General features: G+C 64.7%; 44 protein-coding genes, 4 other RNA genes and 1 pseudogene (1 of these 49 cut by a window edge). 29 read left to right on the top strand and 20 right to left on the bottom strand.

Features of this window, described 5'->3' with window-relative positions:
• Positions 1 to 242: 242 nt before the first annotated feature.
• The 6 genes from rpmH (at position 243) to mnmE (ending at position 7,041) form a co-directional block, all read left to right on the top strand.
• Positions 243 to 383 carry a 50S ribosomal protein L34 gene (gene rpmH / locus ACCQ06_RS23150; RefSeq protein WP_002805908.1) on the top strand — a complete coding sequence of 47 codons (141 nt, stop codon included), beginning with the start codon at positions 243 to 245 and terminating at the stop codon, positions 381 to 383.
• Positions 384 to 421: 38 nt separating this feature from the next.
• Entirely contained in the window at positions 422 to 859 is a 438-nt protein-coding gene (gene rnpA / locus ACCQ06_RS23145; protein ID WP_104615547.1) for a ribonuclease P protein component, read from the top strand.
• A gap of 25 nt (positions 860 to 884) precedes the next feature.
• Entirely contained in the window at positions 885 to 2,609 is a 1,725-nt protein-coding gene (yidC, locus tag ACCQ06_RS23140; RefSeq protein ID WP_316689657.1) for a membrane protein insertase YidC, read from the top strand.
• Positions 2,610 to 2,699: 90 nt separating this feature from the next.
• Positions 2,700 to 5,405, top strand: coding sequence for a polysaccharide deacetylase family protein (locus ACCQ06_RS23135; RefSeq protein WP_316689656.1), 2,706 nt, complete (start codon positions 2,700 to 2,702; stop codon positions 5,403 to 5,405).
• A 120-nt stretch (positions 5,406 to 5,525) separates the two neighbouring features.
• A non-coding RNA gene (locus ACCQ06_RS23130) (sX9 sRNA) lies at positions 5,526 to 5,602 on the top strand.
• A gap of 95 nt (positions 5,603 to 5,697) precedes the next feature.
• Positions 5,698 to 7,041 (top strand): tRNA uridine-5-carboxymethylaminomethyl(34) synthesis GTPase MnmE, encoded by a 1,344-nt coding sequence (gene mnmE, locus ACCQ06_RS23125; RefSeq protein WP_316689655.1) that lies wholly within the window; start codon positions 5,698 to 5,700, stop codon positions 7,039 to 7,041.
• Positions 7,042 to 7,143: 102 nt separating this feature from the next.
• Here mnmE and ACCQ06_RS23120 read toward each other — a convergent pair whose 3' ends face one another.
• Both ACCQ06_RS23120 and ACCQ06_RS23115 read right to left on the bottom strand, forming a co-directional pair.
• Positions 7,144 to 10,188 (bottom strand): TonB-dependent receptor, encoded by a 3,045-nt coding sequence (locus ACCQ06_RS23120; protein WP_316689654.1) that lies wholly within the window; start codon positions 10,186 to 10,188, stop codon positions 7,144 to 7,146.
• Between the two features lie 780 nt (positions 10,189 to 10,968).
• Positions 10,969 to 11,811: an acid phosphatase gene (locus tag ACCQ06_RS23115; RefSeq protein ID WP_316689653.1), complete on the bottom strand. Its 843-nt coding sequence runs from the start codon at positions 11,809 to 11,811 to the stop codon at positions 10,969 to 10,971.
• Positions 11,812 to 12,009: 198 nt separating this feature from the next.
• Here ACCQ06_RS23115 and ACCQ06_RS23110 point away from each other — a divergent pair, with 198 nt between their 5' ends.
• Positions 12,010 to 14,316 carry a TonB-dependent receptor gene (locus ACCQ06_RS23110; RefSeq protein WP_316689652.1) on the top strand — a complete coding sequence of 769 codons (2,307 nt, stop codon included), beginning with the start codon at positions 12,010 to 12,012 and terminating at the stop codon, positions 14,314 to 14,316.
• Between the two features lie 97 nt (positions 14,317 to 14,413).
• Here the strand turns inward: ACCQ06_RS23110 and ACCQ06_RS23105 are convergent.
• Positions 14,414 to 14,488: non-coding RNA, sX9 sRNA (locus ACCQ06_RS23105), on the bottom strand.
• Between the two features lie 77 nt (positions 14,489 to 14,565).
• Here ACCQ06_RS23105 and ACCQ06_RS23100 point away from each other — a divergent pair.
• Complete coding sequence (locus ACCQ06_RS23100) at positions 14,566 to 15,666, top strand: glycerophosphodiester phosphodiesterase (RefSeq protein WP_316689651.1); 1,101 nt, start codon at positions 14,566 to 14,568, stop codon at positions 15,664 to 15,666.
• Between the two features lie 489 nt (positions 15,667 to 16,155).
• Here ACCQ06_RS23100 and ACCQ06_RS23095 read toward each other — a convergent pair whose 3' ends face one another.
• A complete protein-coding gene (locus tag ACCQ06_RS23095; RefSeq protein WP_228325346.1) occupies positions 16,156 to 16,941 on the bottom strand; it encodes a rhomboid family intramembrane serine protease in 786 nt (261 codons plus the stop codon).
• Between the two features lie 358 nt (positions 16,942 to 17,299).
• On the bottom strand, positions 17,300 to 18,256 hold the full coding sequence (locus ACCQ06_RS23090) for a TerC family protein (RefSeq protein ID WP_104615539.1): 957 nt from the start codon (positions 18,254 to 18,256) through the stop codon (positions 17,300 to 17,302).
• 264 nt (positions 18,257 to 18,520) lie between these two features.
• Here ACCQ06_RS23090 and ACCQ06_RS23085 point away from each other — a divergent pair, with 264 nt between their 5' ends.
• Positions 18,521 to 19,687, top strand: a complete 1,167-nt coding sequence (locus ACCQ06_RS23085; RefSeq protein WP_316689650.1) for a class I SAM-dependent rRNA methyltransferase — start codon at positions 18,521 to 18,523, stop codon at positions 19,685 to 19,687.
• A gap of 321 nt (positions 19,688 to 20,008) precedes the next feature.
• On the top strand, positions 20,009 to 20,329 hold the full coding sequence (locus ACCQ06_RS23080; protein ID WP_104615537.1) for a hypothetical protein: 321 nt from the start codon (positions 20,009 to 20,011) through the stop codon (positions 20,327 to 20,329).
• Between the two features lie 336 nt (positions 20,330 to 20,665).
• Here ACCQ06_RS23080 and ACCQ06_RS23075 read toward each other — a convergent pair whose 3' ends face one another.
• A complete protein-coding gene (locus tag ACCQ06_RS23075) occupies positions 20,666 to 22,516 on the bottom strand; it encodes an Svx/AvrXca family virulence/avirulence protein (RefSeq protein ID WP_316689647.1) in 1,851 nt (616 codons plus the stop codon).
• A 309-nt stretch (positions 22,517 to 22,825) separates the two neighbouring features.
• On the opposite strand from ACCQ06_RS23075, the gene ACCQ06_RS23070 reads away from it, so the two are divergent.
• The 5 genes from ACCQ06_RS23070 (at position 22,826) to ACCQ06_RS23050 (ending at position 28,829) form a co-directional block, all read left to right on the top strand.
• Positions 22,826 to 24,073: a dipeptidase gene (locus ACCQ06_RS23070; protein WP_228325343.1), complete on the top strand. Its 1,248-nt coding sequence runs from the start codon at positions 22,826 to 22,828 to the stop codon at positions 24,071 to 24,073.
• 96 nt (positions 24,074 to 24,169) lie between these two features.
• On the top strand, positions 24,170 to 25,339 hold the full coding sequence (locus ACCQ06_RS23065) for a glycerate kinase (protein ID WP_316692738.1): 1,170 nt from the start codon (positions 24,170 to 24,172) through the stop codon (positions 25,337 to 25,339).
• Positions 25,340 to 25,487: 148 nt separating this feature from the next.
• A complete protein-coding gene (locus ACCQ06_RS23060; RefSeq protein ID WP_228325349.1) occupies positions 25,488 to 27,236 on the top strand; it encodes a sensor domain-containing diguanylate cyclase in 1,749 nt (582 codons plus the stop codon).
• 146 nt (positions 27,237 to 27,382) lie between these two features.
• The gene (locus ACCQ06_RS23055) at positions 27,383 to 27,775 is read left to right on the top strand and encodes a DUF2628 domain-containing protein (protein WP_228325342.1); all 393 of its coding nucleotides are present in this window, start codon (positions 27,383 to 27,385) and stop codon (positions 27,773 to 27,775) included.
• Between the two features lie 409 nt (positions 27,776 to 28,184).
• Positions 28,185 to 28,829, top strand: a complete 645-nt coding sequence (locus ACCQ06_RS23050) for a hypothetical protein (protein WP_316689644.1) — start codon at positions 28,185 to 28,187, stop codon at positions 28,827 to 28,829.
• 13 nt (positions 28,830 to 28,842) lie between these two features.
• On the opposite strand, the pseudogene ACCQ06_RS23045 reads toward ACCQ06_RS23050, so the two are convergent.
• Positions 28,843 to 29,945 (bottom strand): annotated as a pseudogene (locus tag ACCQ06_RS23045) (IS3 family transposase).
• 54 nt (positions 29,946 to 29,999) lie between these two features.
• Here ACCQ06_RS23045 and ACCQ06_RS23040 point away from each other — a divergent pair.
• Positions 30,000 to 30,203: a hypothetical protein gene (locus ACCQ06_RS23040; protein ID WP_316689643.1), complete on the top strand. Its 204-nt coding sequence runs from the start codon at positions 30,000 to 30,002 to the stop codon at positions 30,201 to 30,203.
• A 54-nt stretch (positions 30,204 to 30,257) separates the two neighbouring features.
• Here the strand turns inward: ACCQ06_RS23040 and ACCQ06_RS23035 are convergent.
• Positions 30,258 to 30,328: non-coding RNA, sX9 sRNA (locus tag ACCQ06_RS23035), on the bottom strand.
• A gap of 583 nt (positions 30,329 to 30,911) precedes the next feature.
• On the opposite strand from ACCQ06_RS23035, the gene ACCQ06_RS23030 reads away from it, so the two are divergent.
• The 5 genes from ACCQ06_RS23030 (at position 30,912) to ACCQ06_RS23010 (ending at position 36,616) form a co-directional block, all read left to right on the top strand.
• Complete coding sequence (locus ACCQ06_RS23030) at positions 30,912 to 31,409, top strand: hypothetical protein (protein WP_316689642.1); 498 nt, start codon at positions 30,912 to 30,914, stop codon at positions 31,407 to 31,409.
• Positions 31,410 to 31,467: 58 nt separating this feature from the next.
• Positions 31,468 to 32,576 (top strand): IS3 family transposase gene (locus ACCQ06_RS23025; protein WP_316686063.1). Its coding sequence is split into 2 segments (ribosomal slippage): positions 31,468 to 31,729 and positions 31,729 to 32,576, totalling 1,110 coding nucleotides; the frame shifts between segments, so codons are not numbered across the junction.
• Positions 32,533 to 33,624 carry a XopAH/AvrB family type III secretion system effector gene (xopAH, locus tag ACCQ06_RS23020; protein ID WP_316689641.1) on the top strand — a complete coding sequence of 364 codons (1,092 nt, stop codon included), beginning with the start codon at positions 32,533 to 32,535 and terminating at the stop codon, positions 33,622 to 33,624. The genes ACCQ06_RS23025 and xopAH overlap by 44 nt, the downstream gene beginning before the upstream one ends.
• Before the next feature lie 172 nt (positions 33,625 to 33,796).
• Positions 33,797 to 33,873, top strand: a non-coding RNA gene (locus ACCQ06_RS23015) — sX9 sRNA.
• Positions 33,874 to 34,141: 268 nt separating this feature from the next.
• The gene (locus tag ACCQ06_RS23010) at positions 34,142 to 36,616 is read left to right on the top strand and encodes a GH92 family glycosyl hydrolase (protein ID WP_316689639.1); all 2,475 of its coding nucleotides are present in this window, start codon (positions 34,142 to 34,144) and stop codon (positions 36,614 to 36,616) included.
• A gap of 255 nt (positions 36,617 to 36,871) precedes the next feature.
• On the opposite strand, the gene ACCQ06_RS23005 is transcribed toward ACCQ06_RS23010, so the two are convergent.
• Complete coding sequence (locus ACCQ06_RS23005) at positions 36,872 to 38,287, bottom strand: amino acid permease (protein ID WP_316689637.1); 1,416 nt, start codon at positions 38,285 to 38,287, stop codon at positions 36,872 to 36,874.
• A 385-nt stretch (positions 38,288 to 38,672) separates the two neighbouring features.
• Positions 38,673 to 39,584 (bottom strand): LysR family transcriptional regulator, encoded by a 912-nt coding sequence (locus tag ACCQ06_RS23000; protein ID WP_316689636.1) that lies wholly within the window; start codon positions 39,582 to 39,584, stop codon positions 38,673 to 38,675.
• A gap of 96 nt (positions 39,585 to 39,680) precedes the next feature.
• On the opposite strand from ACCQ06_RS23000, the gene ACCQ06_RS22995 reads away from it, so the two are divergent.
• From ACCQ06_RS22995 to ACCQ06_RS22970, 6 genes are all read left to right on the top strand, one after another.
• Positions 39,681 to 40,688, top strand: coding sequence for a zinc-binding alcohol dehydrogenase family protein (locus ACCQ06_RS22995; RefSeq protein ID WP_316689634.1), 1,008 nt, complete (start codon positions 39,681 to 39,683; stop codon positions 40,686 to 40,688).
• A gap of 231 nt (positions 40,689 to 40,919) precedes the next feature.
• Entirely contained in the window at positions 40,920 to 42,440 is a 1,521-nt protein-coding gene (locus ACCQ06_RS22990) for a DNA recombination protein RmuC (RefSeq protein WP_228325348.1), read from the top strand.
• A gap of 210 nt (positions 42,441 to 42,650) precedes the next feature.
• Positions 42,651 to 43,031 carry a hypothetical protein gene (locus ACCQ06_RS22985; RefSeq protein WP_228325347.1) on the top strand — a complete coding sequence of 127 codons (381 nt, stop codon included), beginning with the start codon at positions 42,651 to 42,653 and terminating at the stop codon, positions 43,029 to 43,031.
• Positions 43,032 to 43,115: 84 nt separating this feature from the next.
• Positions 43,116 to 43,667, top strand: a complete 552-nt coding sequence (locus ACCQ06_RS22980) for a glutathione peroxidase (protein WP_316689632.1) — start codon at positions 43,116 to 43,118, stop codon at positions 43,665 to 43,667.
• A gap of 55 nt (positions 43,668 to 43,722) precedes the next feature.
• Positions 43,723 to 43,965 carry a hypothetical protein gene (locus ACCQ06_RS22975; protein ID WP_316689630.1) on the top strand — a complete coding sequence of 81 codons (243 nt, stop codon included), beginning with the start codon at positions 43,723 to 43,725 and terminating at the stop codon, positions 43,963 to 43,965.
• Between the two features lie 264 nt (positions 43,966 to 44,229).
• Positions 44,230 to 44,799 carry a hypothetical protein gene (locus ACCQ06_RS22970; RefSeq protein ID WP_316689629.1) on the top strand — a complete coding sequence of 190 codons (570 nt, stop codon included), beginning with the start codon at positions 44,230 to 44,232 and terminating at the stop codon, positions 44,797 to 44,799.
• 316 nt (positions 44,800 to 45,115) lie between these two features.
• Here ACCQ06_RS22970 and ACCQ06_RS22965 read toward each other — a convergent pair whose 3' ends face one another.
• From ACCQ06_RS22965 to ACCQ06_RS22940, 6 genes are read right to left on the bottom strand one after another with little or no spacing between them, the layout of a single operon-like run.
• On the bottom strand, positions 45,116 to 46,177 hold the full coding sequence (locus tag ACCQ06_RS22965; RefSeq protein WP_316689628.1) for an MlaA family lipoprotein: 1,062 nt from the start codon (positions 46,175 to 46,177) through the stop codon (positions 45,116 to 45,118).
• 10 nt (positions 46,178 to 46,187) lie between these two features.
• Complete coding sequence (locus ACCQ06_RS22960; protein WP_058563564.1) at positions 46,188 to 46,481, bottom strand: STAS domain-containing protein; 294 nt, start codon at positions 46,479 to 46,481, stop codon at positions 46,188 to 46,190.
• Positions 46,471 to 47,133 (bottom strand): MlaC/ttg2D family ABC transporter substrate-binding protein, encoded by a 663-nt coding sequence (locus ACCQ06_RS22955; RefSeq protein WP_104617322.1) that lies wholly within the window; start codon positions 47,131 to 47,133, stop codon positions 46,471 to 46,473. Before ACCQ06_RS22955 ends, ACCQ06_RS22960 begins: the two co-directional genes overlap by 11 nt.
• The gene (gene mlaD / locus ACCQ06_RS22950) at positions 47,130 to 47,681 is read right to left on the bottom strand and encodes an outer membrane lipid asymmetry maintenance protein MlaD (RefSeq protein ID WP_104617323.1); all 552 of its coding nucleotides are present in this window, start codon (positions 47,679 to 47,681) and stop codon (positions 47,130 to 47,132) included. The genes ACCQ06_RS22955 and mlaD overlap by 4 nt, the downstream gene beginning before the upstream one ends.
• Before the next feature lie 8 nt (positions 47,682 to 47,689).
• Positions 47,690 to 48,439, bottom strand: a complete 750-nt coding sequence (locus ACCQ06_RS22945; protein WP_104617324.1) for an MlaE family lipid ABC transporter permease subunit — start codon at positions 48,437 to 48,439, stop codon at positions 47,690 to 47,692.
• Entirely contained in the window at positions 48,439 to 49,233 is a 795-nt protein-coding gene (locus ACCQ06_RS22940; RefSeq protein WP_104617325.1) for an ABC transporter ATP-binding protein, read from the bottom strand. The genes ACCQ06_RS22945 and ACCQ06_RS22940 overlap by 1 nt, the downstream gene beginning before the upstream one ends.
• Before the next feature lie 409 nt (positions 49,234 to 49,642).
• Between ACCQ06_RS22940 and ACCQ06_RS22935 the strand changes: the two genes are divergently transcribed.
• Positions 49,643 to 49,930 carry a DUF6916 family protein gene (locus ACCQ06_RS22935; protein WP_228325329.1) on the top strand — a complete coding sequence of 96 codons (288 nt, stop codon included), beginning with the start codon at positions 49,643 to 49,645 and terminating at the stop codon, positions 49,928 to 49,930.
• Positions 49,931 to 49,950: 20 nt separating this feature from the next.
• Here ACCQ06_RS22935 and ACCQ06_RS22930 read toward each other — a convergent pair whose 3' ends face one another.
• The 4 genes from ACCQ06_RS22930 to ACCQ06_RS22915 form a co-directional block, all read right to left on the bottom strand.
• Positions 49,951 to 50,508 carry a GNAT family N-acetyltransferase gene (locus ACCQ06_RS22930; protein WP_316689625.1) on the bottom strand — a complete coding sequence of 186 codons (558 nt, stop codon included), beginning with the start codon at positions 50,506 to 50,508 and terminating at the stop codon, positions 49,951 to 49,953.
• A 4-nt stretch (positions 50,509 to 50,512) separates the two neighbouring features.
• Positions 50,513 to 51,049 (bottom strand): phage tail protein, encoded by a 537-nt coding sequence (locus ACCQ06_RS22925; RefSeq protein WP_104617328.1) that lies wholly within the window; start codon positions 51,047 to 51,049, stop codon positions 50,513 to 50,515.
• Between the two features lie 62 nt (positions 51,050 to 51,111).
• Positions 51,112 to 51,639, bottom strand: a complete 528-nt coding sequence (locus ACCQ06_RS22920) for a phage tail protein (RefSeq protein WP_228325327.1) — start codon at positions 51,637 to 51,639, stop codon at positions 51,112 to 51,114.
• A 67-nt stretch (positions 51,640 to 51,706) separates the two neighbouring features.
• Complete coding sequence (locus ACCQ06_RS22915) at positions 51,707 to 52,252, bottom strand: phage tail protein (RefSeq protein WP_104617330.1); 546 nt, start codon at positions 52,250 to 52,252, stop codon at positions 51,707 to 51,709.
• Between the two features lie 298 nt (positions 52,253 to 52,550).
• On the opposite strand from ACCQ06_RS22915, the gene ACCQ06_RS22910 reads away from it, so the two are divergent.
• On the top strand, positions 52,551 to 55,385 hold the 5' portion of the coding sequence (locus tag ACCQ06_RS22910; RefSeq protein ID WP_372365905.1) for a putative Ig domain-containing protein. 1,929 nt of this gene lie beyond the right edge of the window; 2,835 of the gene's 4,764 nt are visible here — the first part of the coding sequence; it begins with the start codon at positions 52,551 to 52,553; its stop codon lies off the right edge, out of view.

Below are 55,385 nucleotides of genomic sequence, written 5' to 3'. Positions count from 1 at the left end.
CAAAGTGTGATCATCTGTTGCTGGCTGCGGCGCGCAGCAAGGCGCCGTGCACGCAGCCCGGAAGTGAAAAGAGGATGGGCCAGACTAGCACCGCGCGCAGGCTTTTCCCAGAGTTATTCACAGGTCCATCCACAGGGCGTGCGCAGGCTCACGGTTGGTAAAGCAACAGGGGAGTTGACCCGGCCCGGGGCGGTCCTATAGAATTTCCGGTTCTATTCGTCTCCATCCATGCAGAGGGCCCCATGGCCACCAAGCGTACTTTCCAACCCAGCAACCTCAAGCGAGCACGCGACCATGGCTTCCGCGCACGTATGGCAACCGCCGACGGCCGCAAGATCCTGGCTCGCCGCCGCGCCAAGGGCCGCAAGCGCCTGAGCGCTTGATTGCCGCGCCGCTCTCCGCGGCCGAGGCAAGTCCTACCGTGAACGCATCGAACCCGTGCAGGCGATTTCCTCGCTCTGCGCGGGTTCGTACGCGTGCGCAATATACGGTTGTCTTCGATACCGCGCGTCGCACCTCGGACCCGCTGCTCAGCCTGCATTGGCGCACCGGCGACACGCCGCCGCGTCTGGGCATGGCGGTGTCGCGCAAGGTGGACACGCGCGCTGTCGGACGCAATCGCATCAAGCGCGTCCTGCGCGATGCCATGCGGCATCTATTGCCCGATCTGGCCGGTGGCGATTACGTCATTGTGGCCCGCTCCGCAGCTGCAAAAGCGACCAATCCACAGATTCGTGACGCCTTTGTGCGTCTGCTGCGCCGTGCCGGCGCATTGCCCCTGCCTGCTGCGCCCGGCACAATGCCGCCCGCCAGGACGATGCACCCATCCTCCCTTTCCCCGACAGAGCCGGAACTGTAGTTCCGACTGAGCGAGTTGCTGCCCGATGAACCAGACCCGTGTTTTCCTGATCTTTGCCTGGCTGATGGTCGCGGCGCTACTGTGGATGGAGTGGGGCAAGGACAAGGCGGCCGCCAACGCACCTGCCGCAGTCGCCACGCAATCGGTACCGGCTGCGCGCGACCTGGATGCCAGTGCGCCGGCGGCCAATGTGCCTGCCGCCCAGGCCATCCCGCAGGCGGGCGTGCCGGGTGCCGCACCGGCGGCCACCAGCACGACCACAGCAACGCCGGCAGCGGCTGGCGCTGCGCCGGTGATCACCCTCACCTCGGACGTGCTGCGCCTGAAACTCGACGGCCGCAGCGTGCTGGATGCCGAACTGCTGCAGTTTCCGCAGACCAAGGACGGCACCGCGCCGGTCGATCTGCTGACCGAAGATGCTGTGCACCCTTATAACGCCACCAGCGGCTGGGCCAGCGAGCACTCGCCGGTGCCGGGCGTGGGCGGCTTCCGCGCCGAACAGCCGGGCACCGCGTTCGAGCTTGCCAAGGGCCAGAACACCCTGATGGTGCCGTTCGTGTGGAATGGCCCCAACGGCGTGTCGATCCGCCGCACCTTCACCCTGGAGCGCGGTCGTTATGCGATTTCGATCAAGGATGAGGTGATCAACAAGAGCGGCGCGCCGTGGAACGGGTATGTGTTCCGCAAGTTGAGCCGGGTGCCGACCATCCTCAGCCGCGGCATGACCAATCCGGATTCCTTCAGCTTCAACGGGGCGACCTGGTACAGCCCGCAGGAAGGCTATGAGCGTCGCGCGTTCAAGGACTACATGGACGATGGCGGTTTGAATCGCCAGATCACCGGCGGCTGGGTCGCGCTGCTGCAGCACCACTTCTTCACCGCATGGATCCCGCAGAAGGATCAGGCTTCGCTGTATGTGCTGGCCCAGGATGGCCCGCGCGACGTGGCCGAACTGCGTGGCCCGGCCTTCACCGTGGCGCCCGGCCAGACTGCCAGCACCGAGGCGCGCCTGTGGGTGGGCCCGAAGCTGGTCAGCCTGATCGCCAAGGAAGACGTGAAGGGTCTGGACCGCGTAGTCGATTACAGCCGCTTCTCGATCATGGCCATCATCGGCCAGGGCCTGTTCTGGGTGCTGAGCCACCTGCACAGCTTCCTGCACAACTGGGGCTGGGCCATCATCGGTCTGGTGGTGCTGCTGCGTCTGGCGCTGTATCCGCTGTCGGCCGCGCAGTACAAGTCCGGTGCCAAGATGCGCCGCTTCCAGCCGCGCCTGGCGCAGTTGAAGGAGCGCTATGGCGACGATCGCGCCAAGTACCAGCAGGCGACGATGGAGTTGTTCAAGAAGGAAAAGATCAATCCGATGGGCGGCTGCCTGCCGCTGCTGATCCAGATGCCGATCTTCTTCGCGCTGTACTGGGTATTGGTGGAATCGGTGGAGCTGCGTCAGGCACCGTGGCTGGGCTGGATCCAGGACCTGACCGCGCGCGATCCGTACTTCATCCTGCCGGTGCTCAACATTTCCATCATGTGGGCCACGCAGAAGCTGACTCCGACCCCGGGCATGGACCCGATGCAGGCCAAGATGATGCAGTTCATGCCGCTGGTGTTCGGCGTCATGATGGCCTTCATGCCGGCCGGCCTGGTGTTGTACTGGGTGGTCAACGGCGGGCTGGGGTTGCTGATCCAGTGGTGGATGATCCGCCAGCACGGCGAGAAGCCGAGCAAGATCATCCAGGCCAACGCCAAGTAAGTCTCAGAAAGGTTCAAGAAGGCCCGCCGCAAGGCGGGCTTTCTGCATGCCAAGCCCTCTCCGTTTGTCGCCATTGCCAAGGACGTCGTCGTGAAGCCATCGCCGTTGCATCGCCTGTTGCTGTGCGCAAGTTGCGCGGGACTGCTGGTGCTGGCCGGCTGCGGCAAGCGCGATGCCGGTACCCAGGCATCTGCTTCGGCGCCGCCGGCCAGCGGCACTGCCACTGCCGCCGTACAAACGGGCGCCGCTGCCAAGGCCCGTGCGCTGATTGCACAGCTGCGCGAACAGCTGGATCGGCACCGCCGCATCATCGTGTTGCTGGCCGATGAGGACAAACAAAGCCCGCGCGATCGCGCTACCTCCAGCAGCGTGGGGCAGCAGCTGTTCCATGAAAATCTGGAACAACGCGAAAGCATTGCCGCCGCGTTTGAAACCGTGCTGAGCTCGCGCGACTCAAGCCGCTTCGCTGCGATCGCCACGGTACTGGACGAAGTGGAGTCGGCGCCGGATCTATTCGATGCCGACCGCCTGGCATTTGCCGAGGTGCTGCGCGAGCTGCATGCGCGTATCGGCAAGGATTCGGCGCTGCCGGCAGTCAAACTGCATCAACGCATCGGCGAGGATCTGGAAGCGCTGGACGAGATCGAGCGCAGTTACAACACCGAACTGACGCAGATTTTCAGTCGCTTCGATCGCACCCGGGCCATCGTGCCCAAGCGCGAAAAGTGGGACGACTACGTGGCGCATTTGCGCACCTTGTACACGCGCGAAAAGATCCTGCGCGACCATGGCGTGGTGGAGCCGTATCCGTTCTCCGCGCGCGATAGCGACAGCGAAGTGTTCGGCCGCGATCTGCCGCCCAAGACGGTGGTGCTGACCTTCGACGACGGCCCGCACAAGGCCTACACCGAAGAGATCGTGGCGATCCTCAAACGCTACGACGTGCCAGGCGTGTTCTTCGAAGTGGGGCGAAACCTCGGCAGCCTGGATGCCGATGGCAAGCCCAAGCTGGCGCCACTGTCCAAGATCAGCCATACGCTGATGGAGGAAGGCTATGCGGTGGGCAATCACAGCCTGACCCATGCGCAGTTGTCCAAGACCACCGGCGATGCATTGCGCAGCCAGGTGCTGGATACCGACACGCTGCTGCGTGCGGTGGACGACAAGCGTGCGCCGCTGTTTCGGTTTCCGTATGGCGCGCGCAATGCCGAAGGGCTGCAGTTGCTGGGCGAAGCCGGCTTGAAGTCGATCATGTGGAACATCGATTCGCTGGACTGGGCCGACCCGGTACCCGAGTCGATCGTGCAACGCGTGCTCGACCAGGTGAACAAGGAGCAGCGCGGCATCGTGCTGTTCCATGACATCCACGACCGCGCGGTGAAAGCCTTGCCGCAGATTCTGGATCGCTTGATCGCCGATGGCTACCAGTTCGCCGGCTGGAACGGCCGCGAGTTTTCGGTGGCGCGTGCACCCAGCGCCGTGGCCGATGCAACGGTGACCACCGGCTATGCCAAGTCGTGGGCGATCGTGATCGGCATCGACGACTACGCACACTGGCCCAAGCTCGAATATGCGGCCAACGATGCGCAGGCGATTGCCAGCACCTTGACCGGCCCGTTGGGATTTCCGTCGTCGCAAGTGATCGTGCTGAAAAACAGCGAAGCCACACGCAACAATATCCTGGCCGCCTTCCATGACCGGCTTGGGGAAGGGCGCGCGCAGACCAACGACCGCGTGTTCGTGTTTTTCGCCGGCCACGGCGCCACCCGCCGGCTCGCCTCCGGGCGCGACCTGGGCTACATCATTCCGGTCGACTCGGACCCGGAGCATCTGGCCAGCGATGCGATTGCAATGAGCGACCTGCAGAACATCGCAGAAAGCCTGCAGGCCAAGCACGTGTTGTTCGTGATGGACGCATGCTACAGCGGGTTGGGTCTGACGCGCGGCGGGCCGAGCTCCAGTGCGTACCTGCGCGAGAACGCACGCCGCATCGCACGTCAGATGCTCACCGCCGGCGGTGCCGATCAACAAGTGGCCGATAGCGGTCCGAACGGGCATTCGGTGTTTACCTGGGTGCTGCTGCAGGCGCTGGCCGGCAAGGGCGATCTCAATGGCGATGGCTTGATCACCGGGACGGAATTGGCTGCGTATGTCGCACCGGCGGTGTCGGCGGTATCGGCGCAGACGCCGGCATTCGGCAGCCTGCCGGGATCGCAAGGCGGCGAGTTCGTGTTTCAGGTGCCCAGCGGCGAAGAATTCCTGACCGCCGATACCGCGCAGTTGTCGGCCGATGCGATCGCACTCAACGGACGCGTGGACGCCGCGCGTCCTGCTGCTGCGACTACCGGCGCTGCGGTCGCGGCTGCGCCGGTCACGGTCAAGACCTTACAAGGCGGTGAAGCCAAGCTGGTCTTGCCGACCGCAGTGAAGAGCAGCGATCGCCAACGCGCGCAGTTGGCCAACGAGCGCGGTTTGCAGTTGTACAAGGAAAAACGTTACGCCGAAGCTGCCGAACAATTTGCCGAAGCCTTGAAGCTGCGCCCGGATTTTGCGCTGGCTGCGAACAATCTTGGGTTTGTGTATTACCGCCAGGAGCGCTTTGCCGAATCGGCACGCTGGCTGGAAAACACGCTCAAGATCGATCCATCGCGCGCGGTGGCGTATCTCAATCTTGGCGATGCCTACGCCAAGGCCGGCGATCGCGACAAAGCGCGCAAGGCGTATTCCACCTACCTGGAACTGCAGCCACAAGGCAGCGGTGCGGCGCAGGCGCGCGCGCAGTTGCAGACGCTTTAATGCACAGTGGTGAGCAACGTGTGCATATGCACTTTCTGAAAAGACGGATGCCAACCAAGAGCAGCGAACAAGAAAAAGGGTGCTCACTGCCAGGCGGGAGTGGCCGGTGTTCGGCGCAGCATGGACCTCTCGTACACTCCGGTTCCGAGAGCGCCGTCCACACCCACCAGCGCACTGCTTGCTACGTTGTGTGAGCGGCTCTTAAAGCCCGGCTATTCGACATGCGCCTGAAGGCTGTGCAGGTGTTTTGATCGTCACCCATTCGGTTCCAATCCACGCAAGAGCAGTCCCCATGTCCTCTTCCACGTCCACCATCGTTGCCATCGCCAGTGCTGCCGGAACCGGCGGCGTGGGTATCGTGCGGCTGTCCGGGCCGCAAGCGGTGCAGATCGCAACGCAGCTGGGCATTGCGGGGTTGCGACCACGGCATGCGCACTACGCGCGCTTTCGCGATACGCAGGGCGAGGTGATCGATGACGGCATCGCGCTGTGGTTCAACGCGCCACGCAGCTTTACCGGCGAAGACGTGGTGGAGCTGCAGGGGCACGGCAGCCCGGTGGTGTTGCGCCAACTGGTTGCACGTTGCGTTGCACTGGGCGCACGCCAGGCACGCGCCGGCGAGTTCAGCGAACGCGCGTTTCTCAACGGCAAACTCGATCTGACCCAGGCCGAAGCGATTGCCGATTTGATCACTGCCGGTGATGTGCGTGCGGCCCGTGCGGCGCGGCGTTCGCTGGACGGTGTGTTCTCGCGCCGCATCGATGCGGTGAGCGACAGCCTGACGCGCTTGCGCGTGCATGTGGAAGCGGCGATCGATTTTGCCGACGAACCGCTCGATACATTGGGGGGCACGCAAGTGCGCGAAGGATTGCAGCAGGCGCGCACATTGCTGGCGCAACTGCTGCGCGATGCAGAACGCGGGCGCAAGCTACGCGATGGCCTGCATGCGGTGTTGATCGGCCCACCCAACGCCGGCAAGAGTTCGTTGCTCAATGCGCTGGCCGGCAGCGATCGTGCCATCGTCACCGATGTGGCCGGCACCACGCGCGACACCTTGCATGAAGCGATCCTGCTCGATGGCTTCGAATTGACCCTGGTCGATACCGCCGGCCTGCGCGATGGCGGCGATGCGATCGAACGCGAAGGCATGCGCCGCGCGCGCGCCGAATTGCAGCGCGCCGATCTGGCGCTGGTGGTGCTCGACGCACGCGACCCGCAAGCCGCACGCGAGGCGATTGGCGATGCCATCGACGCCGTCCCGCGCCAGCTGTGGATTCACAACAAATGCGATCTGCTGGACAACAGCGCACCGCTGCTCGATACCTATGCAGTGGCGGTTTCGGCGACCACCGGACAGGGATTGCAACAGCTGCACACCCGCCTGCGGGAGCTCGCGTTAGGCGATGGCGTTGAAAGTGTGGACGGCGGGTTCTCCGCACGCACCCGGCACGTGGATGCATTACGACGTGCCGAGCGACATGCGGATGCGGCCGATCTGGAACTGGGATTCGAACAACTCGAACTGGCCGCCGAAGAGTTGCGCCTGGCACACGCAGCGCTGGGCGAGATCACCGGCAAGCTGAGCGCCGATGAGTTGCTGGGCAAGATCTTCTCGAGTTTTTGTATCGGTAAGTGAGCCAGCGCTGCGCGATGCGGTCGCCAAAAAACCTCATGAGTCGATAAATAAAAATCCGGCCTTTTCAGGCCGGATTCGTAACGCACACCGTGATGCGACACTTTAAAAGTCGTAGCGGGCAGTCAACCGGAACGAGCGCGGCGTCTGATAGTTCTGATCGTTCAGATAGTTCGGGCTGATCACGTCACGCGAGGCTTCACTGAACTCGTTGTACTCGGTGACCCGGTCGTTGTTGAACAGGTTGAATACGTCGAGCTTGATGCGCAGCTTGTTATCGGCCCAGTTGGGCACATAAGCGGCGGCCAGATCAAAGGTCCAGGTCCACGGCGTGCGGCCTTCGTCGCCACGTTGGCGTAGCACGCGGGTGCCGTCTGCGTTCAAGCAATAGAAGCTCGAGCCGCTGTAGCCGCTCAGGGTGCCCTGGTCAGGCTGCGGGATGTCGTCCAGCGGGATATAGCCCTGGCAATTGATCGGGCGCCCTGACTGAAGCACCAGATTTCCGCCAAGTTGCCATTCCGGCGTGATCGTATAAGCACCGAACAGCTTGAGCGTGTGCTGACGATCGTTCGGGGTTGGCCCATAGGTGCCATCGGTGAACAGGCGGTGGTCGAAGTCCTGGGTGAGGCCGGCGTCCTCCTGTTCCAGCGTTGAATTGACGTAGCCTTCCACGTTGCCACGTGTCCTGGCGAACGTATACGAGCCCTGGAAGTTGAACTTCTCGCCAGTGCGCTCCCAGAAGAACTCAAGAGCGGTATGCAGGCGGCGATATTCCGGCAGGCCAAGATACGAGGCCGGCAAGGTCGCCAGTTCCAGTTCGCCATCGCCATTGAGATCGACGTTGATGGTCACATCGCTGCCCGGATTCAAGAAGTAGCAGCTGGGCACCGAGCCAGGATCGAAATCGGGGTAGCCGTTATCCGCGGCCCAATCGATCCACGGATTGGTGGTGCAGGTGTCGTCCATCCCGGACTTCACTTCGCGGCGGATCATGCGCACACCGGCCATCCAGTTTTCCGTCAACTGCAGTTGGCCACCGAGGATGATCTCGTCCTGGTACATCGGCGACAGGTTGGTGGACGCGACAGAGGCCGGATTGGGCGCGGTGAGCGAGCCATTGGTCTGGGTCTGGCCGATCTGCGCGCCTTGGCCCACCGGCGTGCCATCAGCTTCGCTCCAGCCATTGACGAAATACCAGTTGGACACCGTCGATTCGGCGCCGGTGGCGCGGATACTGGAGTTGGTCGCCACCGGGATGTAATAGCGGCCTGCGGTACCGAACAGCTTCAAGCTGGAATCGCCCAGCACATCCCAGGAGAAGCCCAGGCGCGGAGCCATTTTGTAATCGGATTCGATCCAGGCAATGCCATCGCCGTTCTTGTTTTCGAACTTCTCACCGCGCAAGCCGAGCACGGCGAGGAAGTTTTCGGTGACCTGCCAGTTGTCTTCCAGATAAAACGCGCTGTTGGTGTTTTCGTAGGTGGAGCTGCTGCTCTGGAACACGCGCGAACGTGCATACAGCGCGCCGCGCGGCACCAGCTGGCCGTTGACCGTGCGGCCGGGCCGGCCTGCAAACGCGCCGGTGGCCACCGAAGTGCCGGGCACCGTGTAATACGCCCAGTTGATGCCACCGGCGTAGGTCTGGCCACGGTGGCTGGATTCGTACTTTTCCTGATCCACGCCGAAGCGCAACCGATGATCGCCCAGCACCCATTCGCCATCGACACGGAACGCTTTGCGGATGTCTTCGTCCGGCTCGGCGTTGCGGTCGGCGATGGTGCTGATCGTGCCCGGGTTGCAGCCGATATAACGGTCGACCACGCTGGTGGTCAGGCCGAAGCTGTAGGCCCATGGGCACTCGCCGCCCGCAGGATTGGCTGGCAGGCGGGAGTCGATCAGATTGCTCAGGTAGCCGTATTGCGCCGACAGCGTGAAGTTGTCGGTGAAGTAGCCGGTGTACTTGAGGATGCCGATCTTGCCGCCGTTTTCCATCTCGTACTGTTCGATCGGCACCTCGTGTCGTCCAACGTTGTAGCGGTTATCGCCGTTGGCGTCGGTGGCGTATTCGTACGTGCGGTATTTGGTCTTGGCCTGGTTGTAGATGCCGGTGAATTCGACCAGGTTGCTGTCGTTGATATACCAATCGAGTTTGACCAAGCCCTGCGGGGTGGTGTCACTGACGCGCCGGCTGGTCAGCGCGTAGAAGTTGTCTTCAGTCTCCTGGCGGCCTTCCACCATTGCAAAGAAGAACAAGCGGTCCTTGATGATCGGGCCGCTGGCATACGCAGAGTAGATGGTGCTGTCGAACTGATCGTCGCTGCGGTATTGGTACAGCGGGTCTGCCGCGTCGGGGTCGCGCTCGCGGACGTTTTTACCTGCCGCAGCGCCCCAGTCCGGCGCCCATTCCACGCTGCCGCCGTAGTGCCATTCGTTGGAGCCGGCCTTGGTGACGATGCTGACGATGCCGCCCAGCGAGCGGCCGTATTCGGCGCCGTACCCGCCGGTTTTGACCTGCAGCTGGCCGATACTCTGAAACGGAAGATTGGCGAACGACAGGAACGTGCGCATGTTGGTGACGTCGAAGCCATTGATGTAGTAGCCGTTTTCGGCCACCGACGATCCGCCGAACGATGCAAGGTTGCCCGCACCCAGCCCGCTATCGCCGCGGACCGCGCCAGGCGCGAGCAGCGCGACCGAAGAGACGTCGCTGGCCACCGGCAGCGAGACCATTTGGTCGGCGGTGAACACCGTGGTCGATTCCACCGAAGAGACGTCGATGGGGTTGAACGCCTGCGCGCCCACCACTTCGATCCGGTCAAGCGTTTTGGCCTGACTGCCCAGCATGACCTGCGAGCCGCTGCCAACCTTGACCTCGACCTCGCGGGTCACTCCATCGGAGGTGATGATGTACTTGCCCGGAGGCAGCTGGCTGAAGGTGAATCTGCCATCTGCGGCGGCGGTGGCCGAGCGGCTCACGCCCGTTTGCGGGCTCTGGATGGCGATGGTGCTGCCGGGCTGCCCACTACCGAAAATGGAGCCTACCGCGCTCTGCGCCTGCACCCCACCGATCACACACATGCCTAGTGCCAGGCTCAATGCGCTGCGCTTGATGTTCCTGGACAACGAACTACGGACCCCTGGACGCGTCATTCCTCTCTCTCCTGATGAATTCGGTCGCGGATACTGCAGACGTGGGACTCGACTGCGAGCGCAGTCGAGGGGGATTGGGCTTCAGGGCGTCATGCCGACAACCTGAACGGTTGTCACATTCCTGAAGCCTGTCTGAAGATTAATCGAAGATGTACGGAAATGTCATCATCCGGCAACGATTGCCAAATTCAGTGCTTTTGGGCCGAGATTCGGACGCGCGGATGCTGTACGCGAATGAAGGACCCGGCCATCGCGTAGCGGCGTTGGATCGGCGTCGATAAGGCGGCTGCAGGGCCGTCGAAACGGTGCGAGGCCAAGCTGCGGCAAGAAGGGTCGGATGTCGCAAGACAGGCATCGCGCTCGCCTGGCGGTCGATGGGTGTCTGACCTAACCAGCCAGCGCGGATCCACCGACCAGGGAGGCAGCGCTGCTTCAGGACCCTAGTGAGAGCGCGGTCTTGAAGCCGCGTCCAGCTTGCTTGGAGTATCAGCAGCAGAGTCCACGCCACTGCCCGGTCTGATGCCGGTCCTGCGTGGTTGCGTGGCTTGGCTGCTCCGATCCGCGCATCAAGCGGCGCATCGATCATCGCCGGATCGCTAGCGCGCCGCTGCCAGCGTTGCTGGTGCGCGAAGAGGCTCCCGCGTCCTCGTCATACGTGCATCGGGCCGCACAGCGCCCGACGGTCGCTGACCGATCATCTCAACAAGAGCACGGTGCCCAGACGCGTACGCTCAGGTCGGGGTGGCAGTTCCTCGCAGGCAGGGCAAGCGTCGCCGCTACCTACATCACTCCTGGCAACACGAGCTGCAAGGCTGCTGTTTCTGATGCGCATGCATCCGGTGCAGCAGGCTTGGCTTTTGCGATTTCGCGGCGTGCAGCAACCAGATCCTTCTGAAACCCCGGGTTGTCGTGCAATGCGGCGACGGTGGCCGCGCCCATCATTCGGCCTTGCTGGACATCGCTTTGCCAGTGCACGTTGCAAACCAGGCGGCTGTCGCCGAAGGCGCGGCCGCGTGCCAGGAGCGCGTTGCGTCGGGGGGGAGCGATCTCGGACAGGATCAGGCCCCAGGTCCAGCCGATGGCGGTGTGGCCGGACGGGTAGGAGCCGTTCTTGCGCAGTGCCGCATCGTCAGCCGGAGTGCACATCGGCTGCGCGTTGCGCATGAACGGGCGCGGGCGCTGATAGCGTGTCTTGGCGGCGCTGGTACTGCTGCTGGCGTCGCGCATGCTGCGCTCGAGCAGGCGCAGCAGATGCGGTGTGCTGGCTTGATCGATCTGCACGCCGAGCGCGCAGCTGAAATGGCTGGCGGCGTCGGGAAAGCTCAGCACCGCGTCGCGCGCGGCCAGATCCCAGCGCGGTGTACCGCGCAGCGCGAGCATGGACTTGGCGATGGCCTCGTCGTTGGCGAGTGCGGCGCTGCCGTCCTGCGGCGGGGGTGGCACCAACTGCAGGCTGTCGGGCAGCTGCTGTTTTTCCAGGTATCCACGCGCGTCGGTGGCGAGCACCGAATCCGCCGGCGTTGCCGGTTGCCGGGCACTGACCACGCCGCTGCCGATCACCAAGGCAGCAATGGCGACGCGTGCCAGCGTGCGTTGCGAGTGGCGGGCGATGCGGTGGGCCATGGACGATTCCTCGAAAGCAGTACGACGGGAAGAGTCGCGCAGATTACGACGTACAGATGACACGTGCATGCCAGCACAACGCAGCGACAGCGCGGCATGCGCAGCAGCTGTCTCGGCACTGTCATCTGAGCGTCGCATCGACGCAAGACAGCTGTCGCACGCTTGCCGTCATCTTTTGACTCGTCCCCCACGCCACTCATGCCCAAGACCCATCTCTTAAGTGCTGCCGTTCTCACCGCGCTTGTGTTGTCGCCGGCCGCACATGCCGCCGATACACCGGCCGACGTGTCTGCCGCCACCGGCTCCACCGTGCAGCAACTCGATGCGGTGTCGGTGATTGGCCAGGGCGAAACGCGTCAGGTGCAGCGCATCACCCAGCAGGACATTCCGGTGCTGCCGCCGGGTACCAGCATCCAGAAGCTGCTCAACCGCATGCCGGGCGTCAACGTGCAATCCAACGATGCCTTCGGTGCCAATGAAGAATCGCAGACGATCAGCCTGCGCGGCTTCAACGGCACGCGTCTGGGCTATACGCTCGACGGTCTGCCGCTGGGCGATAACGCCTATGGCAACTACAACGGCCTCAACATCAGCCGCGCGTTGATCGCGGAAAACTTCGGTGGTGTGGAGCTGGCCTCGGGCATCGGTGCGTTGGGTACCGCCTCCACCAGCAACCTCGGCGGCACCATCCAGTACTACTCGGCCGACCCGTCCAGCGTATTCGGCGGGCAGGTCTCGCAGACGCTGGGGTCCGATGCCAACCGTCGCACCTTCCTGCGCGTGGATACCGGCGATTACAACGGGTTTTCTGCGTATCTGTCGGGCATCGAAGCCACCGCGGACATGTGGGCGCGTCCGGAATCGCCGACCACCACGCGGCAGTTCAACGCCAAGGGCGTGTACCAGTTCGACGGCGGCAAGCTGACTGCGTTCGCCGATACCTCGCGCACCTCGCAGGCCGATTATTCCTATCTGTCCAAGAGCGGCATGGCACGTGGACTGGGCTGGGACTGGAATCTGTACGCGCCGGATTGGAACCGTGCACTGGCCGCGGCGTACTGCGCGCCAGCCACGCGCAATGCCGCACGCTGCGGCTTCAGCGGTGGCGTGGATAACGTCGACGATGCGTACTACCAGAGCCGCGCATTGCGCGACGACGATCTGTTCTACGTGGCCGGCGACTTCCAGCCCGACGATGCGATCAGCCTGCACACGCAGGTCTATCACCATGAAAACAAGGGGCAGGGCCATTGGTGGTCGCCGGGCCAGGCTTCCAATCCGGGCACACCGCAGGCACTGCCGATCTCGATCCGCAGCACCAACTACTGGATCAACCGTACCGGCGGCATCGCCTCGCTGGGTTGGGACCTGGGCCCGCATCATCTGGAAGCCGGGCTGTGGTACGAGCGCAACCACCACGATGTGGAACGCAATTTCTACTGGATCACCGGGCCGGTGGACGACGACAAGTTTCTGCAAAATCCCAATCGTCGGCTGTTCTCGCAGAACTACGTGATCACCACCCGGCAGTTCTACGTGCAGGGCAACTTCAAGTTTCTCGACGAGCGCCTGAGCCTGGACCTGGGCATCAAGAGCCCGAGCACCGAAATGACCGCACGCGAGACGCCGGGTATCGCGGTGGAAGCGCCGGTGGCGACCGGGTCGATCAAGGCCAGCGAGTCGGTGCTGCCGCAGATCGGGCTGGGCTATCGCCTTGCCGAAGGCCAGGAAGTGTTTGCCTCCTACGCAGAAAATATCGCTGCGTTTCAGGGCGGCGGCGCCGGTGGTCCGTTGCTGGTGACCCAAGCGTCGTTCGATGCCAGCGTCGGTGCGCTGGAGCCGGAAAAGTCGCGCACCGTGGAAGCCGGTTACCGCTTCGTGCGCGATCGCTTCGAGGCCTCGCTGGTGGGCTACGACGTCACCTTCGACAACCGCCTGCTCTCGCTCAATCCCTGCGCCAGCATCCAGCAGGGCACCACGCCGGCCTGCACCACGCGCTTCTTCAACGTAGGCTCGGTGAGCAGCCGCGGTGGCGAACTGACGGTGATCTGGAAGCCCACCAGCTACCTGCAGTGGTACAACTCGGCCTCGATCAACCGCTCCACCTACGACGACAACTACGTGCAGAACGGGGTGACCATTGCCACCGCCGGCAAGACCACGGTGGATACGCCCAAGCGCATGTTCGCGAGCGAAATCGCCTTCAATTACGCCGGTTGGAACGTCAACCTGCGCGGCAAGTACACCGGTGAGCGCTTCTATACCTACACCAACGATCAGGGCTTTGGCGGTTACACGTCATTCGATGCCGGTGCCGGCTATGAGTTCGGCCAGGTCAGCGTGCTGCAGTCGCTCAAGCTCTCGCTCAACGTCACCAACCTCACCGACAAGCGCTACGCCTCCAACCTCACCGCGTTCGCCAGCAGCGATCCGAACGGGCGGCAGTTGGCGTTTCACGCCAGTGCGCCGCGGCAGGTGTTCCTGACGCTGGATGCCAAGTTCTGAGGACGGGATTTGGGAATCGGGAATCGGGAATCGTAACAGCGGATCTGGTTGCTGCTGATTGATTTCCGATGTTGATCGACGTGGATAGTCTTAGAGTGGCTGGCACCACCTCGCGAGCGATTGTCGGGCGGGCGCGGACGATGCGGAGGAAGCGGGATGCACGGGCGTGCATCTCTGCTTGATCGTCGGCCAAGCTGGCCTGGCGATGACGCGCTGGTGTTGATGGCTGCTTTTTCGTTGGAGACAGGCATGATGCAGTTTCACCGTGCGTTGGTGTTGGGAGCGATGATGGTCGGCATGAGCGGGCCCGTTTTGGCCGAGGCACCGCTGGCCAAGACGGTGCAGATCTTTGCGCACCGTGGCGCCAGTGCGTTGCGTCCGGAACACACCTTGGCCTCCTACGCCAAGGCGATCGTCGATGGCGCGGATTTTGTCGAACCGGATCTGGTATCGACCAAAGATGGTGTGCTGGTGGCGCGCCACGAAAACGAGATCGGTGGCACCACCGATGTGGCCAGCCACCCGGAGTTTGCAGCGCGCAAGACCCGCAAGACCATCGATGGGCAATCGATGGAAGGCTGGTTCACCGAAGACTTCACCCTGAACGAGTTGAAGACGCTGCGCGCGCGCGAGCGGTTGCCGCAACTACGTGGCACGCGCTGGGACGGACAGTTTCAGATCGTGACCTTCGATGAGATCATCGATTTCGTCGCGGCCGAATCTGCTGCAACCGGGCGCACGATCGGGCTGATTCCGGAGATCAAGCATCCGAGCTATTTCAGTGCGCTGGGTTTGCCGATGGAAGACAAGGTGCTGGCCACCTTGCACGCGCATGCGTATACGCGCACGGCGCCGGTGGTGATCCAGTCGTTCGAGACCGGCAATCTGCGCTACCTGCGCGGCAAGATCGGGCGGCAAAGCAACATCCGCCTGCTGCAGTTGCTGGGTGGCGCGCAGATGCCGTTGCCCGATGCGGGCAAGGGCGACGCGCCAGGCACCTATGCGCAATTGATGACCCCGGCCGGGCTCAAGCAGGTGGCCGGCTACGCCGATGCGATCGGGCCGGATATCCGCGCCATCATTCCGCTGGATGCGCAGCAGCGGCTGGGTACGCCGACCAGCCTGGTGCGCGATGCACATGCGGCCGGATTGCAGGTACAGCCGTATACGTTCCGTCCGGAAAATTACTTTCTGGCCGCCGATAACCGCAGCAGCGGCGCGGTGACCGAGCGTAACGACGCAGGTGCCTTGGCCGAGCTCAAGACCTATCTGGATACGGGCATCGATGCGTTCTTTGCCGATGATCCGGGTCTGGCACGGCGTGCGTTGCACGGGCAAGCACCGCGATAATTCATGCTGCCGTAGGAGCGCGCCTGCGCGCGACGGGCATCATCGGGATAGCTGCATCGCGCGCGCCCACTCGCGCGCGATGCGATGACGACGCACTTCGCGTTGCAGCACCGCTCACGTTGCGTGATCCTCGGGTACCCATCGTGCCGGCATCGTCGGTAACGCCCAGTCGCGCGCAGGCACGCTCCTACGTAACGCGGTGTAGCGGCCCGATTGGTTGGATGTTGACCTTACGAGAGGCGCTACGTGCCTTCGCGAGACGTGCAGCACCACGTTCGTAGGAGCGTGCCTGCGCGCGACGCGCATGACCGGGAAAGCATCAGCGCACTACAACCCGTTTGTACGCGATGCGATGACGATGCATTTGGCGATACAACACCGCTCTTATGTTGCAAGGCCCTCGGGTAACTATCATCGGTAATGCCCTCGCGCGCAGACACGCTCCTACGGGAGGTCACTGACTGTTTCGATCATCGCTCCGCGCCGGCACTAATTGCCCGGAGGGCGCTCGCGCGGCGGGAAATGCAGCACCACGTTTTCCGAGCCGTCGTCCTGGCGTTGCCACAGCACCGGTACCTGACGCGGCGGCGGGGGTTCCAGCATCGCGTGCTCGGCGTTGCGCACTTCCCAGGCGGCGTCTTCGTCCTCGTCTTCCCAGCTGTAGCGCGGCTTGGCCTGCTGCGGGTCGCGCAGGCGGAGCAGCAGCGCGGCGATCAAGCCGGCCACCGCGCCGCCCAGATGCGATTGCCAGGACACCCCGGCTTCGTGCGGCAGGATGGTCACCAACATGCCGCCGTAGAACAGGAAGGCGATCATGCTGGTGGCGATCGCCGGGCGGTCGCGCCGTAGCAGGCCCAGCACAAACACCAGAAACATCAGGCCGTGGGTGACGCCGCTGGCACCCAGATGGCGGCTGCCAGGCTCGCCCAACAGCCACGCGCCCAGCCCCGAGCCCAGCCACAGCAGCGGCAGTGCCATGGCCGTGGCGCGCGGATACACGCTGCCGGCCAACGTGCCCAGGATCAGCAGCGCCGCCGCATTGGCGCCCAGATGCGCGAGCGAGCCGTGCAACAGCGGCGCAGTGAGGATGCCGATCAGCCCGTCGGCCTGCAGTGGCGCGACCGCCCAGGCGCGCCAGTCGAACATGCCTTGCGCGGTGAACACCGCCACCAGCAGCAACACGGCGGCCAGGCTGATGTTGAAGGCGCGCAGGACCCGTGACCGATCCAGGCGGCTCTGGGTGGTGATATCGGAGGCAACAGAATGCGGTGTCATACATTCACGGATGGCGGCGTGGTTTTGCCTTTGCAAGCCCCGTTAGCACGGGATAACCGGATCCGGCGACGGGACAATCCCGCCGCCTGCCGGGCTGATGCAACGCCCGGCAGGCAGGCCGCGGCGGCAAACAATTCAACGCAGATGATCGGGTGGCAACCAGGGCGCGGCGCCGATGTTCCGGTATCGCCTGTGGTGCGCTGCTGCCCAGCCGAGCAGTGTGCGGCGTAGCCACCGATCAAGGCCGAAGACCACGACCGGGCTCAGTGGCAAGAGACGAAGCGAAACCGCGGCGTCCCTTGCACCACCATCTGCAGCAAAGCACACCTCCGATTCCCGATTCCCGATTCCCGGCCGGTCAGTGCCCGGCCGGCTTGGCTGGGCGCAACAGGCTCAGCACGATGGTGGCCACCAGGATCGTGACCACGACCGCCAGCGAGACCAGCACCGGGATCTTGTACAGATCGATGATCATCATCTTGGTGCCGATGAACACCAGGATCACCGCCAGGCCGTAGGGCAACAGGTGGAAGCGGTCGGCCATGCCGGCCAGCAGGAAGAACATCGCGCGCAGGCCCAGCACCGCGAATACGTTGGAGGTCAGCACGATGAACGGGTCGGTGGTGATCGCAAAGATCGCCGGGATGCTGTCCACCGCAAAGATCACGTCGATCACCGCGATCAGGATCAACACCACAAATAGCGGGGTGAACCAGCGCTTGCCATCCTTGATCACGCTGAGCAGGTTGCCGTGGTACTGCGGGCTCAGGCGCAGATGGCTGCGCATCCAGCGCAACACCGGGTTGGTTTCCAGATCCGGCTCCTTGCCGGCGGAGAACCACATCTTGATGCCGGTCAGCAGCAGGAACGCACCGAACACGTACAGCAGCCAATGGAACTTGGCCAGCAGCATCGAGCCGGCGAAGATCATGATCGCGCGCAGCACGATGGCGCCCAGCACACCGATGATCAGCACGCGCTGGCGCTGTTCTTCGGGCACGCCGAAGTAGGTCATGACCATCAGAAACACGAAGATGTTGTCGACCGCCAGCGATTTTTCGACCAGGTAGCCGGTCAGAAACTGCAGCCCGATCTGGTCGGCCTGCGCATCGCCCAGCGTGCCCTGCAGGTACCACCACAGCCCGGCATTGAAGGCCAGCGCCAGCAGCACCCAACCGATGCTCCACCAGGTGGCTTCCTTGAAGGTGACCTTGTGGGCGCCGCCGTGGCGCATCAGCACCAGATCGATCAGCAGCGCGGCGATCACCACGACCCCGAAACCGCCCCATAACCAGACATTGCCAATGGTTTGCATAAAGAATCCCGAAAAGTGAAACGACCTGGCCAGCCGGTTGGGCTGAGGCCTTGTGACACGGAAATCGTGGATTCCGGGTGACGGACCTTCGCCTGCGCGGCGAAGGTCTCGCTCGCAACCGGCCAGACCGGTTGCCGTTGCACCGGAGCGTCTGCCGGAGCAGGACTCGTAATGACGGCGACAACGTTGGGAGCTACTCCCCTTCTGTGGCCGATTCTGCGTGCCGGGGACGGGCACGTCAATCCAGCCGGATACAATAGGTGAATGAATACTCCTGTCCCCGTCGTCCGACTCAAGAATGCGTGGCGTTCCAGCCACCCGTGGATCTTCCAGAAGCTGGTGGAAAAGCCTATCGCCAAGCCCAAACCCGGCACCATCGTCGATGTGGTCGGCGTGGATGGGGAATGGATCGGCCGCGGTTTCTATAACGGCCACTCGCGCATCGCCGTGCGCATCCTGGAAATCGACCAGTCGGTGCCGGTGGATGCGGGCTGGTTTTCGCGCAAGATCGCCGCGGCGGTGAGCCTGCGCCGCGACTGGCTCAAGCTCGACGGCGTGTCCGATGCCTGGCGCGTGGTGCATAGCGAAGGCGACGGCCTGTCCGGCCTGGTGGTGGACCGCTATAGCGACCTGGTGGTGGTGGAGTTCTTCGCCGCCGGCATGTTCCGCCACCGCGAATGGATCTACGAGGCGCTGCGCGAGCAGTTCCCGGGCTGCCGCTTCCACAGCTTTGCCGACGAACACGTGCAAAAGCAGGAAAGCTTCGACTTCCACAGCAACACCACCACCGAAGCGTCCGTGATCACCGAGCACGGCATCAAGTTCCGGGCCGACCCGGCCGGCGCGCACAAGACCGGGTTCTTTGCCGATCAGCGCGACAACCGCCAGTGGCTGAGCGAGCAGGTGGACGGCAAGACCGTGCTGGACCTGTGCTGCAACACCGGTGGCTTTGCGGTGTATGCGGCCGCACGCGGTGCGGCCGAGGTGCTGGGCGTGGATATCGACGAAGACGTCATCGCCATTGCCAAGGGCAACGCCAAGCTCAACAACGTGCGTCCGAAATTCGTGCAGGCCGATATCTTTCCGTGGCTGCGCGATGCGGCCAATCGCGGCGATCAGTTCGATGTGGTGATCCTGGACCCGGCCAAGATGACCCGCGACCGCGAGCAGGTGATCCCGGCGCTGAAGAAGTACCTGGACATGAATAAATTGGCGCTGGGCGTGGTCAAGCCCGGTGGCCTGTTCGCCACCTTCTCGTGCACCGGCCTGGTGGCCGAGCAGGAGTTTCTGGACATGCTGCGTCGCGCCTCGTATTTCTCCGGCCGCACCATCCAGATCCTGAAAGTGGCCGGCGCCGGCCCGGACCATCCGTTCATGGCGCACGTGCAGGAATCGCGCTATCTCAAGGCGGTGTTCTGTCGCGTGATGTGACAGACGGCGGATCCGAGGCAGCGGGCGATGTTTGATGCCTGCTGCGTGCTCGTGCAGCTGCAGGTTGGTGGCATTGCAGTCGTGGCCGCCCGATGACGGCGCCGTTGTGCGGCTGCGTTGCACTGCAGGTAAGCGGTGCAAGGCGGGCGTTCTCGTCTGCCGCCGCAGCGCGTGGCGTGCGCTGTTCCATATGGTGCAGGTGAGGCGGTGCGGTCATCGTCATCGCGCAGCGGATGCAGGTCTGTGCGCCATGGCAATGGGTGATCGCAGCGCGCTGCAGTCAGGACTTCAACGCAGACATTCACTAGGGAGCACCAGCCGATGACGTCCAGCGACGAAGACGAACGCAAGGCCTTGCGCCGGTTGCTGCGCGAGATCGAGCGGCCCAATGCCAGCCTGCTGGCCAGCAACTGGCCGGTGTTCGGCGTGTGGCTGCTGTTTTCCGGGGCGTTCATGTATCTGTTTCAGACCGGCACCGGCTCGCCGCTGCACCCGTTGCTGTTGGCGCTGGGCTCGACCTGTCTGGGTGTGTTCGGCGCGTGGATCGTGTTCCGCTCGGTGTGGGCGCGGCAGTGGCCGCATGTGCGCGAGCACATCGATGTGGAAAGCGTGCGCGCACGGCTGGCCGAACTCGACGATTGAGCCTGCGTTAGGCGTGCAGCGTGCACGGCAACGTCGATGTGCAGTGCTGGTGTGCCTGCGGCCAGAACGCTGCGAGTAGACGCAGGCCTGCATGCGATCGCCGCCACACCCGTCACGCAGGACCACCAGCGGTTTTCAGAACCGGGTAGCGGTCGTTCGGTAACGTGGTCAAAACAGCCAAATCAAACGCGACGTGCACAGGCCGAACAAACCACACTTGCCAATGCCGCGCGCATGCGGCGTGTGCGTTGTGCGCGCGCATCGATGGCCGTCCCTGGCCCTGTGTGTGGAGTCTTCTTGCGCTGATGCGCAGCTACTTGCTGCAGCTGCGCAAGATCACCAACCAGCGGGTCGCGCAGTGATTTCCGGCACCGCCTGGCGCAGGTCTGCACCGAACTCCGGGTTGGTCATCGTGGCCGAATCGACGAATCCGTAAAACACGCCCTGCGTGGGCGAGGCGCCTTGTTCTTCGACATCGCCACGTAGCTGTGCGGTGCCGCCGACGTTGATGGCACCGAACGCCCCCGGGCCCATGAACACGGTATGCGCCTGCGCAGTGGCACCGATGGTGGCGCCCGGATGCCACACGGTGAGCCCGCCGAGCACCGCATTGCCCTGCACCGTGCCGCCCATCACCGTGGCATGGCCGTCGATGCGCGCATTGCCCAGCACAGTGCCGGCCAGCACGCGTGCGCGTGGCCCCACGTAGACGGTGGAGGCGACATTGGCGGTATTGGCGACCCAGCCGCCGCCGTTGGCGTGACGACGTCCCACCGGGGTGGGCGTGGGCGCATTGGGCTGGCTGCCGGCTGGCGCGGCATTGGTCAGCGTCACGCTCCACGGGTAGCGGTAGATCGCGTAGTACGACTGGTCCCACTTGATCTGCTGCATGGTGCTGGGCGCGCCCAGCACCATCAGATACACCGCGCGGTCGCCGCTCTTCAGCGGCATGCCGACGCTGGCCTGAGCGCCGCGCTGCAGCGTGCTGTAACGGGCCTTGCCGGCACTGTCGATGGCCACCACGCCCCAGCGCCAGTCCGAGTCCGGTGTGGGAATACTGGTCGGGTCGTTGAGCAGGCCGGGCAGGCTGGTGACGGCTGCTGCGCTCTGCACCTGGCCCTCGAAGGCGACCTGGATCGTGGTGGCGCCGCTGGCGGGGATCAGCTGCACCAGGTTGTAGCCCCAGCGCTGCGGTGCCCATTCGAACGGCACGCGATAGCGGTTGGCCTGGCCGGCCACCGGGTCGAGCACGGTCATGCGCAACGCGCGGTCGCGGTTGTCCCAATCCTGGGTGCGCTGCGGGTCGAACGACAGATTGCTGCCATAGCGCGCGCGATACAGCACGCCCTGGTCGCTGCCGTCGGGATTGGTGTAATCCCAGTTGACGTTGCGCATCGCCCAGTCGCCGAACACATCGTTCAGTTGCGACTGCGTCCAACCCATGTTGGTCTTGATCACCGAAAACGGATCGGCGCTGCGCCGCGCCGGGTTATCGATGCGCGGCGCCTTGCTCCACATGTCGTTGATGATGGCGTAGCCGTAGCGGTTCTTCAGATACTCCATGAACTGCCAGTTGCAATAACGGTCGCGCGTGGAACCCAGATACACGTGCGGGTAGTTCACCAGCATGCTGGAGCAATGCACGTCGCTGCCGTGGAATTCCGGCAGCTGGTGAGTCATCCAGTTGGCGTGCGATTCCCAGATCCAGCCGGTGTATTCGGACTCCTGCAAACCGCCGGCCTGGTACTGCAGCGCATGCGTGAGTTCGTGCGCCAGGCCCCAGTGGTCGCGCAGGCCGCCCGGCGCCATCCACATGCCCATGCCGCCGCTGCCGGTTGCACCGCCGCTCAGGCCGAAGCTCGGATCCAGGTGCAGGTTGGCCTTGTACTTGGTGGCGACATTGCAGAACGGCTCGGGAAACTGCAGGCGATTGATGAAGGTATCCCAGACCATTTCCAGATGCTCGCCGGCGGCGCGGACATCCGCATCGGAGACGCCGTCGCCATTCCAGCGCAAAGCGAAATGCGCCGTTTCGTAGCGCACCGGCGGCATGCCGATTTCGTTGACGCGCGCCGTCCAGGTCCCGGCGGTGCAGGCCGCACTCGCGGCAGAGGCCGCGCCCAGGCCGGTGGCGATCAAACCAAGGGTGAGCAAGCGCCTGGGCAGCGCACGCGATGCGATGGACATAGAGGGGTCTCGCCAAAGAGGGAAGGTGTTGCGCACACCCGCACGTCGCGCGCTCAAAGCACGGCGGTCTGCGGTATCGGGAGTGGGCGACTGCCGCCAGCGACGGCCGCGCAAGTGTGCGTAGCGGCGGCCGCCGCGCAATTGCTTTGACTATGTATTTTTTATAACTGCAACGTGTTCGGCGCTCGTGGTGTGGCGCTGGTTGAACTTGTGCGGGCCATGACGGGGCCATTTGCGTGCACGATGCGCGGCCAGCGCGCGGCCGCGCTGCGGCTATGATCGGAGGACCCCACCTGTCTGCGAGCGCGCATGAACCTGCAACTGTTATGTGTGGCCGTGTTGCTGAGCCTGGCTGGCTCGGCGCACGCGCTGGAGTTTTCCAAGGCCGAACTGGCGCGCGCCACCGCGCTGCAAAAGCGCCTGGTGACGCTGGATTCGCATCTGGACACGCCGGCCAATCTGGAGCGGCCCGACTTCGACGTATTGCAGGCGCATGCTGGCAACCGGCTATCGCAGGTGGATTACCCGCGCATGGTCGAAGGCGCGCTCGATGGCGGCTTCTGGGCGGTCTACACCGCCCAGGGCGATCGCAGTGCGACCGCGCACCTGGACGACCGCGATGCCGGGCTGCAGCGGCTGATGAAGATCCATAATCTGCTGGCCGCACAACCGCAGCGCTTCGCTGCCGCTACCACGCCTGCCGATGCCGCACGTATCAAGGCCGACGGCAAGCGCGTGGTGTACATCAGCATGGAAAACGCCAGCCCGCTGGCGGCCGACCCCACGCTGCTGCGCTTCTATTACGCTCAAGGGCTGCGCCTGATGAGCACGGTGCACTTTCTCAACAACGAGTTCGCCGACTCGGCCACCGACCCCAAGGGGCCGGAGTGGAAGGGCTTGAGTCCTGCCGGCAGGCAACTGGTGCAACAGGCGCAGGCGCTGGGCATCGTGATCGATCAATCGCACGCTTCCGATGCGGTGTTCGATCAGTTGATTGCGCTATCGCCGGTGCCGATCGTGCTCTCGCACAGCGGCGCCCGTGCGGTCTTCAATCATCCGCGCAACATCGACGACGCACGGCTGAAGGTGCTGGCCGAGCACGGCGGCGTGATCCAGGTGAATTCCTACGGCGGCTATCTGGTCGACAGTGGCGCCAGCCCCGAGCGCAAGGCCGCCGAAAAGGCGCTGACCGACCAGTACGGCGGCTGGGAACACGTCAAGATCGCCGACGGCACCGCCCTGAGCGCCGCACTCAAGGACCTGGATGCGCGCTACCCGATCAAGCGCGCCACCGAAGAGGACTTCTTCGCGCATCTGGAGCACGTGCTTTCCGTGGTCGGGCCCGACCATGTGGGCATCGGCATGGATTGGGACGGCGGCGGGGGCGTGGTCGGGCTGGACGATGTTTCCAAGCTCCCGCGCATCACCGCCTGGCTGCTGCGCAAGGGCTATACCGAAGCGCAGATCGCCGGCATCTGGGGCGGCAACCTGCTGCGGGTGATGCGACAGGCGCAGGACTACGCGGCCAGGCAGGCCAAGCAGGCTAAGGCGACGTAGGGCGATGTACCGCACCTTGCAGGTGGCATCGCCGCAGCGCATCGGCGCAGCCGCGCGGTGTCCTCTATCGCAGGCGCGTCCGCAGGCGTGTCGCTGGTGAGGGTCGTCATCGCCCCGGATGCGTACAAGGAAAGCCTGTCTGCGCTGGAGGTGGCCACGCAGATCGAAGCCGGGTTTGCCCAGGTGTTCCCGCAGTGGCACTACACCACCGTGCCCATGGCCGATGGTGGCGAAGGCACCGTGGATGCGTTGGTCGCTGCCACCGACGGGCGGGTGATCGCATGCACGGTCAGCGGCCCGCTCGGCACGCCGGTACAGGCCTTTTTCGGTCTGACCGGCGACGGCGCCACCGCGGTGATCGAAATGGCCGCCGCCAGCGGGCTGGCCCTGATACCGCCGGCACAGCGCGCGCCGTTGCATGCCAGCACCGCCGGAGTGGGTGCGTTGATCCTGGCCGCGCTGGATGCCGGCGCGCGGCGTTTCATCATCGGCATCGGCGGCAGCGCCAGCACCGATGGCGGCGCCGGCATGGCGCAAGCGCTGGGGGCGCGGCTGCTGGATGCGCATGGCACGCCGATCGGCCCCGGCGGTGCGGCACTGGCGGCGCTGGCGCGCATCGACATCGCTGGCCTGGATGCACGTCTGCAGGATTGCCACGTCGAGGTGGCTTGCGATGTCGATAACCCGCTGATCGGCCCGAGCGGTACCGCAGCGGTGTTCGGTCCGCAGAAGGGCGCCACCGCAGCGATGGTGCGCCAGCTCGACGCCAACCTGCGGCACTACGCCGATGTGGTGCAGCGCGATCTGGGCATGCGCCTGCACGCGCTGCCTGGTGGCGGTGCGGCCGGCGGGCTGGGCGCCGGGTTGCTGGCCTTCCTGGGCGCGCAGTTGCGTCCGGGCGTGGAGGTCGTCGCCCAGGCGCTGGGGCTGGAGGCGCTGATCGCACAGGCCGATCTGGTGATCACCGGCGAAGGCCGTATCGACAGCCAGAGCCTGCGCGGCAAGACTCCTGTGGGCGTGGCACGCCTGGCGCAGCGGCACGGTATCCCGGTCATCGCCATTGCCGGATCGCTGGGCAACGGCGCTGAACAGCTACACGCGGAGGGCATCGCTTCGATGCTTTCGGTGGTGCCTGGCGCCTGCACGTTGGAGCAGGCGTTGGCCGACGCTGCCCGCAATGTCCGCGTCACCGCACGCAACCTGGCGGCAGCGCTGCAGGTGGGCGGCGCGCTGATGCAGCGCTCTGCCGCCGACCGCCGCGAATGAGCGATCACGTGGACCAGGCCAAGCGGGTACCCACCCCCTGCACAGCGGCCGCAGCGCATCCCGTGTTCCGACGCACGGAAGCGCCGATCGGCACTCATGCCCAGTCCGCTAGACTGTGCGGACTGCACGGGTACGAGCGAGCTTGCCGTTGAATCAGCGCGACACCGTTGAGTCATCCACCACCAGCGAAGCGCAGCGTCTGGCGCGGCTGGCGTTGTTGCATGTGATCGATACCGAATCCGAGCCGTTCTTCGATGCCCTGGCGGCGGCCGCGCAGGCCATCGCCGGCACGCCGATCGCGCTGGTGTCGCTGGTGGACGAGCATCGGCAATGGTGGAAGGCCAACATCGGTTTGCCGGGGGTGTCCGAAACCGCGCGCGAGCTGGCGTTCTGCGCCTACGCCATCCAGGACGACGCGGTAATGGAAGTGCCCGACGCGCCGGCCGACCCACGCTTCTGCAACAACGCCCTGGTCACCGATACACCCGGCATCCGCTATTACGCCGGCGCCCCCATCGTGCTGCCCGATGGCCTGCGCATGGGCACGGTGTGCGTGATCGACCAGCGCCCGCGTCAGCTGCAGCCGGCCCAGCTGGCGGCCTTGCAACAGCTGGCCAAGGTCGCTGCCGAAGGTCTGGAGCAGCGCCGGGTGATGCTCGAACGCGCCGACGTCAATGCCCGGCTGCAGCAGCGCCTGCGCGAGAGCGAAGCGTTTCTGGAGCGCACCGGGCGGGTGGCCGGCGTGGGCGGCTGGGAAGTGGATGTGAGCGCCAATACGCTGACCTGGTCGGACGAAACCTGTCGGCTGCACGACCTGCCGCCGGGCTACCAGCCCACGCTGGCCGAAGCGGTCACCTTCTACCCGCTGGAAGCGCGTGCGGTCATCACCGAGGCGGTGGAACTGTGCGTGCACGAGGGCACGCCCTGGGATCTGGAACTGCCGTTGATCAGCAGCACCGGCCGCCGCCTGTGGGTACACAGCACCGGCGCGGTGGAACATGTCGACGGCCGCATGCGCCTGATCGGTGCCATCCAGGACGTCACCGACCGCCATCGCGCAGTGGACGCGCTGGCGGCCAGCGAGCGCAAGTTCCGCAAGATGTTCCAGTACAGCCTGGGGCTGATCTGCACCCACGACATGGATGGCTGGCTGGTCAGCGTGAACCCGGCGGCCGCGCGCTCGCTGGGCCGCAGCGTGGAGGAGATGGAAGGCCGCTCGCTGTTCGAGCTGATCCGCCCGGAACGGCATGACGGCGTGCGCGGCTACCTGTCACGCATGGTGCTCGACGGCCAGGATTCAGGCGTGATCGAGCTGGTGGCCGGCGATGGCAGCCTGCGCCACTGGAAATACCACAACGTGCTCGACGTGGAGTCTGACGCCACCATCGTCCTGGCCCATGCCCAGGACATCACCAACCAGCATCAGCAGGAAAAACAGCTGCTGGAATGGTCGTTCACCGACCCGCTGACCAACTGCTTCAATCGCCGCTTCCTGGACGACCTGGACAAGCGCGATGCCAGCGTGCGCTGGGGCTGCGTGGTGGTGGACCTGGACAAGTTCAAACTGATCAACGACACCTACGGCCACCAGCGCGGCGATGAAGTGCTGGTGCAGATGGCCTGGTTTCTCAATGCCCCGTTGCGCCGGCAGGACCACCTGGTCCGGCTGGGCGGCGATGAGTTTCTGGTGCTGCTGCACCAGGCCAGCGAGCAGCAGTTGCAAGAGCTGGTGCGCACCTACATGGCGGCCAGCGACGATGCGCCGATCCTGTTCACGCTGGGCACGGCCTTGCGCCAGGAAGGCGAAGCGCTGACCGCGGTGGTCGACCGCGCCGACCATTCGCTCTACGCCCTGCGACGCGCACGGCGCGGCAGCGGGGTCAACCAGCAGCGGTAGCGGCTGGCGTTGGGAGATGGTTGGGGGTGGCCGGGTAATCCCCGGCCGGTGTGGGTCGGCCGCGGATTGCCGAGTTCGCTGCAAAACACGTGCTCCTGAATACGCGATCGCCTATCATGTAACCGTTTTCAACTACATGGATTGGAATGGACACCTTTGATCGCACCCAGCTCAGCCCCAAGTGGCAATTCCGCTTCGACTTCTTCGACCGTCATGGCGGCCCCAAGGAGCCGGCGTACAAGGAAGCGCTGAAGACGTTGAGCTTTGGTGACAAGGTCAAGATCGGCATGAATTTCTATGCCTTCTTCTTCGGCGTCATCTATTTCTTCATCATCGGCCTGTGGCGTAAGGCGTTGAGCCTGATCGGCATCAGCATCGTGCTGAGCATCGTGGCCTCGTTCCTGCCGGCCGCGTTCCAGAATGTGCTGTGGCTGCCGCTGTCGTTGCTGACCGGCATGATCGCCAACTACGCCTATTACCTGGACAAGGCGAAGGGCAGCACCAGCTGGAACCCGTTCGAAGGCATGCGCTGGATCTGACGTCACCGCACACCGCAGCGCCGGCCCCTCCCGCCGCCGCCAACGTGTTGCCGAGCCCGGTCCTATGACCGGGCTTTTTTGTGGATGCCACCACACTGGCGAGCCATCGCCCGCGCCGTTGCTGGTGTGTCGTCGCTTCTGCCTTGAAGGCCGGGGATGGATGCTTTCAGGACGGATTCCTGCCTGAAACACGGCCCTCATCCGCCCCTTCGGGGCACCTTCTCCCGTACACGGGAGAAGGACACCCGCAGCGGCCAAACCGCCGGCCAGCCGCTGCCCAAGACGACCTCATCCGTTAGCGCAGCTGGCAATGTCCGTCAGCAATCGCTGAACGCGTCAAGCAATTGATCTGCAAGGAATTACGCAACAGCTGGTCCGCTAGAGCCCGCCGGGATTGTTGCGGCGCCGTGTGCGCATCCACCTGGAGAAGGAAATCCGCGACATCGACGAGACCACCATCCTGCGTGACGAAGCCGGCTGCCGCACCGGGCTGACCGTCGCCCCGGGCCAGGCCTGGTCCACCCGGGGCGGCGCCGATTACTGCGCCTCGATCCTGGCGCGCGTGCACCGCCATGGCAGCGGCGCCATCACCGCCATCGAGCGCGGCCCGATCAACCTGGCCCAGCGCGATGTCAGCGGTATCGATCTGTCGGCGCGCTACCAGCTCAAGACCGGCATCGGCGATTTCTCGCTCTGGCTCGACTACACCAAGCTGCGTTCGATGCGCGAGCAGACCTACCGCACCGACCCCAACCCCGAGCGCCGCGACCGCGACATCCGCAGCAAGCTGCGCGGCAGTGTGAACTGGCTCCATGACAACTGGAACGCCACCGTCTACGGCGACCGCGTCGGCGCGGTGCCCGGCGTGCGTTCGCACTGGGGCCTGGGCCGGCTGGACAACCCGGCGGCTGCGTACCGTCTTCCGATGGCGGCGTGCCCGACGACCGTGCCGGCTGCACCGACACCGATCCGGCCAGCCCCACCGTCGGCCAGAGCACACGCAAGTACGACGGACGCGTGGGCCCGGCGATCACCCGACGTCCCCCCGCCCTGAGTAGCGATCGGGTTTAGAGTCCGGGGTTGATGATATCGGTGTTTGCCAGATGTTGGGCATAAGCGGACGGCGTCATGCCGCCAATTGCTTTCTTGGGTCAGTCCTCGTTGTATTCGCGTCGCCAGCGTTCGATCTCGGTGCGCGCATGCAGCAACGTCGGGAACCAGTGCTCGTTGAGGCATTCGTCGCGTAGCCGGCCGTTGAAGGATTCGACGTAGGCGTTCTGGTTCGGTTTGCCTGGCTGGATGAGCCGCAACTGCACGCCACGGGCATGCGCCCAGACGACCATGGCCTTACCGCAAAACTCCTTGCCGTTGTCGGTGCGGATCACCTGCGGCAGGCCGCGACTCTCTGCCAACCGATCCAGCACGCGTGCAACACCGTGCCCGGAGATCGCGCGCTCCACCTCGATGGCGACCGCTTCGTGCGTTGCGTCGTCCACGATCACCAGACACTTGATCACTCGACCTTCGGCGGTGCGGTCGAAGACGAAGTCCATCGACCACACCTGGTTGGCCCGCGCCGGCCGAAGCAGCGGCTGACGCTCGCCAACCGGTACCTTCTTGCGCTTGCGGCGCCGAACTTGTAGCTGCTGCTCGCGATACAACCGCTCCACGCGCTTGTAGTTCACCAGGCGTCCTTCCTGTCGCAGCTTGAGATAGATCATCCCCACACCGTAGCGGCGATGGCGATGCGCCAACGCAAGAATGCGCTCGCGCAGTTCGCCGTTGCGGTCTTGGCGTGGGCAATAGCGCAGCGCGCTGGCGCTCATGCCGATCACTGCCAAGGCACGACGCTCGCTGGCACCACGCCCGATCCACTCGCGCACCAGCGCACGACGCGCCGGTGCGCTCACCACTTTTTTCGCAACGCATCCTTGATCAGGTCGTTCTCGAACAACTGCTCGGCCAGCAACTTCTTCAGTCGCGTGTTCTCGGCCTCAAGGTCCTTGAGCCGCTTGGCATCGGGCACGCTCATCCCGCCGAACTTGCTGCGCCACAGATAGTACGAGGCCTCGCTGAAGCCATGCCGCCGGCAAAGGTCCTTGATGGCCACGCCCGCTTCAGCCTCGCGCAGGAAGCCGATGATCTGCTCTTCGGAAAAACGCTTCTTCACGTCCAATCTACTCGGGATAGGGAATTGGACTCCAAACTGAGGTGCTACTCAAAATTGGGGGGACGTCGCACCTGGAACGTCAATCTCGGTTACCGCATCACCCCGGCGATGAAGCTCAATCTCTACGTCAACAACGTCTTCAACAGCACTGGCTACAACCACAAGGGCCCGTACAAACTCGATTACGAGTGCTACAACAGTCGCCTGTTCAGCCCGATCGGCCGCGAGATCGCGGCAGAATACGTGTTCGATTTCTGAGCCGACCATCGCCCACCGCATGTCGTCATGAATGCGGCTCGATACGTTCAGAGCGGCCAACAAAAACGTAGCGAGCAGTCGTCATGTGGATGTGGACGGCGCACTCAGAACCAAGGAGGCGGCCTGCAAAAAGTCGCCGAAGACGCCGAGCGTCGGTTGAACGGTCAAGATCGGCATGATTTCCGAATGCCTTCTTCGGCTGTATCGAGGTGCTCAGCATTGGTCAGTTGCGCAAGGCCTCGCGCCTGATCGGCGTCAAGCAGCTGCTGGGCAGCGTGGTCGCGTCCCTGCCGACCGTATTCAAAAATGGGCTATGGCTGCCAATGTGCTGTTGAGCGACGAGATTTCCAATGACGTTTGCTCGCTGCAAAACGGATGAGGACGGCACCCGTTGGAACCGGCTCGAACCGATGCGGTGGATCCAAGACACTGCGCTTGCAGGCGCGCCGGTCTTCTACCTCCTTGTGCGCTCACGATCCACAAACTGCAGCACGGACGTGTTCGCATGCTTGGAGCACCGCAGCTGCGCGCAGACGTCTCCTGGTGCTTCGGGTCCGGGGGACACCGCCAGAACTGTTGCATTTTTGGTTAGGGCAGACGAACGCTTCGCTTGAAGCGCCACCACTTTCTCAGCCCATCGTCTGAATGCAAGTCGTTGTGCGCTATGTTCAAAAAAACAAACACCGTAGTCCTGCACTACCGGATCTTATGAAGATCAACAAAGCGCCATCGCACAGCGGCATTGCCTCGAGCGATACACCGCAGTCACCGCAACTGAGAGATGCGCCGCAGGCATCGACGACCGCCGTCGGCCCCCTGAGCGGACTCAAACGGAAGGTGAGAAAAGCGCTTCCCGGCATGCTTTGTGCCGGCACGAAGGAAACAGCGAACACTTCCGAAGGTGCGAGTCATCAAACACTGCCAATGCAGCCGGTAAATGCGGCCTTGGCAGGTATCGAGATGGCACTGTCCAGACCGGGCGAAAAAGTGACCGTGGATCTACAGCGCCACCGTCCCTCCGAGGCGCTGACTCCAGAGCAACGGATCAGTTCGGATGTGCAGTTGCAGCTGCTCTACGCCGAAGAGCAAGGCGCACGCAGGCTGCACATCGAGAGCAGTCTTTTCCATGAGCCGGCAATTCAATCCGTCACGACGCACGGACCCAAGATGTTGCTAAAGGCCGCGGCATCTGTCGACTCCCCGTAAACTTGATCCATCCATAACTACAGGTCTCCGGGCACACTAGCCACCGAGGAGACCAACGATGCGCAAGAGCAAGTTCACAGAAAGCCAGATTGTCGCCACGCTGAAGCAGGTTGAGGGCGGCCGCCAGGTCAAGGATGTGTGCCGCGAGCTGGGTATTTCCGACGCGACGTACTACGTCTGGAAGTCCAAGTACGGTGGCATGGAGGTAGCTGATGTGCAGCGCCTTCGCGACCTGGAGACCGAGCACAGCAAGCTCAAACGCATGTACGCCGAGCTTGCGATGGAAAACCATGCACTCAAGGATGTCATCGCAAAAAAGCTGTAGACCCGGCGCATAAACGCCCGCTTCTTGCCTGGCTCGTCGAGCAACATGGCTGGAGCGAGCGCCGGGCCTGTGCGGTCGTTGGCGTGGCTCGCTCGACGGCGCGCTATCGGCGTCGTCCTGATCGCGACGAGGAGGTCATTGCACTGTTGTCCGAATTGGCCGAGCGTTTTCCCGAGCGTGGTTTTGGAAAACTTTTTCAGATCATCCGTCGTCGCGGACATGTGTGGAATCACAAGAGGGTCTGGCGCGTGTATTGCCTGATGAAGCTTAATCAGCGTCGTCGCAGCAGGCGTCGGGTCCCGACGCGTCATCCACAACCGCTGGCATGCGGAGAGCGACCCAATGCTGGATGGTCAATCGACTTCATGTCCGATGCGCTGTGGGATGGTCGGCGTTTCCGCACGTTCAATGTCATTGACGACTTCAGTCGGGAAGCCTTGGCGATCGAAGTGGACTTGAATCTTCCGGCGGCCCGCGTCATCCGCACGTTGGAACGCATCGCAGCCTGGCGCGGCTATCCCGCTAAGCTTCGCTTGGACAATGGCCCGGAGTTTGTCGCATTAGCCTTGGCCGAGTGGGCCGAGTGCAAAGGCATCGCATTGGATTTCATCGAGCCGGGACGGCCGATGCAAAACGGTTTCATCGAACGCTTCAACGGCAGCTACCGGCGCGGCGTGCTGGATATGCATCTCTTCCGCACGCTGAGCGAGGTCCGCGAACAGACCGAACACTGGCTGGCCGACTACAACCAACAGATACCGCACGACAGCCTGGGCGGGCTAACGCCCGCCGAGTTCCGTGATCAACATCAACCGCAGACCTCTAGTTTTGGCTGGCACTGAATTGCGGGGAGTCGACACATCGGCGGCGCTGGCACCTGGTACGCAGGGGCTGGACCATCTGTTCACCGCCGTATCGCCACCCATCCGTCACGCACTGCCAGGACCTGTGGCGCAAAGCAAACTCTCGCCCACACAGATTGCGTTGACCGGTGTGGCACGGTGGCCAGATCTACGCGTCAACCAGGAATCGACACCAGAAAATCAACAGTATGGTCGCCGCTTTCATTCCACGGCCCGGGAAGGAGGCGCACGCATCGCAAGCGGGCAGATCCAGACCTTCCGCCAACTGTGGGATTTCTCGGGCGCAGCGCGTCATAGCTGGGCCACCCAGCAAACAGCGCAGCCAGGTGGTCCCGGCAAACCGAAAGAAGGGGATGCTCAGCCATTTGCGGCTGGTTACCCACGGCAGACCAACGTCACCACACCCCTCTCACCGCACTATGCGCATCTGCGACAACGAGTGCGCCAGCTTCCGCTGGTTCGGCAAGCCAATGGCCTTGCTGCGGATGCTGGGCTGAAGATGCCCGACGGGTTCATGGCGCATGACGTCTTCGAAATGGTGGGCGAATTGAATGGGGAAAAGATTCCGCTTACCCAGCTACGGCTGGCAGTGAATCCGGACGACTTTCACCACCCGCTCGCCCAACAGGGGCGCGCAGAACAGGATGGACCGGTTGAAGCCGCCGCTTTTCCATTCTGCATCCAGCACACTCCTTTCGAACTGGTACAGCCGATCATGAACCATGTCGAGAACTTGTTCGACGACCTGGTTGCCCGACGCCACGATCCCGCCGAGCTGATGCCGGCGCTTGGCAACCTGCATTGGTGGATGGCTCATGCGATGCCTGACCGGCGAGGAAGCGCGGCAAAGACCGAATTGGCCATCCGTGCCTTGGCAAACGCGCATGGGGTCGAGCTGCCCCCATTCGCGCGCGGAAATGTGCCAGACCTGGAAGCCTTCGTCACCGACCGTGAAAGCTTCAGTGCGCGCTACGCAGATCTGTTCGAACCGCCGGATCACCAAACGCTTGCCTCCACGCGCGACTGACGCGCCGCCAGGAGTCGGCCGGAGTGGAGGTTGGTCCAAGAGAACGCGGGCACCATGTCGGAGCCCTGACCAGGTCGTGCCACACCGCCGTGCCGCCTGGACGATTCCTAAGAGCAGCTAACAAAACGACTGTGCCCACCGCCAGGCGGGCGCGGCCGTTGCTCGGTGCGGCATGGTCCACGCGTCCACCCCGGTGCTGAGAGCGCCGTCCGCACCCACCTGACGACTGCTCGGTACGGTGTGTGAGCCGCTCTTAAGCTGTTTGGCTGAATTCAAGGGCAATCAGGACGTGGCAATCCTCCGCTGCGTCGCCATCGGCGCGTGTTCTGTGCGGAGTGAGTGCGACGTGGAGCGGTGCATCCAGACAAGGTAATTGCTGCGCCTGACGCCATCCGGGGTTGTGGCATGCGTCGGTCTTCGCGCACGCTCGTCCTGCGCCGGTCGCCGCGTCTTGGGGCGACCGGTACGCGCGATCTCACCTGCGGCCCCGGCCGCCCTCTCCTCCGAGGTGTCTTGCATGGTCTTTGCTGTTGCGTCGTATCGCTCTTTGTTGCCTCTTCCATCAACCTCGCTGTGGCGCCGCGCCGCTGCCCTTTGCCTGCTCGGCATGGCGGTTGCGCCGCCGCTGGCCGCGCAGGACCCGGCGCAGATCAACACCTTCATCGGCAGCAAGGACGACGGCAATACGTATCCCGGCGCGTCCGCCCCGTTCGGCCTGATCCAGGTCAGCCCGATCGGCGCGCACTACGCCGGCTGGCGTTATGACGACCCCAACATCCGCGGCTTTGGGCATTCGTTTTTGTCCGGCGCGGGTTGCTGGGAGCAGGGCGGGCAGGTGTCGATCCTGCCGGTGATCGGCAGCATCGGCCCGGGCGGCGATTTCGACACCGCCGACGCCAAGACCTTCGACCAGAAGCGCTATGCCGCGCGCTACACGCATGCCGGCGAAGTGGGCCAGGCCGGCTACTACAAGGTGCGGCTCACCGACTATGGCGGTATCGACGCCGAAGCCACTGCACTCACCCGCGCCGCTGCCGAGCGTTACACCTTCGCGCCCGGCGCCGACACCGGCCATCTGTTGATCAACGTGGCCCAGGCCAACGACCGCCACGTGGTGATCGGTAGCCAGGTGCAGCTGGTCGGCGACCGCGTGGTGGAAGGCAAGCTGGTCACGCAGAGTTTCTGTGGCGGCCACGAATACACCACCTGGTTCCGGCTGGAATTCGATCGCCCGTTCACCGCGCACGGGGTGTGGGGCGAAGACGGCGGCGTGCCCGGCGCGCGTCACGGCATGGGTGGCGAGCTCAAACCCAATGGCGCCTGGCTCAGCTTCCCGCTGGGCAAGGGCAAGGACGCGCGTGCGGTGACCGTGGTCAGCGCCATCTCGCATGTGGATGCCGACGGCGCACGCACCAATCTGCGCGCCGATGGCATGCAGGGCGGCACGTTGCTGAGCCTGGAGCAGATGCGCCAGCGCGCGCAGCAGGTCTGGCGCAAAGAACTGGCCAGCCTGCAGCTGGACGGCGCCAGCAAGGACGACCGCAGCGTGGCCTACACCGCGCTCTACCACGCCTTGTTGCAGCCGCTCACCGGCAGCGATGCCGATGGCCGCTACCGCGGCTATGACGATGCGATCCATCGTGCCGAGGGCTGGACCTACTACGAGTACTTTTCGCTGTGGGACACCTATCGCTCGCAGAATCAGCTGCTCGCCTTGCTGCGCCCGCAGCGCGCGCGCGACATCGGCCGCTCGCTGCTGGCGATCCATCAGCAGGGCGGCTGGCTGCCGCGTTGGGGCTACGCCAACTACGACACCAACATCATGACCGGCGACCCGGTGACGCCCTTCATGGTCGACCTGTGGCGCTTCGGCGCGCTGCAGGGCAACGAGGCCAAGGCCTACGCCGCGCTACGGCAGAACGCCTTCGGCCAACCGCCGATCAACTCGCGGCATTCCGGGCGCTCGGGCAACGCGAGTTATCTCGCCAATGGCTTCGTGCAATACGACCGCGCGTTTCCGTCCAAGGGCATGGACGTGGACCCGCACCACGGCGGCTCGGCCACGCTGGAATACGCCCTGGCAGATTGCGCGCTGGCACAGATGGCCCAAGCTCTGGGCCATGCCGACGACAGCACCCAGCTGCGTGCGCGTGGCGGCAACTGGCACCACGTCTGGGACGCCACGGTGCGCGATGCGGACACCGGCTTTGCCGGCTTCCCGCGTCCACGCCTGGAAGATGGCAGCTGGTACGCGCCGTCCAACGACCAGTACAGCCCACGCGCGCAACATGGCTTCCACGAAGGCACCGCCTGGCAATACCAATGGCTGGTGCAGCAGGACATCCCCGGCATGCTGCAGGCCATGCATGGCAGCGACCAGGCAGGCAAACGCCTGGACACCTTCTTCGCCTACGACGACCTGCTCAAGTACCCGCTCAACGGCGCGCGCACGCACTGGGTGGTCGGCCCGTACAGCTATTACAACCAGTACCGCTACAACCCCAACAACGAGCCCGACCTGCACGCGCCGTGGATGTACACGCTGATCGGCCAGCCGTGGAAGACCGCCACCGTGGTGCGCGCCGCGCAGCAGTTGTTCACCAATGCGCCCAATGGCGTCACCGGCAACGACGACCTCGGCACGATGTCGGCCTGGTATTTGTTCAGCGCCTTGGGGCTGTATCCGGCAGTGCCGGGCAGCGGCGAGTTCCTGTTGCACACGCCGCGTTTCAAGCGCGCCACGCTGGACCTGGGCAACGGCAAACGTTTGCGCATCGACGCCCCGGGCGCCGATGGCCGCGCGCTGCAGTACGTGCAGGGCGTGCGTTTGAACGGCACGCCGCAGACCAAGGTCTTCCTGGATTGGGCGCAATTGCAGCAAGGCGGCACGTTGTCGTTTGCGCTCACCAAGCAGGCGCCCACGCAAGGCTGGGGCACCCAAGCGGATGCACTCCCAACCTCGTTCTGCGCCACGCCTGCAGCGGCGCAGTAACCGGAAGCCTCGACGCCGCAAGCACTGACCAGCAGCGCGCAGCTTGAAGCCCCTCTCCCCCGGGGCGATAAGGCACAGCTTGCGCGCCACTGGCGCGCGTGCCTGGGAGCGCCCGCGCTGCTAGCGCGGGCCGGGACGCGGAGCGGGGGTTGGGGTGAGGGTACGGGGCAAAGCCACTTACCAAAAATGAATGCATGAGGCTCCGCCCGTACCCTCATCCGCCCTACGGGCACCTTCTCCCGATGGGAGAAGGGACTAACCAGCCTTCGCCAGCCGGCTATTGCGCCGCCCATACGCCACATACACCACTACGCCCAGCACGTTCCAGACCAGGAACCAGCCCTGCGTGGTGCTCGGCAGGCTCCAGAACAGATACAGGCAGCCCAGGATCGCCACCGGTCCCACCACCCAGGCCAGCGGCGTGCGGAACGCCCGCGCACGGGTGGGTTCGCGCACGCGCAACACCAGCAAACATGCCGCCACGGCAGTAAACGCGGCCAACGTGCCGGCATTGGCCAACGCGGCGATTTCGTCCAGCCGCGCCACACCCGCCAACGCCGCCACCAGCACCGCGGTGAACAAGGTGATCGCCACCGGCGTGCCGGTGCGGGCGTTGACCTTGGACAAGCCGCGCGGCAACAGCCCATCGCGCGACATCACAAAGAAGATCCGGCTCTGCCCGTACAGGAACGCCAGCAGCACCGTCGGCAGCGCGATGATCGCCACCGCACCAATCACCAACGCTGCCTTGCCGTGGCCCAGCTCGCGCAGGATCAACGCCAACGGCTCCGGGCTCTTGCCGAACACGGTGAAGCTCAACGCGCCCACGGCCGACAGCGCCACCAGCACGTAGATCAGCGTGCAGCCGATCATCGAACCGACGATACCAATCGACAGATCGCGCCCCGGGTTCTTGGTCTCTTCGGCGGCGGTGGAAATCGCATCGAACCCGTAGAACGCAAAGAAGATGATCGCTGCCGCCGCCATCACCCCGCGCTCCACACCGTCCGGCCCCATCGCCTTGGAGAAACCGTACGGCATGAACGGCTGCAGGTTGGCGCTGTTGAACGCGGGCAAGGCGATCGCCACGAACACGCCCAGCGCGATGATCTTCAACACCACCAGCACCGCATTGAGCGTGGCGCTTTCCTTGGTGCCGGCCATCAACATGCCGGCCACCAGGAAGGTGATCACCACCGCCGGCAGGTTCACGATGCCGCCGGCGTGCGGCCCGGCAATCAATGCATGCGGCAGGTTGACTCCCAACCACTGCAGGAACCCGACGAAATAGCCCGACCAGCCCACCGCCACGGTGCTGACCACCAGCGAATATTCCAGCACCAGGCTCCAGCCCACCACCCAGGCGATGCTCTCGCCGAGCGCGGTGTAGCTGTAGGTGTAGGCGCTGCCGGCGGCCGGCATCATCGTGGCCATTTCCGCATACGCCAGCGCCGCACAGGCGCACACGATGCCGGCGGCAACGAAGGACAGCAGCACCGCCGGGCCGGCCTTGTCCGCACCCACGCCGATCAGCGTGTAGATGCCGGTGCCGACGATCGCCCCGATCCCCAGCGCAATCAGATGCGGCCAACTCAGGCTGCGCACCAGTTGCCGGCCGGCCTCGTGCACGGTGACCTGATCGATGGATTTGCGCCGGAGCCAAGACGACATGCGGACCTCGAAGGAACCAAAAGAATCGCCGAGTGTCGCCCAACGCGCTGCAGCAAAGCTATCTGTCCAAGGTCATGCGGCCGCAGCGGGCAGGGCGCGCGTGCCATCTGGCAGCAGCATGACCAGTCGCAACATCCATGACGCGATCACCGCAACGAACGCGCCATCGCCTGGACTTAAGACAGCCGGAGTAGACCTTGTGGCGCTGGGGCTGGCTTGGCCGGACGTGGATGCCGGACTACGGAATGTCTGGCGGGACGTGACTCCAGTGCAGATCGCAGGCGGCGAGCGCTGTTGACCGAGTGCGTGCCAGCGGCCGGCACGCGCCCAAGCGCGCATGTCCATCCAACGCGCCGATCTTCTAACGCAGCAGGATCACCGCGTATCAAGCCAGCGGATACAACGCCGTCATCGCCTGGCAGCGCTGCGCAAACAGCGCGTGCAACTGCCGTACTGCCGGCGAAAACTGTTTGCGATGCGGGCATACCAGGTGCAGCGGCAGGCGGTCGCCGCAGTCCGGGAACAGCACCTGCAAGCGCCCGGCCTGCACGTCGGCGCACACATCCAGCCAGGATTTGTAGGCGATGCCTTCGCCCGCCACGGCCCAGCGCCGCACGATGTCGGCGTCGTCGCACAGCATCGCCCCGCGCACCGGCACGATGTGGCGACGCCCCTCCAGCGCGAACTGCCAGCGGTCGTAGGCGCGCCCGGCCAGCAGATACAACAGACAGGCGTGCTCGCGCAGCGCATCCAGCGTGGCCGGCTGCCCGTGCCGCTGCAGATACGACGGCGCGGCGACCAATACGCGCCGGTTGTGCGGCGCCAGCGGCAGCGCTACGTGCTCCGCATCGTCGATACGCCCAAGCCGGAACGCCACATCCACCGGCGCGCGATACAGGTCCGCCACCTGGTCGGACAGATGCAGGCGCAGGCGCAGGCGTGGATGTGCGGCGCGGAACTCGGTCAGCCACGGCAGCAGCACATTGCGGCCCAGATCCGACGGGGCGGTCACCTGCAGCACGCCCTGCAGTTCGCTGTCGCGCCCGCGCACCTGCTCGCGCCCATCGCGCAGCAGCTCCAGCACCTGGCGTGCGTAGGGCATGTATTGCTCGCCCTCAGCGGTCAGCCGCAGGCTGCGCGTGGAGCGCGCAAACAGGCGCAGGTCCAGTGCCCGCTCCAGCCGCGCCACCGCCGCGCTGACCTGGCCGGGCAGCAGGTCGGCCTCGCGCGCGGCATTGGAAAAACTGCCCAGCGCTGCCGTGCGCACGAACAGCGCCAAGTCGTCGAAGCGGACCATCTTCACTCCAGCTGTGAAAGTGCTTGCGCAGTTTGCCGGTTTTTCTCTTAATCCCGGCGGCCGACCATGTAGTCCTCTCCCCGCACGACGCCCGCCATGAAAGCCATCGCCTACCCGCAGCACGGTCTGCCCATCGACGACCCGCGCGCGCTGGTCGCGCTCGAGCTGCCGCTGCCTGAGCCCGGCCCGCGCGACCTGCGCGTGCGTATCCATGCCATCTCGGTCAATCCGGTCGACACCAAGGTGCGCGCCAATGCCGCGGTCGACGCGCCGCGCGTGCTCGGTTGGGACGCCAGCGGCGTGGTCGATGCGGTGGGCAGCGAGGTCGGCCTGTTCCGGCCCGGCGATGCGGTGTACTACGCCGGCACCTTGAATCGCCCCGGCACCAATGCCGAATACCACCTGGTGGACGAACGCCTGGTCGGGCGCAAGCCGGCCACGCTCGATGACGCTCAGGCCGCCGCGTTGCCGCTGACCGCAATCACCGCCTGGGAATTGCTGTTCGACCGCCTGCGCATCGCCGAAGACGGCGGGCAGGGCCAGACCCTGCTGGTGGTCGGCGCCGCCGGTGGCGTCGGCTCGATCCTGGTGCAGCTGGCGCGCATGCTGACCAAGCTGACCGTGATCGGCACCGCCTCGCGCCCGCAGACCCAGGATTGGGTGTACGCGCTCGGTGCCCACCACGTCATCGACCACACCCAGCCGCTGAGCGAGGGCCTGCAGCGCATCGGCATCGCTCAGGTCGAGCACGTCGCCAGCCTGACCCACACCGACCAGCATTTCGCCCAGCTGGTGGACGTGCTCGCACCGCAAGGCCAGCTGGCGCTGATCGACGACCCGGCCACGCTCGATGTGCTGCCGCTCAAGCGCAAGAGCGCGTCGCTGCACTGGGAATTCATGTTCACCCGCTCGCTGTTCGCCACCGACGACATGATCGCCCAGCACCACCTGCTCAACCGCGTCGCCGCGCTGGTGGATAGCGGCACGCTGCGCAGCACGTTGGGCGAGCACTACGGCCGCATCAGCGTCGACAACCTGCGCCGCGCCCACGCCGCACTGGAATCGCATCGCACCCGCGGCAAGCTGGTGCTGGAAGGGTTCTGACGGCGCTGACGTCGCGATCGCGCAGCGTTCCGGCACGCCGAACAACGCGTGCTTGCCACCGAGCTAGCGCTTGGACGGCATGCCGGCTTCGGACAGCCCCAGGCGCCTGCGCCGTGATCGCCGACGACCCACCCCGCACCGCACCGACGCAGCCGCTGCGACCGGCCCCGCTACACTGCGCGCATGTCATCCGAATCCCTGATCCTTCTCGGACTGCTGGTTGCAGTCCTCGTGCTGCAGCTGCTCGCCCTGCTGCGGCGTCCTTCCACCACCGGTCTGGAACTGGCGCTGCGCGCCGAACAACGCGACGGCCGCGGCGAACTGCGCGAGCAACTCGAAGGCCTGGCGCGGCAGCAGGATGCGCGTCTGGAAACCTTCGCGCGTAACCTCACCGAGTTGTCCACCCGCACCGATCAACGTCTGGATTTGCTGCGCGATGCCCTTGGCGAAGATGCCCGCAAGGCGCGCGAAGAAAGCGGCCTGGCCCAGCAACGCACCGGCGAATTATTGACCCTGCGGCTCACCGAACTGCGCACCCAGCTCGAAGGCTTCGGCCAGCAGCAGGAAACCCGCATCCACGTGTTCGGCCAGCAACTGACCGACCTGATCGCACGTACCGACACGCATATGGCCGCGTTGCGCGAAGCGTTGGCCGAGGATGCCCGCAAGGGCCGCGCCGAAGCCGGCGAGTCGCAGCAACGCTTCACCGAAGCGCTTGGCCAGCGCCTGAGCGAACTCACCCAGCGCAACGAACTGCGCATCGGCGAGATGCGCGCCACGCTGGAACAGCAACTGGCCAGCCTGCAAAGCGACAACGCCAGCAAGCTGGAGCTGATGCGCGCCACCGTCGACGAAAAACTGCAGACCACGCTCAACACACGCCTGGATGCGTCCTTCAAACTCGTTTCCGAGCGCCTGGAGCAGGTGCAGCGCGGCCTGGGCGAAATGCAGCAACTGGCCACCGGCGTCGGCGATCTCAAGCGCGTGCTCAGCAACGTCAAGGACCGCGGCGGTTGGGGCGAAGTGCAGCTGGAGAACATCCTCGAGCAGACGCTGACGATGGAGCAGTACGCGCGCGGCGTGCGGGTCAAACCCGACAGCGCCGAAGCGGTGGACTTCGCCATCCGCCTGCCCGGGCGCGGCGACGACACGGTGGTGTGGCTGCCGGTCGACGCCAAGTTCCCGCGCGAGGACTACGAACGCCTGATCGACGCGCAGGAAAAGGGCGACCTGGACGCGATCAAGCAGTCGACTGCGCAGCTGGAGCGCGCCATCCGTGTGCAGGCCAAATCCATCAGCGACAAGTACGTCAGCCCGCCGCACACGACGGATTTCGCGGTGATGTTCCTGCCCACCGAGGGCCTGTACGCCGAAGTCATCCGCCGCGCCGGCCTGGTCGATCTGCTGCAGCGCGAACATCGCGTGGTACTGGCCGGCCCGACCACGTTCACCGCCCTGCTCAACAGCCTGCAGATGGGCTTCCGAACGCTGGCCATCGAAAAACGCTCCAGCGAGGTCTGGCAGGTGCTGGGCGCAGTGAAGAGCGAGTTCGGCAAGTTCGCCAATATTCTGGAGAAGGCCGAGCGGCAGATCAGCACCGTCGGCAAGAGCCTCGGCGAAGCCAGCCGCAAGACCCGCACCATCGAACGCCGCCTGCGCGGCGTGGAAACGCTGTCCGGCGACCAATCCCAAGCGTTGCTGGACGATGCCGACAACGGCACCGACGATGACATCGGCGACGAGCAGGAATGATTCACCCGCAGACGCCAGCCAACACACAGCCCACCGTAGGAGCGCACCCGGGCGCGACGAAGCCTTACCGATAACGCCTCATCGCGCCCGGGTGCGCTCCTACAACAACAGCAGGTTCAAGACGTGATCTTTCTGCGTCGCATTCCAACCACATCACGCAGACAGCGCTCCCGCGATGCTTGCATGCACCTTGTCCGAGAAGAGATTTCTATGGCGGCTAGATGGATCCACCCAATGATGTGCGCGCTGCTGCTGACCGCATGTAGCGTTACGCCGCCCGCCAAGTCCGGCGCTGCAGCGAGTGCGTCACCGCCTGCAAATGCAGCGTCTGCCGACGCAGCCGCGTGCACCGCAAAAGGCGGCCAATTACGTCCGGTAGGCCGCATGCAGATTCCGCGTTGCATCGTGCCGTATGCCGATGCCGGCAAGACCTGCACCGACAAGGCCGATTGCAGCGGCGATTGTCTGGCCACCAGCATCGTGCCGACCGGTACCGTCACCACCGGCACCTGCCAACGCGACAGCGATCGTTTCGGCTGCCGCCAGGCTGTGGTGGGTGGCAAAGGCCAGGCGGCGCTGTGTATCGATTGACCGGCTGATGCGCGCGCGGGCGACATCGCTCGCGCGCGCCCGGCGGTTTATGCTCTGGTGCTTCCCGCCAATCAGGACGCACCCATGACTTCCAGCATCCACGCCATTCCGGTGACACGCATCGACGGCGCACCGGCCACCCTGGCCGACTACCGCGGCAAGGTACTGCTGGTGGTCAACGTCGCTTCCAAGTGCGGCCTCACCCCGCAATACGAAGGCCTGGAAGCGCTGTACCGCGAAAAGCATGCGGCGGGCCTGGAAGTGCTGGCGTTCCCGGCCAACGACTTCAACGGCCAGGAACCCGGCAGCGAGGCGGAGATCGCGCAGTTCTGCCAGCTCACCTACGACGTCACCTTCCCGATGTTCTCCAAGATCGCCGTCACCGGTGCAGACACCCATCCGTTATATCAGGCCCTGACCAGCGCGCGCCCGAGCGCCACCGGCGATGGCCCGATGCGCGAGAAACTCGCCGGCTACGGCATTGCCGCAAACCCCGCACCGGGCGTGTTGTGGAACTTCGAAAAATTCCTGATCGGCCGCGACGGCGCCGTCATCGAGCGCTTCGCTCCGGATGTGCCGGCCGACGATGCACGCCTGCGCGCAGCGGTGGATGCCGCATTGGCTGCGGCTGCATAATGCAGGCAGCCGTCCTTCAATGCCAGGCAAGACACGCGTTCGAGCCGGTGTTCTGATGCTGATCTTGATCAGCATGCTTGCCTGCGTCACCGGTCTGGCGCTGTGGTACCACAGCCGCCTGGCCAATCCATGTCCTGATGGCGCGCTCATCAATGGCGAGCCGGCAACGTGCTTTTACCGTATCGAATGGATGGAAAAGTGGCCAATGATTGCGGTTGTGCTTGTGGTCGGCTTTGCATTTTGCCTGTTGGCTTCCTGGCTATCGTTCAAAATCCCAAGCCTCCGCAAACGGATGTGACCACGCGCAGATGATGCGTCGATTTTCTTGCGATTGAAGATGACAGTAACCGCCTGCATCGAGCACGTCTTGCCAAGCCAGGCATGCGAATCAAGCGCGGTGGCGGCGAGGCAGGCGAAATGATGGAGATCCGCGCGACGCTAACGAATCACCTACGCCTCGCAACGACAACGCACCAGCAGTAGACGCGGCGTTGGGGGCGAGCACTTGCTGCGCCGGCTGATAACGAGCGACTGGCCTGGCGTCTTTTCGAAGGAACCCTGGATGACCGACGACCTCACTCAGCTTTTTGATCGTGCGACCATCACGCGCACGGCATCTGCCGACGAGATCTCAGACCTCCAAGCGCAGATCGGCCCGCTGCCGCCTTCCTACGCGCTGTTTGCACGCACATTCGGCTACGGCACGACCAACGGCCTTTTCGTCATCGAGATGCCCTTCAGCATGTTCGGCAATGACGGTCTGCTCGTCCGAGGTGTCGAACTCCACGATCAAGTTCATTCGCTGGTCGACCAATACCTGGAAGACGGCATCGCGATCGGCGATCTCGATTGCCTTGAACCCTATGACGACGAAAGCCGTGACATCGCCCACTTCTTCGACGCGCTTCGTTTCTACGGCAGCAGCATCAACGGTGAGTCTCTGTGCTGGCGGCGCGACCAGGACGATTTCAAGTTCTATGTCATCGACCGCGCCTGCTTCTCGATCCGTTGTGCCGGAACGAGCCTCATCCAGTTCATCCGCAAAGCGCAGACCAGCGAGATTAGAACAGTGCTTGGTTCCGGTTATCAGGCACTGCCGCGCACCTTCGAAGGCGCCACTGCCGAGGGCTGAGTACAACGTCATCCGGGTCTGCTGCGGACGGGCAATCTCAATGGGTTTCAGATCTAACGGCGGCCAGTCATCTTTTGCGCTCACCGCCGGTGCGCAGCCGCTGCCCGGCACCGGCATACACCACCTGTGCGCTCCGGTGCCGAGCGCACGACTGACGACTACTTGCCGAGTGGTGTTGGCCGCGCTAAAAACACGCAGCGATCGAGGCGGCCGCGCCGGACACTGGCGCACGTCATCATCTGCATGTTTTTCGCAAAGCAAAAAGCCCGGGATCGCTCCCGGGCTTTTGCATGCAGGTCACACCACAGCTCGCCGATCAACGTACCCAGTTGGGGATCGGCATCGCATCCACCGGTACCGTGCTGTCCTTGTCTTCGCGCAGATAATCCGGCAGCTGGTTGTTCTTGTCGCGGTGGCTGCGCAGATCGCGCACGATCTGGTAATTGCGGCGCTGCATCCAGGCATCGCGGGTCAGCGCGTATTCGTCCGGTGCCTGGTCGCGCAGCGAATCCAGCGACATCAGCTGCGAACGCGTGTCCACCAGCTGCAGGCCCTGCAGGGCGAAACGCGCGCCGCTGTCGTCGAGCTGGCGCAACGGCGACAGCGGAATATCGCCGCCCAGGCCGAAGGTGTCGCGCACGGTGCGTGGGCCGAACAGCGGCAGCTCGAAGTAACGCGAATTGCGCCAGCCCCACACGCCCAGGGTCTGGCCGAAGTCTTCGCTCCGCCGCGGAATCCCGGCCGCGCTGGCCGGGTCGAACAGGCCGGCCACGCCCAGGGTGGTGTTCATCACAAAGCGCCCCAGCGACTGCACCGCATACACCGGATGGCCCTGCAGCAGCTGGTTGACCATGGTCAACGGCGTGCCGAGGTTGTCGAAGAAGTTGGTCACGCCCAGGCGTGCCGGTTGCGGCACCACCTTGGTGTAGCCAGTGGCCAGCGGACGTGCCACGCCCCGGTCCACCGCCATGTTGAAGCGGTGCATGCCGCGGTTATAGCGCTCCCACGGGTCGTAGGCCGGTGCAGCGCCCGGCTGCGTCGGCGCACCGTCGGCGCCGGCCTGCGGCGTGGCCGTGCCATACAGCGCAGCGAAGTCGTCTTCGGCTGAAGTAGGTGCACCTGCGGTTCCGGTGCCGGCATCGCTGCCGGCAGCGGACTGTGGGGCAGGCGCAGCGGCCATGCTGGCAGGCACCGCGTCGGGCGCGGCGAAACCGGCGGCGGCCGGTTGCGCGGTGACTCCGGAATCGTCACGCACTGGTGTTTCGGTGCTGGGTGCGGTATCGGCACTGGCCGACGGCGGTGCCGACTTCGGCGCGTGGCTGGCGCAGGCGCCCAACAACAGGCAGGCCAGCAAGGGGAGGGTGCGTAACTGGGTCATGGCGTGGCGCTCAGGCCTGAAAATCGAGAGTGGGAGACAAGCGATAGGCGGCGCGCAATTCGTCCAGACCGGACGCCTCGCCCACCACCGCCGCAGTGCCGTTGCCGCGCAACCGCGCGGCCAGTTCGGCCAGCATCGCAACGCCGGCACTGTCCAGGCGTTGTACACCTGTCAGGTCGAGCGTGCGCACGCCATCGAGCTGGGCGATCGCCTGCGGCCAGGCCGCAGTGACCGCCGCACGGTCGAGCACGCCGGTCAGCGCCAGCGTGTCGCCGTTGCGTTGCACGGTGCTGTTACTTGCCATTGGCCGGTGCCGCACCGACCTGCAGGTTGCCGCTGCGCAGATCGGCGGCGACCTTGGCGATGCCCTTCTCGCGCAACGGGCCATCGAACTGGGTCTTGAAGGTCTGCACGTAGGAAATGCCTTCGATCATCACGTCGAAGATCTTCCACTGGCCGCCGCTGTTGCGCATCAGGTAGTCGACCGGGGTCGGGTCGTTGCCGGCGCGCAGCAGGTCGGTGGAGACCTTGACGCCGCGGTTGCCCGGCAGCGCGCTCTCGGACTTGGCGCGGAAGGTCGGTTTGCCTTCGAAGTTGAGCAACGCGGTGCCGTAACGCTGCATCAGGTTCTCGGCCAGTGCGTCGGCAAACAGCTTGATGTCCGCGTCCGAGGCGCCACGGCCGTGCACGCCCAGCACCAGACGGGCCGAGTAATCGCGGTCGAAGGCCTTGTTCAATTCGCCATTGATGTACTGACGCAGCGCGGCCGGGTTGCTACGGAACTCGGCGCGGCGCTGGTCCAGCGTGGTCAGGATGCGGGTGCTGCTGTCGATGACGGTCTTGGTGGCCGCGCCTTGCGCAGGCGCGCTGGCGGCGGCGGGCTGGGCCAGCACGGTGGCCGGTGCGCACACCAGCAGGGTCGAGGCCAGGATGGCGGAGAGCAGGTTGGTTTTCATTGGTGGTGAGGTTCCGTAGAGGGAGAAGCGGGCTGGGCAGGCGCCGGCGCCTGACCATCGGTGGCGGCCGGGGCATTGCTGCCACCACTCCCGCCACCACTGAACATGTACTTGCCGACCAGCTGCAGCAGATCCACGGCCGGCTGGGTAAAGCCGATCTCTTCGCCCGGCTTGAGCGTTTCCGGGTCGCCGCCCGGCTGCAGACCGATATAGCTCTCGCCCAGCAAGCCGCTGGTGAAGATGCCGGCCGAGGTGTCGGCGGGCAGATCCTTGTATTTGGTGTCCAGCGACAGCGTCACCACCGAATCGAACTTGGTCGGATCCAGGTTGATCTCGGACACCTTGCCGATGGTCACGCCGCCGATCTTCACCGGCGCCTGCGCGCGCAGCTGGCCGATCTGGCTGAAGCGCGCCGTCAGCGTGTACTGGCTGGCGCCGAAGCCCCAGCGCTGATTGGTCGAGGCCACCGCCAGCACCAGCAGCGAGGCCAGGGTCAGCAGCAAAAAGGCGCCAACGGCGAATTCGAGTCGTGGTCCACGCATGGCCATGGGCTATCTCACCTAAACAACATTGCAGAAAGGACGAAGTTGAACATCAGCACCAGCAGCGAGGCATTGACCACCGCGCGGGTGGTGGCGATCGAGGTGCCTTCGATGGTCGGCTCGGCATGGAAGCCCACATAGGCGGCGACCAGCGCGGCCGTGCCGCCGAAGATCGCCGACTTGAGCATCGCCACGCCGAAGTCGTCCCAGAAATCGACGCTGTTGCTCAGCCCCGACCAGAATGTGCCGTTGTCGATGCCCAGCACGTGGACGGCTTCGAAGTAGCCGCCGGTAATGGACAGCGAGCAGAACACGCCGGTCAGCAACGGCACTGTCAGCACCGCTGCCCAGAACCGTGGCGCCACCGCCTTGGCCACCGGGTCGATGGCCATCAGTTCGAGCGCCTTGATCTGGTCGGTGGCGCGCATCAGGCCGAGTTCGGCGGCGATCGAGCTGCCGGCGCGGCCGATGAACAACAGCGCAGTCAGCACCGGTGCCAGCTCGCGGTACAGCGACAGCCCCAGCAGCGTGGACAGCGCATCGGAGGCGCCGTAGGTAGTGAGCGTGCGGTAGCCCTGCAGCGTCAGCACCAGGCCGACGAAGGCGCCGCCCACGGCGATGATCGGTAGCGAGCGCGCACCGACCTTGTAGATCTCGCGCACCAGCTCGGCGATGAAATCGCGCGTCGGCAGCGAGCCGCGCAGCACGGTCAGCGAAAACAAGCCGGCGCGGCCGAAGGCGCGGATCGATTCAACCATGGCCATCAGGCAGCACTCCGGTCGCGGCGCGGTGCGGCATCGAAGGCGATCGGTCCATCGGGCTGACCGTGCAGGAACTGCTGCACCAACGGGTCGGTGCTGTCCTGCAATTGCGCCGGGGTGCCGGCGAACACGATGCCGCCATTGGCGATGACCACCGCCTGGTCGCAGATCGGCAGCGTCTCGTGCACGTGGTGGCTGACGATGATGCTGGTCAGACCCAGGCTGTGGTTGAGGCGTTGGATCAGGCTCATGATCACGCCCGAGGCGATCGGATCCAGCCCGGTCAGCGGCTCGTCATAGATCATCAACGGCGGGTCCAGCGCCAGCGCGCGCGCCAGCGCCACACGTCGCGCCATGCCGCCGGACAACTCGCGCGGCCACGCATCGGCGGCGGCGAGCAGGCCCACGGCGTGCAGCTTCATCTGTACCAGCCGCCGCAGCACCGGCGCCGGCAGGCGCGTATGCGTGCGCAGCGGCAACGCGACGTTATCGGCCACGCTCAGGTCGGTGAGCAAGCCGTTGCCTTGCAGCAATACGCCGACATTGCGGCGCACTTCCAGCAACGCCCGGCTGCCGTGCGGGATCGGGCTACCGAACAAGGTCACCGTACCGGCGACCGGGCGCAGTTCGCCGGTCAACGCCGCCAGCATCGTGGACTTGCCGCTACCGGAAGGACCGAGCACCGCAGTGATGCTGCCGCGCGGCACATCGAGCGAAACGTCGCGCAAAATCGTCCGCCCGCCGCGATCGATGCGGACACCGGACAACTGCACGACAGGAGAGGCGGACGCCGTCATCGAAGCCTTTAACAGAATTCCAACGCAATAGAGTAGCCGTCACACGGCTGAACATAACCGAACCGCTGCGTGCAGTATTGTCGCATTCATGCGGCAAGCGATGTGGCTGAGCATGTCGCCATCTGCGTAACAGCGTGTCCCGCAACGCAGTGACTGCCGCCCTGCATGGCATCGCTGTGCAACGTACGTCGCAGTAGGGAGCCCGAGCGTGCGCGATCGCCCGGAAGCGTTTGCGGTGTTTGCGCCGTCGCGGCGTTTCCGGCAGCCAGGGCTTGGTTCGATGGTCCTTGGCCTTTCTCTTTGCGATCTGTGTGATCTGTCGAGTGCGTCGCGTTGTTGGTATCGCCGTCTTGTGGTGTCTGCGCAAAAGACGCGACGATCCAGCTCCATCGTCGCCAAGGAATCATCCATGGAGTTGCTGACGCTTGAACACTTCGCCGGGAGTGTCAATGAAACCTTTGCTGCGTCCTTGAACGAGGGCGAGGTGCCGTTTGTCTTGGTAGAAGCGCGGCCGCTGCAGGACGCACGCAACACGCAACGCGCGCCGTTTTCGCTGTTGTTCCGCAATGGCTCGGCGTTTCTGTTTCCGCAGCAGACCTATCAGATGCGCCATGCGCGGCTGGGCGAGATCGGCATCTTTCTGGTGCCGGTGGCACGCGAGCGCGATGGGTTTCTGTATCAGGCCGTCTTTAATTGAGCGCGTTCAACTGAGCGCGTTCAACTGACCAGGTGATCGTGCGGATGCCAGTGCATCTGCAGATGTGTCTGGTTGCTGCGGCCTGCAACGAATCCATGGCGGACATACAGGCGCTGCGCGGCGGGATTGGCGTGCAGCACATGCAATGACAGCGCGCATCCCGCCTCGCGGGCGCAGGTCTGTGCGTGTGCAAGCAGGTGCGAACCGATCCCGCGGCCACGCCAGCCCGGCAGCAGGCTGATGTCGATCAAGGTGTGCTGAGGCGCTGTGCGATGTAGATAGAGCCGGCCGATGCGCGCATCGTTTGCCTCCACGATCAGAAAGTCGGCATCGGCAAAATACTGCCGGTAATGCGCGCGTTGCAGGCTGAATTGCTGGTGCAAGAACGCGCGCTTGGTCGCTTGCGGCCACGGCACGCAAGCAAGCTCGTCGCTGCGCGTGCTGGCGTACAGCGCCTGCAACCATGGCAGGTCGGCATCGCGTTCCGGACGCAAGACGACGGCCTGCGGACCAGACCCGACCGCAGGTTCGTGGCCTAACGCTGCTGTTGCTGCCGTGCTGGCAAGCCGCTTGGCCATGGCCTCAATCGAATACCGGGTAATCGCCCTGCAGTGCGATGCAGAAGTTCACTGCCAGATAGGGTTGCCGGTTCTCGTGCGCCAAGCCGTTGCCGGTGGGCAACAGCATGCTTGGGGAGAACTGCTTGTCCGGCGCGACTGCAAAGAACGGGCGCTCGGTGTTGACGTTCAGCGACGATAGGGCCGCTCCGCTGGCCGGCGTGCCCGTCTTTTTGGCCGGATCCGGCTGCGAGAACGCGTTGACGCCATGTTGGTGCACCGGGATCTGCGTGCTCAGCAGGCTTTCCGAGGCGGAGCCGAAGTTGCTGCCCAACGTGTGCGGGGTCAGGCCCGGTCCCGGACCTTGCTGGCAGCCGGCGCGCGCGGAGAAGTTCGGCAACTGGAAGGTGCTGGTGCCGTTGCCGCCATAAGCCGCCCCGAGCAGCGAGTACAGCGTGGTGTTCTGCGTGATCGGCAGGGTGGCGCCATTGCAGAACGCCCAGCCGACAGGATTGAAATCGAAGCCGAACAGCTGGATTTCGCCGATATAGGGTTCGGTCATGAACGGGTTCCTCCGGTGGAGCGGAAGCGGGCGCCGCGGCCTGATCGGCGCGGCGCGTGGGATCAGGCCTGCTGCGGAAAGATGCCGGTGGTGGCGATGCAGTACTGCACCGTCAGCGTCGGCATGAGGTTGTCGTGCGGTTGGTTGCCGCCAGCAAACGAGGTGCTCTGGGCGGACATCGCTAGCGTGGTCGCTCCGTTGACGTCGCTGGCATAGAACATGCTGCCGTTGACCGCCGCCGGCAACAGTCCGGCGGGTGCGGTGGCGGTCGCCGCGCTGGTGGTGGCCTGGGCGGTATGCGTGTGCGCCGGGATCTGCAGATCAATCAACGTCACCGTCTCGGTGCCGGAGCGCTGGGCGAGCACATAGTTGTTCAGCCCGGGACCTTGGCCCTGGTGGATCGGCACGCGGCCGCGCAGGTCCGGCACCCCGAATGTGTCGGTGCCATTGCCGCCGTAGACGGTACCAAGCAGCACGTACAACGTTTCGTATTCCGAGATCTGCAGCAGCGAGCCGTCGCAGGCCTGCCAGCCCTGGGGAGTGCGGCCGAAGCCGAACATGCGGATTTCGCCGATGAATGGAGTACTCATGAGATCCTTCCTGGTCGATGAGACGCCACGCGCAAGCTGCGCGCTAAGCGTCCGGATATGCGTGCGCCTAGCTGCGCGAGGGGAAGATCCCGTTCAGCGCGATGCAAAAATTGATCGTGGTGTACGGCTGCATATTCGGATGCGGCTGGTTACCGCCGCTATTGGCGACCGTGGCTTGGGACAGCGGCACCATCGCGCCAGCCGCGGCGTATAACGCGTGCGCGGTTCCCGTGGTGACGTTGTTGTTCGCGAACAGGCGGCCGGTCGGCACGCGGTTGTCGCCGTTGGCGCTGCTGCAATCCATCAGGTGGGTATGCGCGGGGAGATTGTCCGCCAGCAGCGTCACCGTCTCCGAACCGGCGGCCTGCCCCATCGGCATTGCCGGAGGCTGCCAACTCGGATCGGCCGACGGCCCGTAACCCATCGGCGTGCGTCCGCGCATATCCGGCAACGCGAACGTGCTGCTGCCATTGCCGCCAAAGCGGTTGCCAAGCAGGCTGAACAGCGCCTGGTTCTGATTGACCGGTAATAGCTGGCCGTTGCATTGCGCAAAATATTTGGGCGCAAAAACGAAACCGGTCAACATGATTTGACCGATGAAGAACTCGCTCATGCAGATCTCCCCGCGTAGTCCGCCGCCGAGCGAATGTCGGGGCTGCGGTACAGATACCTGCCGAGGGTGCGTACCACAAGCCACCAGTGTTCGAAACTGGAATGAAGTATTAATTTCTCATTCTTTAACTGGTAGTCAGTTCCTGTTCAAATAGCGCCGCAGTCCAACTGTATGTCCTAAAAGGCATCGCGTTGTGCTGATCTGAGGCACCAGGACCGATGCCGACGCCGGGGTGGCGTGCTTCTTTTGGGGAAAATTCATGTCTACGACTTTCACTGCCTTGGGCGGCGTGCGTCCCATGCTGCGTTTGCTGATGGCGTTGCTCTGGCTGGCGACGTCGCAGGTCTGTCTGGCTGCAGCCGGGCCCGGACCTGGACCCGCATGCCCGACTCCCCAAAGCGGTACCGTGAACTCGGGCGGCTCGGTGACCTTCGATGTCAGCGACTGCGACGGCACGTCTAACGTGGGCATGACCGATCCCGGCGTATCTCCGGCGCATGGCAGTTACAACCTCACCGGTCAGCTCGATGGCGCCGGTACCGAACGGGTGACATATACCAACAACGGTGATGGCGCGGCGTCGGACTCGTTCTACCTGATAGACGAGTACAACAACCAGATCGTCTTCAACATCACCATCACCCCGGCGATTACCGCTGGCATCGCGGTGAGCCCGGCCAGCCGCAACGAAGACAGCGGCGCATCGTTCACCTACACGGTGACCCTGAGCCAGACCAGCAGCTCGGCGACCACGGTGAACCTCACCCGCAGCGGCACCGCCACCAACGGCGTCGACTATACGGGCGCGGTGAACAGCATCGTGGTGCCCGCCAATACCGCTTCGGCCAGCTTTCCCGTCACCCCGGTCTCCGATACCACGTTAGAGGCCGACGAGACGGTGGTGATCAACGTGGCCAGCGGCACCGGCTATGGCGTCGGCAATCCGGCCAGCGCCACCGCAACCATCCTCAACGACGATCTGCCCACCGCATCGATCGCGGTGTCTCCCTCCAGCGTGGCCGAGGACGGCGCCACCAATCTGGTCTACACCGTCACGCTTGACCAGGCGCCGGTGAGCGCGGTGTCGGTGGCCTACAGCGTTGGCGGCAGCGCCACCTCGGGCACCGACTACGCGGCCGTGAGTTCGCCGCTGGTGATTGCCGCCGGCCAGACCACGGGCACCATCACCATCAACCCGACCGCCGACAGCACCGTCGAACCCGACGAGACCGTCGCCATCAGCCTGAGCGCAGGCAGCGGCTACAGCGTGGGCTCGCCCAACAGCGCCACCGGCAGCATCCTCAACGACGACCAGCCGTCGCTGTCGATCAACGACGTGTCCGTGAACGAGGGCAACGCCGGTACCACCAATGCCACCTTCACCGTGTCGCTGAGCCAGCCGGCCGGCGCCGGCGGGGTCAGCTTCGACATCGCCACCGCCGACGGTACCGCGACCGCAGGCGTGGACTACGCCGCTTCCAGCCTGACCGGGCAGACGATTCCCGCCGGCAGCAGCAGCTATACCTTCACGGTGCTGGTCAACGGCGACACGCTCAGCGAGCCCAACGAAACCTTTTTCGTCAATGTCAGTAACGTCGCTGGCGCCACGGTCAGCGACGCGCAGGGTCAGGGCACCATCGTCAACGATGATGCGCTGCCTGGGCTGTCGATCGACGATGTCAGCGTCAACGAAGGCAATAGCGGGACCACCACGCTCACCTTTACAGTGAGCCTGAGTGCGTCCAGCGGCCAGACCGTGTCGGTCAATTACGCCACTGCCGACGGCACTGCCATTGCCGGCAGCGACTATGTCGCCCGCTCGGGCACGCTGACCTTCGCGCCGGGTACGACCGCGCAGGGCGTGGCTGTCACCGTCAACGGCGACACGGCGGTCGAGCCCAACGAAACCCTGACCGTCGGCCTGTCCGGCGCCAGCAACGCGTCCATCGCGCGCGCCACCGGCACCGGCACCATCGTCAACGACGATGCGGTGGTCACCGTCGCACCGGCGACCCTGCCTGCCGCGACGGCAGGCAGCGCCTACAGCCAGACGGTGTCCGCCAGCGGCGGTAGCGCGCCTTATTCCTTCGCGATCACTGCCGGTGCGTTGCCGCCCGGGCTGATCCTGAGCGCTGCCGGCGTGCTGTCGGGCACTCCCACCGCCACCGGCAGCTTCAACTTCACGGTAAGCGCGACCGACAGCGGCGCCCCGACGACCGGAAGCCGCGCCTACACCCTGGTTGTTGCCGGTGCCAGCGTCACGCTTCCGGCGACCTCGCTGGCCGCCGGCACCGCCGGTCAGGCCTACACGGCGGCCATCACGCCGGCGAGCGGCGGCATCGCGCCGTATACCTATACGCTCAGTGCCGGTGCGCTGCCGGCGGGTATCACGCTCAACAGCGGCACCGCTGCGCTCAGCGGCACGCCCACGGCACCTGGCACCTACAACTTCTCCCTGACCGCTACCGACAGCACGACCGGTACGCCGTCCACTGCCACCCAGAGCTACACGCTGACCATCGCTGCGCCCACCATCGTGCTGGCGCCGACCACGCTGCCCGCTGCAACGCGCGGTACGGCGTACAGCCAGGCGTTGAGCGCCAGCGGCGGCACTGCGCCTTACAGCTACACGATCGCCGCTGGCGTGTTGCCGGGTGGCCTGACCCTGGCAGGCAACGGCACGCTGTCGGGCACGCCGACGGTGGATGGCACGTTCAACTTCACGGTTGAGGCGACCGATGCCAACAGCTTCACCGGGACGCGGGCGTATACGCTGACGGTGGCTGGCCCGACCCTGGTGCTGCCCGCATCCACCTTGCCGGCAGGCACCGCAGGGCAGGCGTATACGGCAGCGATCAGCCCGGCCACCGGCGGCACTGCGCCGTACAGCTATGCGCTGAGCGCTGGCGCGTTGCCGGCCGGCATCGTGCTGGACACCGCAACCGGTGGGCTGAGCGGCACGCCGACGGTGTCTGGCAGCTTCAACTTCACGCTCACCGCCTCCGACAGCACGCCCAGCCCTGCGGCGCAGGCCTCGCGCAGCTATGCGCTGACCATCGGCGCAGCCACGCTGGCGATCGGGCAGAACACGCTGCCGCCGGCCGTCGCGGGCACGGCGTATAGCCAGACGTTG

It is taken from the genome of Xanthomonas sp. NCPPB 4467 (genome assembly GCF_041475665.2).
GTDB lineage: Bacteria > Pseudomonadota > Gammaproteobacteria > Xanthomonadales > Xanthomonadaceae > Xanthomonas > Xanthomonas dyei.
Note: the sequence above shows the minus strand (reverse complement) of the source record. Positions and strands in the feature narration are given on the sequence as shown.

Bases quoted from the DNA above. Each gene is read 5' to 3' on its own strand.
- ACCQ06_RS22960 (WP_058563564.1), bottom strand. From the start codon at position 46,481: ATGGCAAGTAACAGCACCGTGCAACGCAACGGCGACACGCTGGCGCTG.
- ACCQ06_RS22995 (WP_316689634.1), top strand. From the start codon at position 39,681: ATGAAAGCCATCGCCTACCCGCAGCACGGTCTGCCCATCGACGACCCG.
- ACCQ06_RS23080 (WP_104615537.1), top strand. From the start codon at position 20,009: ATGACGTCCAGCGACGAAGACGAACGCAAGGCCTTGCGCCGGTTGCTG.
- ACCQ06_RS23095 (WP_228325346.1), bottom strand. From the start codon at position 16,941: ATGACACCGCATTCTGTTGCCTCCGATATCACCACCCAGAGCCGCCTG.
- ACCQ06_RS23030 (WP_316689642.1), top strand. From the start codon at position 30,912: ATGAAGATCAACAAAGCGCCATCGCACAGCGGCATTGCCTCGAGCGAT.
- ACCQ06_RS23085 (WP_316689650.1), top strand. From the start codon at position 18,521: ATGAATACTCCTGTCCCCGTCGTCCGACTCAAGAATGCGTGGCGTTCC.
- ACCQ06_RS23090 (WP_104615539.1), bottom strand. From the start codon at position 18,256: ATGCAAACCATTGGCAATGTCTGGTTATGGGGCGGTTTCGGGGTCGTG.
- ACCQ06_RS23000 (WP_316689636.1), bottom strand. From the start codon at position 39,584: ATGGTCCGCTTCGACGACTTGGCGCTGTTCGTGCGCACGGCAGCGCTG.
- ACCQ06_RS22915 (WP_104617330.1), bottom strand. From the start codon at position 52,252: ATGAGCGAGTTCTTCATCGGTCAAATCATGTTGACCGGTTTCGTTTTT.
- ACCQ06_RS23070 (WP_228325343.1), top strand. From the start codon at position 22,826: ATGAACCTGCAACTGTTATGTGTGGCCGTGTTGCTGAGCCTGGCTGGC.
- ACCQ06_RS22975 (WP_316689630.1), top strand. From the start codon at position 43,723: ATGCTGATCTTGATCAGCATGCTTGCCTGCGTCACCGGTCTGGCGCTG.
- mnmE (WP_316689655.1), top strand. From the start codon at position 5,698: ATGTCCTCTTCCACGTCCACCATCGTTGCCATCGCCAGTGCTGCCGGA.
- ACCQ06_RS22970 (WP_316689629.1), top strand. From the start codon at position 44,230: ATGACCGACGACCTCACTCAGCTTTTTGATCGTGCGACCATCACGCGC.
- ACCQ06_RS23010 (WP_316689639.1), top strand. From the start codon at position 34,142: ATGGTCTTTGCTGTTGCGTCGTATCGCTCTTTGTTGCCTCTTCCATCA.
- ACCQ06_RS22985 (WP_228325347.1), top strand. From the start codon at position 42,651: ATGGCGGCTAGATGGATCCACCCAATGATGTGCGCGCTGCTGCTGACC.
- mlaD (WP_104617323.1), bottom strand. From the start codon at position 47,681: ATGGCCATGCGTGGACCACGACTCGAATTCGCCGTTGGCGCCTTTTTG.
- ACCQ06_RS22920 (WP_228325327.1), bottom strand. From the start codon at position 51,639: ATGAGTACTCCATTCATCGGCGAAATCCGCATGTTCGGCTTCGGCCGC.
- ACCQ06_RS22930 (WP_316689625.1), bottom strand. From the start codon at position 50,508: ATGGCCAAGCGGCTTGCCAGCACGGCAGCAACAGCAGCGTTAGGCCAC.
- ACCQ06_RS23075 (WP_316689647.1), bottom strand. From the start codon at position 22,516: ATGTCCATCGCATCGCGTGCGCTGCCCAGGCGCTTGCTCACCCTTGGT.
- ACCQ06_RS22965 (WP_316689628.1), bottom strand. From the start codon at position 46,177: ATGACCCAGTTACGCACCCTCCCCTTGCTGGCCTGCCTGTTGTTGGGC.
- ACCQ06_RS23115 (WP_316689653.1), bottom strand. From the start codon at position 11,811: ATGGCCCACCGCATCGCCCGCCACTCGCAACGCACGCTGGCACGCGTC.
- ACCQ06_RS22945 (WP_104617324.1), bottom strand. From the start codon at position 48,439: ATGGCCATGGTTGAATCGATCCGCGCCTTCGGCCGCGCCGGCTTGTTT.
- ACCQ06_RS22925 (WP_104617328.1), bottom strand. From the start codon at position 51,049: ATGACCGAACCCTATATCGGCGAAATCCAGCTGTTCGGCTTCGATTTC.
- rpmH (WP_002805908.1), top strand. From the start codon at position 243: ATGGCCACCAAGCGTACTTTCCAACCCAGCAACCTCAAGCGAGCACGC.
- ACCQ06_RS22940 (WP_104617325.1), bottom strand. From the start codon at position 49,233: ATGACGGCGTCCGCCTCTCCTGTCGTGCAGTTGTCCGGTGTCCGCATC.
- ACCQ06_RS22955 (WP_104617322.1), bottom strand. From the start codon at position 47,133: ATGAAAACCAACCTGCTCTCCGCCATCCTGGCCTCGACCCTGCTGGTG.
- ACCQ06_RS23120 (WP_316689654.1), bottom strand. From the start codon at position 10,188: ATGACGCGTCCAGGGGTCCGTAGTTCGTTGTCCAGGAACATCAAGCGC.
- ACCQ06_RS22980 (WP_316689632.1), top strand. From the start codon at position 43,116: ATGACTTCCAGCATCCACGCCATTCCGGTGACACGCATCGACGGCGCA.
- ACCQ06_RS23100 (WP_316689651.1), top strand. From the start codon at position 14,566: ATGATGCAGTTTCACCGTGCGTTGGTGTTGGGAGCGATGATGGTCGGC.
- ACCQ06_RS23005 (WP_316689637.1), bottom strand. From the start codon at position 38,287: ATGTCGTCTTGGCTCCGGCGCAAATCCATCGATCAGGTCACCGTGCAC.
- ACCQ06_RS23110 (WP_316689652.1), top strand. From the start codon at position 12,010: ATGCCCAAGACCCATCTCTTAAGTGCTGCCGTTCTCACCGCGCTTGTG.
- yidC (WP_316689657.1), top strand. From the start codon at position 885: ATGAACCAGACCCGTGTTTTCCTGATCTTTGCCTGGCTGATGGTCGCG.
- ACCQ06_RS23055 (WP_228325342.1), top strand. From the start codon at position 27,383: ATGGACACCTTTGATCGCACCCAGCTCAGCCCCAAGTGGCAATTCCGC.
- ACCQ06_RS22935 (WP_228325329.1), top strand. From the start codon at position 49,643: ATGGAGTTGCTGACGCTTGAACACTTCGCCGGGAGTGTCAATGAAACC.